Genomic DNA, 57,671 nt, shown 5'->3' on the forward strand with positions numbered 1-57,671 from the left:
ACCACCATCCATTCAGATCAAGGGTGGCATTATCAACATCGTAAATGGGTAAAAACCTTGAAGAAGAACAAAATTTTTCAAAGTATGTCTAGGAAAGCGACCTGTGCAGATAATGCCGTGATGGAGAACTTCTTTGGCCTTATGAAGCAAGAAATGTATTACGGGGAACCCTTGGTTTCTTATACTGAATTAAAGAAGGAAATCGAGAGGTACATCGATTATTACAATCACGAACGCATAAAAGAAAAATTGGCTGGTTTAAGTCCAGTGGAATACCGAACTCAAACCAGCCACACAGTTGCATAATCAAAACTCTAACTTTTGGGGTTCACTACCTCCACGATTTTTTTATACTCTTTTTTAATTTTAGATAAACAAAAAGGATCCTGTCTCCTTCAAAAAGTCCATCTGAAAAAAATAAAGCTATTAATCTACTAATATTCTAAAAGTAAAAAAGAGAAATACAGATAATATCATAGAAATAGTTTGTGGAAAGACAACATTGTAAGGGAAGAGATAAAAAAGGACATGACAAAAAAGACTTTGAAAGCCTCAATTCCAAAAGGCAAGGTCACTAGATCTGTTAATGTAAGTTCATTTAAGCAACTCTTTTGTATGTATGGTAGAGACCATTCAATGCAGGGGTTGCTTTTATTTTTATCTTTTCAGCATCAACAGGGATGTAATCTGCTGATGGTACCGGCGTTTTACCATTAATCCCTTGATGAGTACGTCGAGTATTGTAATAGTCATCAATGTATTCTTTTAACAACCGTTGTAAATGATCTTCGTTTAGTGGAATAATATAATCGAGTAATTCTCGTCGTATCGTACCTATCACTCTTTCAGCATATGGGTTTTGCCACGGCGACTTATACGATGTTCGCTTAGACTTAATTTCAGACCCCTTTAAGAAAGCTTGAAAATCATTGGAACGAAATACGGGATCATTGTCATGGATTAGGTACTTCGGTTTTTGATCATAGGGTGTCGCATGTCGAAAATGTTGTTTCAACCAAGAAGTGTTTGGGTTTTTAGTTACACCGTAATGAACGATGCGACGAGTTTTATGCTGTATAATGACCAAGACATATAGTACATCGAACTTGAGTGTCGGAATCGTCAAGAAATCTGTGGACCATGTATCATTAAGGTGATTATTCAAAAAAGTTTTCCAGGATTGTATTTGTTTTTGTGAAGGTGACTTACGTCTATCCGGTAAGTACTTGGCGATGGTGTTTGGCGCTGGTGGATGTTTCAACCCCAACCTAGCCAACTGTTCATGTATCTTTTCTGGTGAGAGTAACGGATTCTCCTTATGGACACGCTTGATAAGATTAATCGTTTCACGAGAAGTTGTTGGACGTCCTATTTGCTTTGATTTAAATTTCCAATAAAACTTGAAAGCCGTTCGGTGCCATTTAATAACAGTTTCAGGTTTAACAATAGTCAAAAACGACTTCCAATTATCAAGATGATTGGATAGAAACCCAAAGTTGCCTAAAAGCAGGAGTAGGTTTTGGTTTTGGAAGTTGTTGTTTTTCAAATTGGTGATTGTATAGAGCTAATTGGCTTCTAAGAGCAACATTTTCTAAGCGATGTGTAGATTTAAAATAAAGCTTCAAAAAATGGAATAGATATTGTAATCACTCTTTTAAGAATGTAAATATTAACATAGTAAAGACATATTTAATCACTCCATCATAGTTATATATGGGTTATTGTAATGGAAGTCGAAGTGAAAATCTACAAAACTATGAATTTTTTTTAAGTAATTAAGGTAAGAATGATTGCCTAAACATGTTACATTTTTTTCCGATATATTAACTGGAATGCGCTTAATTAGTAAAGCCTATCTGAAGCCTTTTTAACCTTACGTGGAGGTCAAGCTATGAAAAATATCATCAATGATTTACTTTGGGGTGCCATATTTTTTATATCTATTTTGGTCCTAACAATGACAAGAGATTTGAAATTAAGTGGGATTGTTTTTATAGGATTGTTAGTCACTTATTTTATTTATCAATCTTTAGATAATATTCGTCACAACAGAAAAATAGCTAGCTCAGGTATTAGGGAAATTGATCAAATGACTGGAAGACAATTTGAATACTACCTTTCACAATTACTTCAGAAAAAAGTTTATAAAGTTAAGCAGACGAAAACAACTGGGGACTTTGGTGCTGATTTAGTTTTATCTGTGAAAAATGGCGAAGATATAGTCGTCCAAGCTAAACGGTATAATAAGAAAAAAGTAGGAATTAGTGCTGTACAAGAAATATTTTCTTCTAAGTCCTACTATAATGCAACGGAGGCTTGGGTGATTACAAGTAACTATTACACACCTGCTGCTATTAAGTTAGCAAAGGCGAATAAAGTTAAACTTATTAATAGAGACAAGTTGATTGAATGGGTTTTACATACAAAATAATGCAAATCATAAGATGTTGTATTTCGTGAATTTATTCTTGGAGGTTAATAACTATGAGGAAAATGATAAGTTCTTTAATTTTGTTACTAACAATTAACTAGCACAGTTGTAGCAGAAAACAATTAACTAATGTGAATGGCCACCGACAGAAGGTATAATTGAATCTTCTTTTTATAACAGTTCTAAAATATTGATATAAGACAGCAAATCATATTCAAAGATGTATTTTATAATCAAACTATCAAGTGTTAATTAGAAATGAGCAATTATTGTCAAAATATGTTGTAAAGTAATTAGTCAATAGGTTAATATAAAAATAGGGAAAAGTAATAAATACTACTGACGGCACGCCGTATGCGATGAAAGTTGCTTGTGCGGTGTAGGCTCGAACCGAAAGCCAAACATTGTGGTATAAGACGAGAATAGCGAAAATAATGAAGATACAACTATGCCAGAGCCAGTAACAAACAAAAATGTATCATCAACTGATATAAATGAAGAAGCAACTGGTGGTGTTCAGAATAAGATTACGTGGACAGATAGTATTTCTGCTGATGTCAAATCGTATCAAATTCACCGTTCTACAACGTCAAATCCTCTAGATGGTAAACAACTAGATGGATATATAGAACCAAATACAGAAACATATACTGATACTACAGCTAATGCTGGTACAACATATTACTATCATGTAGGGGCTTCTGATGGTACAAATATAAATTTAGGTACTGCTATTCAAGTAGATACAACAAAAGATATAGATAGTGCTCCTACAACAATTTCTGGAATTACAGCAAATGACGCAGATACCTCAGGCAATGGAACTTTTGTAAATGTAAACTTTACTAATTCTACAGAAAGTGATTTTGCCTCATATGAAGTATATATTGTTGCTAGTACATTTACAGGTACTACCTATAATGAAGTCACAAATGCAGCAGTGAACAGTGTAACAAGTACTTCGATTGAGGATGGAACAAATGGTCTTCAAGTAGACGCTGGTGCAAATACTGGTGAATTCAAAGTGTATGTGTTCTCAAAAGATACTGCGGGACAGGTATCAGGAATGCCAACTGCAGCTAATGTAACAATGGGGCAGTAATTAGAATAGTTTAATTAAAATCTTGTTGAGGTTTTAAATCTTAACAAAGGCTTTTAATCTTATTTAATCTGGACCTATAAGTAGTAAAGTAGAACAAAATAACAATCATTATCAGAACAAAAATAGGCGAATCAAGATAAAAATCATGACTTGGTTCGTCTATTTATATGGTCTACAACATTTTGAATGTATCATTTAATTGGTGATGCTAAAGAAGAATTCAATTAATTACAAAATCTATTATGTTATTTCATTCCTAGTTTATCTCTCTCTTCGTTTCAGCATTAGTTGTTATTTGTAGATGCATATGGAACCTACTTAGAAACTTAATAACAAGAAATAAAGTTAATCTATTAAAAAAGACAAGGGTAATAAACCTTGTGTTTGATTAGTTATATTGGTCAATCTACTACTATTAGAATGTTCCTTACCCTAATTAATGGGTTAATGTTTATTCATCAAATTTATTCAAAATCGCCTTGATATCTTCGTTTGGTTTCTCTTTTGGTTGCTTCTTCTCATATTTTTCAAAGATAGAATCGGCTTTTTTTCTTTCATAGAATGAAGGTACAAATTTGAATTTAGTTTGCCATAAACACATGTAATCAATAATACCAATCAGGGTTTCTACAGTATAATCCTTACAAACAACTCATTACTTAAAGTGCTACCTTAATTTTAAAATAGAACTTGGTGTATCTCGGCATATATGTAGATTATGCTCTATTAAAGAGGGATTAGTTATGCGAGTACAGATGTGTCTCTAGATATGACAAAAGGGGAAAATACTACTACACAATTAGAAACAAATAATGCTTTTGCTTATAAACTTGAATTAAGTGGAAGTATTAATATCTATTGAAGAATAGGATTAAAAAACTTATAACTTAGAAAACAAATTGATGAGATAGGGAAAAAAGAGTTGGATGTCAAATTGACAATTCTCTCTTTTTATGTTTTCAGACCTTACTATATTGATTTAAAAACTGATATAACAGTTGAACCAAACATAGAATAAAATATTATAAAAAAATTTGGTAACATGACAAATAATTACAAATATCGCATAAAACTTATTATATTATACTAAATAGGGATTAAGTAATAGGAAATAAGAGAGACAAAGCTGACGGATCGCTGTGTGCGATGAAAGTTGCATGCATGGTGAAGGCTCGAAACGAAAGCCACATGTTTGTGGTATAAGACGAGAATAGCGAACCAACTGATGAGCAAATTGTTAATTCAAGTCAAGATTATGAGGGTGATTTGTCATTAAATGCAACTGGAACAGACAAATTATATGGTCCTGAAACAAGTTCAAAAACAGTTAATGGATCAATAACAATCTCTGGAGATGTGAATGGTACAGTAACTATCCAAAATCTTCATATTACTGGTGACCTAACTATAGATACAACGAATGCACACGTTGAACTACAAGATAACGTAACTATTGATGGTGAAACAAATGTAGTGGATGTTAACGGTAATTCACTTGTAAGTGTTGCAAATCATACAGGTAACATTAATATTACAGATGATGATTCATCAAAAATTGAATTAACAGGTAATGCAAGTAGCTCGACGGTAAATATTTTATCTAATGGTGGTGATATTACTTTAGCCGGAGCAATCCATAATGTAATAGTATCTAACAATGCAAACATTACAGTAGATAATAATAGTCGGGTCGATTACTTATCAGTTGAAAGCGGAAGTGTTCTTCTTGATGCACCTGAGGAATCAGTGGGTCAAATTGTAAAAGAAGAAAATGCGGAAGTATCTGCCCCAGATGGTAAAACATTACCGGTAGATGTAGTATCAATAGTTAAAGTGACTGCTGATAGATTATCTGAAGGTGATACGAAAGTAGTAGGGGTTGAATATACTGCAGAAAAGGGTAGTGTTACCTTAACAGTTAATCCCTCTGCAGAAGGATTTGACTCTGTAACTCAAAATCCTAATGTAGAAAATGGTGCAAATGAATCTTTCAATTACCATGAAGTGAAAATTGAAATGCCAGAAGGAGCAGAGTACATTTCAGTAGATAATGTCGATGAAGGCGAAATCACTATATTGGATGATTATGTGTTTACGTATAAAGATGCTGAGGGTAATGTGCTAGGTGCAAGAAGTTATTTTCCTGTAAGTTATGAAGATGATACTACAGGTAATACTGTGGCGTTTGGTTATAACAATGAGTGGGTTAAAACGTACACTTGGTATGACTCTAACCAAAATATTATTCAAATCGATGAAGTAGTAGTTAAAAGAGAGTCTGTAGAATAATCTAAATAAGTGCTGTCCTATAAGTCTTTTATAAATATGACTTAGTAGGGCAGCCCTTTTTATATTTAAGACATTTGAAGAGGCTAGGATTAGTATTTATTGAGATTACAATGATTTAATCCATTATATATAAATTAAGATATGAAAAAGAATTTAAATAAGTTGAATTACATGTTTTTTATGACTGTGTTTTTCCAATAAATTATTCCAGAACAAACGAAAGTTAGTATTTTCTATAACGATTAACATGTAAAATTCAACATGGGAATAAGTAATAGTTACTACTGACAGATCGCTGTGTGCGATGAAAGTCGCCTGCATGGTGAAGGCTCGAATCGAAAGCTGCGATGATTTTATCGTGGTATAAGACGAGAATAGCGATTTTTTAGAACCACCAACACTTAACATAAACACCAATGATGAAGCTATTAAAATTAATTTTAATGCTGACTCATCGTGGGAAAAAGAGGTCAACTCAGTTACTGTATATGGGTTATCAGATGAACCAATGACAATGCATAAGGATGAAGGATTTTTCGAAGTACAAGAAGGAGAGATATTTTTAGCAATTCCACCTACGTTTCCGTTATATGGTGTAGAATTTGTTTTTCATGCTACAGGCTATCATGATGCAGTAGCTAAATTAGATACTTCTTCTGGAGACACACCACCAGAACTTTCGCCAGATACAACTAATAATTATCGTGACTATCCAATTGCAATTTCTTATGAAAAAAATGATGGTTGGTTGAATTCCATTGAAGCGATTCAGTATACTGATCCATCAGGTGAGGTTCAAAGACGATCTTGGTCCGTATTGGTATCCGAAAGAATCGTTCAACTGGAACCTGGCAAAATTATTTTTAGAAGTGGTGAAATTGGTACGGGTAATATAATTATTTATGCCAATGGCTATGAACCAACAGAGGTTTATCAAGAAATACAAACGTATACCTCTAGTTATGTGTCCGATATGATTGAATCCTTACCGGATGTTGAAAACATAATTTTAGATGATCAAGACGAAGTCAATAGCGTCATTTCTGCTTTTAATTATCTCACTGAACAAGAGAAAGAAGAAATATCCGATTCGAATCTGTCAAAATTAGATGCAGTGAAGGACAAGATTGCAGATATTATTGTAAGCAAAATTAACGATTTACCTGCACTTCAAGATTTAACTCTTGGTGATAAAAGCGAAGTTTATGAAATAGATTCTGCATACGATAAACTTACAAATGACCAAGAGGACATAGTTGGAGAACAAAACCAAGATAAGATGGATCGATCAATTGCTAGAATTGTTGAATTGATGATAGAAGAATTGCTGCCAATTGATGATCTAACTTTAGCAGATCAGGCATTAATCAATGAAACTGCAGCAGCTTATGATGATTTAAAAGTTTATGTTTATCAAAATCAACAACAATATGTGAGTGATGAACACGTTACAAATTTAGATCAGGCTATTGCTAAAATGGTCGAATTAAAGATTGAAGCATTACCACCTGTTGAAGAAATAACATTGGCTGATAAACAACAAGTACAAGAAGCTAACTATGCCTATTATGATTTGTATGACTTCGAGTCCCGTAACCAAAGGCAATATGTGAGTGAGGATATTAAAGATAAGTTGGATGCAGCTTTGGCTAAAATTGATGAATTACAACAATAGGTTTAAAAAGTCCTGTAGATAAGTGTTCTACAGGACTTTATATATTGGGAAGTATGTCTAACTCCCTTACCTTTATCAGTGCTTGGGTACGATTTCGTACTTGGAGCTTAGAAAAGATATTATGAGTATAAAACTTGATTGTTCCTTCTGATAAAAATAGCCTTTGTCCAATTTCTTTATTGGTTAACCCTTGTTTTAGTAGGAAAAGGATATGCCTTTCTCTATCCGTAAAAGACTCAACTGTTGATTGATTCACTTCCATATTAGAAGGCATTTTATCATTTTCAATCATTTCTCTTATGCCAGAATAAAGCTCAGATGTTAGTTGTTTGCGGTAAAGATCATTAAATGCTGTAGCATCATCTTTTGTATGAATAGTTTGTTTGATTATAAATTCGGTCATCCATTGTGCGGTTAATTGCGGTTGATCCATTTGTATCATGAATGAAGCGTCAGGAACAGTGTAGTATCGGGCGTTAGAGTTGAAATTCAAACTCGCACTGGATAATTCAGGCGGATAGATTGGGTCCTCTGCTCCGGATAAAAGCAGGATAGGAATCTTTAATTTTTTTAATGCATCTGCTCCTGCTTCTAAATAATGAGTACTAAAAAGCTGAAAATAAACATCAGGTGAGACTTTGCTGTAACTATTTAAAAGAATTAATTCCTTTTTCCCTGTTAGAGGGTAGCAGATTTGTTTAATTAACTGTTCAGCCATTGATAGAAATGATTGACTTTGTACCATCTTATTTCGATTATGGACGACTGTTTGGCCGATTTTTTTTGGGTAGTGTATAGGGACTCCCATCAAAGTCATGGATTTTAACTTTTTGTTATGTTGCGTGGCCAACTTTAATCCAACAAATCCACCAAAACCTTGAGCGATAATATGAAATGACTGAATATGACATGCTTCAATGATAAAATTTAAATCCTCAGATAATAGCTTAATGTCGACCTCATAATTTCCTCTATCACTATTGCCATGTCCACGAAGATCGTACATTAGGATATTAAAATTCTTTTCAAGATAAGGAATAATGAAGTCCCAGGAATGTAAGTCATGACCTACACCATGAATAAGGATTAATGTTTCATTTTTTGATGAGTTCTTTGCATCAATCCAATTATAGTAGATTTTATCATTCCCTTTTTTGGAGTAGGCCATAATAACGTACCTCATTTGTAATTTTCAAATAATAACTATATTATAATACAAAATGACTGTTATTGTCGAATAGGTTTGGAATAAATTAGAATATTTTGTTAGAATAATAGGTAGTATGTAGCAGTAAAAAGGAGGTATATAAGGTGTGATTCCAAAATATGCTTTGTTTTCATGGCAGAACAATATTGCAATTATATGATTTATTTTAACGAGTCATTAGAAAAACTTTAATTTAAGGAGAGTTCTATCAATGGAGAATCAAGTTAATGATCACGCTTCATTCCTATTTAAGATTAAAGATAGTGGTATATTTTTAGGAGTGTTGTATGTCATAGCACTAATTCTAATGCTACCGGTCTATTTATATTATTTTGATAATACTATATCTATTATTACCTTTACATTGTTAGGTTTGCTCGTAATTTTAATTGTTCATTTAGTATTGAATTGGCTTTATTATCTCGTTATTATAATTCCGCTGCTGATGTCGGTGTTACTTTTTGTTTTGGGGTGGGCTATATTTATTCTAAGTCCCCTGTTCCAAACTTATATAACTTTCTTATTGGATATGGCAGATACGTTTATGAGTATGGTAGGCCTATCATTGCCTTCTAATTTTATTGATCCATTATTTAAATTTTTTGATCGAATAGCTGAATTTCTAATCGTTATTTCTGGAATTAGTTGGTGGCTAATTAATAAGGGAAAGAATATAAATTATAAGGCTTTGGCTTTTTATCTCGTTTTTATAGCTTTTGCGGGTGTTTTAATAGGATTTGGAAGTATGGTTAACGTCTTTTTTATTCTATTTATTTGGTATTTAATATATCTCAAGGTTAATAATGTTAATGATCGAAAGGAATTTGCAAATCTAGCAATACTATTCAAGATAGGTGCTACGGCAATGATTATTTCAGGTGTTGTAGGTGTTGATGTGATTGGTAGTGGTATTGAAACTACAATGGTTTTTGCTGGTGATGAAAACACTATTTATAAAAACTTTGCTTTAATCTACCCGAAAATAATCGGTATTCTATTACTTATAGGTGTATGGAAGCCTTCACTATTTAATAAAGTTCCAAAACTAAGTGAATTTGTGAAATGGATGAGAAATAAAGGTAAATACCTATTGAAATGGGCATTATAGTTTTTTAGTTTCTTATATTTAACTTATTAAGCCTGGATCATTTAAAGAAGCAGCCGTTACGGTTGCTTCTTTTATGTTAAACATAATCTATTTTCTCATCTGATGATGTGCAACATAGGTATCTATATCAAATGCTACTTCTTAAGGTTCCGTTGAGTATCCTTTAAAAGTATTACAACAAAGTATATATATATCTTTTTAAAAAGTTGATAACGGAGAAAGAATACCGTTAATGTAAAAACATATAATATTTTGCTTCAAAAATCTTAATTTACAATCCAGGATGTGACAGCATTCTACCTTTTTGTTCTATATAATGAACATCAGAGATAAGTAATTATTATTAGAGAGAAGTTTACTGATGGATCGCTGTGTGCGGTGAAAGCCGCTTGCATGGTGAAGGCTCGTTATAAGCCTTTATTTTTAATGGTATAAGACGAGAATAGCGTTATAACTCTAGAAGAAGGAGATGATTTCGAAGGTATATATTCACCTACTAACTTAATGTTAGATATCGACTTTGCTTTTCAAGAAAGAGAGATTGGTGAATTAATGAATTTGTACAGTACAGATGAATTATATATTTCGGATGACACAACTTTCCCGAATGAACACCTTGAAATCTATGGTTTTGGATTAGATAAAGGCTCAGACTTTGACAATGGCATATATTTGGATATTTATAAAATACCAAAACACAAAGACAAAATTGTATTGGATTTTATAGATGAAGGTGGAACGGTGACAGGTAAAATAACTTACATGTGGGATAACGATAATATACATTGGGATGTCGTCTATCAAAGTGATAGCTACCAAATTAATTTTGGTCAAATTGAACCAGTAAATGAGCTACAACAACCACATAATGTAGTGAAAGTAAGAGATAATTTCGAAAAATATAATTTAATCTGTATTGAAAATTCAAACCTTCGAAGCATTAATTTAGGTCTTGTAGAGTTGCTCTACAAGACCTTTTTTCGATACATGTATTCAGAAAATTAATTAACATCAAAAAATTCATAATAAACCGTTTACATTTATATTTTTTTATGTATAATTGTATACAATAATTCAATTATCCAATTATTCAACATAAGGGGGTGTTGTTATGATTAAAACAATGAAAACCAAAGATATTCTTTATCAAGAATTAAAACAAAAAATAATAAATAGTGATCTAGAACCAAATATGCCAATTGTCGAGGACAACATCTCGAAGGAGTTTGGCGTGAGTCGAACGCCGCTTAGAGAGGCGTTACAACGATTAGAGTTAGAGGATTGGTTAGTTAAACAGCGTAATGGGAGGTTAAAAGTTTCTCCAGTCTCTGTAAACGAGGTTAAGGAGATTTTCCAAGTCAGAAGTAGGATTGAAGGCTTAGTTGCTACAGAAGCCACGAAAAAAGCAACTTCGAAAGATGTCGAGGAGTTAAAGAGAATTACTGATCTAATCACCCATGCTGCAGATACTGATCAAAGAAGTGAAGTCGTAAGATTTGGTTCTGAATTCCACAATTACCTATATGAACTTAGCGAACATCAAACAGCCAAAAAATTATTAGGCCAATTAAATGATCACATCAACAGGTATAGGAGGATCGGCCCGACTAAAAGCTCTGATAGGAGTAAATCAGCAGCGAATGAGCATAGACAGATTTTTGAATTTTTTGCTAGTGGTGACCATGAAAATTGTGGTAAATCAATGGAAACGCATATTAACAACAGTTTAAATGCAGCAGTTAATTCAATCGAGAGTTATTTGAAACTTACAAAGGAGAATGAGGAATGAAGAGAACTACTAAATTTAGAGAGCTATTAAACCAAGATGGAATAATTATTACACCAGGCGGTTATGATGCTATGTCAGCTAAAATTATTGAAGAAACGGGATTTGACTTGATGTTAGCAACAGGGGCAGGAATTTCAAATAGTCAATTAGGTATAGCTGATGTTGGGTTAACATCTATGCACGAGGTTATGGCAAGTGTTGACCATATGGCGCAAGCAACGAATATCCCAATTATTGCAGATGTAGACACAGGGTTTGGTAATGCCATCAATTTAATTAGAACAGTAAAAGAATTCGAGAAAATTGGTGCAGCAGGTATACAAATTGAGGACCAAGTGTCTCCAAAGAAATGTGGCCATTTTACTGGGAAACAGGTGATTTCCAAAGAAGAAATGGTCCTAAAAGTAAAAGCAGCTGTTGATGCCCGTGAAGATGATGATTTTATTATTGTAGCTAGAACTGATGCAAGAGCGATTTATGATTTAGATGAAGCGATATCTAGAGCCAAAGCTTACGCAGAAGCTGGTGCAGATGTCACATTTGTAGAAGCGCCACAAACTAAAGAGGAGCTACAAAGAATTGCTACCGAGCTAGAAGGGATTCCACAAATGGCCAATATGGTTGAAGGTGGTTTGACGCCGTTACTAAGTGCTCAAGAATTAGAGGAAATGGGCTTTAAGATTATGATATGTGCCAATACAGCTTTAAGAGCAGCGGTAAAAAATATAAGAAGTGCGATGCAAACCCTTTATAGTGAAAAGTCTCATAAAAATGTCCATGATTTGATTTGTACTTGGGAGGAACGACAGAATCTATTCGAATTGGACAGGGTTAAGGGCTTAGAGAAAACCTATTTAGAACTTGAAGGAGATGAGTAGAAGGATGACAGCTACTAAAAATATTGCGAGGTTTTCGAGTTCCTTGCAATATGATGATTTACCGAAAGAAGTGATTGAGCACTTAAAGTTGTGTTTATTAGACTCTTTAGGGTGTGGTATTTACGGGTCAACACTTCCGTGGAGTAAAAAGGTTATTGAGGCTGTTGGAGAATTATCAGGTGAACCCTCTGAAGGATCTAGTGTATTCCGACAAACTGAAAAATACACACCTGATCATGCAGCTTTAATTAATGGTACATTAATACACTCGTTTGAGTTTGATGACTTGCACAAATCAGCAGTTATTCACCCTGGTGCTGAAGTGATTCCTGTTTTACTTGGCTTGTCAGAATATTTAAAGAACAATGGTCAGGAAGTAACGGGGGAACAGTTTATTTTGGCTTTAGCTGTTGGTTACGAAGTCGGTTGCCGAGTAGGAATGGTGACTGGTTCAGAACAATTGAATAAAGGGTTTCATCCGTCTGCAACTTCAGGTGTTTTTGGTGCGGCAGCCGCCGGAGCAAAAATACTTGGCTTGAACGAGGAACAGACACTACATGCGATAGGGATTGCAGGAACTCAGGCAAGTGGACTGATGTCGGCTCAATACGAAGCAATGGCAAAGAGAATGAACCCTGGAAAGTCTGCACAAAGTGGAGTTCTAAGTGCTTTATTAGCTAGTAAAGGGTTCACAGGAATAACAAATGTGTTAGAAGCCGAATACGGTGGTTTCGCTAGTACGTTCGCTGACACAACGATTGATGAAAATGAATTTGAAAATTTAGGAGAATCTTACGAGATATTGAATGTTGGTTTTAAACCTTACTCATGTTGTGGTAGTAATCATACGACTATTGACTCTATTATGGAAATTATCGAGGAAAAAGATGGACCTTTTAAAGTAGATCAAATAGAAAAGGTAGAGATTGAAACTACTACGGCAACGAAACACCATGTTGGTTGGGATTATAAGCCAAGTGGAACTATAGGTGCACAAATGAATTTAGCCTATGCAACGGCTGTATCATTATTAGATGGTATTTGTTCAGTCGAGCAGTATGAAGATGATCGAATTCAATCTAATGATGTCAATGAGTTAATACAGAAAGTAAGAATAGAATCAAATACAGAATTTGATTCATTTGGAAGAGATGGGCGTCATCATATAAAACTAAAACTTACTTTTAGTGATGGAAGTACTGTCAATAAAGAGAAAACCCATGCTAAGGGTAGTATGTTTCATCCACTAAAACAAGAAGAAGTAAAAGGTAAATTTACACATCTTATGACAACACTTTACGGCAAAGAAATTGCAGAAAACTTATTGGAAGGTATTTTGAGTGTTCAGACTTATTCAGATGTAAATCATTTTTGGAATGACATTCAAAAAAAGCAATTAGTAAAGGAGTAATGTCATGACTGGTAAAACTATGGTAGAAAAGATTTTGTCTAATAAATCAAAATCTATGGCTGATGTTAGACAAGGTGATTTGACAATAGTTGATGTAGATTTAATGGTTTGCCATGACGCAAATCGTCCCCAAGCATCAGACATTTTTAAAGAAATGGGTGGGGATAAGGTGTATGATCCTGACAAAGTAAAACTAGTAATGGATCACGCACCAGGGGTTCCGAATCAATCGGCATCAGGTATACATGCCAAAATGAGAGAATTCTCATCAGAACAAGGAGCTGAACTAATTGGTCCCGGAGAGGGGATCTGTCACCAAATACTAGCTGAAAAAGGTGAAGTAGGGCCAGGAGATTTAGTTTTAGGTACTGATTCTCACACATGTACGAATGGGGCATTTAATGCCATTGGAGTGGGTGTCGGTACAAGTGATTTAGCTGCGGCTCTACTTACGGGGAAAACTTGGGTTAAGGTTCCTGAGTCATTTCAAGTAGAATTAGAAGGGTCTTTTCCAGAAAACGTTTATCCGAAAGATGTAGCCTTAGAAATCATTAGAATTCTTAAAGCGGATGGAGCAACTTATAAAGCATTAGAGTTTACAGGAGAAGCGATAAAAAGCATTTCAGTTGCAGGTCGAATGACCATTTCAAATATGGCGGTTGAAGCGGGGGCTAAAACGGCAATTTTCCCTTTCGACAATGTGTTGAAGGACTGGTTAGAACATTCAGGATATAAAAAAGAAATGACAGAGATTTCCCCTGATGAAGATGCAAAATATGAAAGGAAAATCGTCATTGATGTCTCAAAACTACGTCCCAGAATCTCCCTTCCAGATCAAGTTGAAAATATTACTGACGGTCACAGCACAGAAGGACTACCTATTCAACAAGCTGTCATAGGGACTTGTACAAATGGTAGATTAGAAGATTTAAGGGAAGCAGCAAGAATCCTAGAAAACAAAAAAGTTGCCCAAGGTGTGAAGTTATTTATTACACCCGCATCAAGAGAGACTTATGCTCAAGCATTAGAGGAAGGTATCATTGAAATTTTCATTAAAGCTGGAGCTATCTTAGGTGTTCCAGGCTGCTCAGGTTGTTCAGGGGGTGCACACTTCGCCATCCCTTCTGATGGAGATAATGTCATCACAGCTGCTAACAGAAATTTTGTTGGTCGACTGGGAAATAAAAAAGCTCATATTTACTTGGCATCTCCAGCAGTGGTTGCCCAATCGGCGGTATCAGGTCATATAAAAATTCCAGAAGAGGGAGGGAAAACAGCTTCATGATTAACGGAAAAGTCCACATGTTTGGTGACAATATCAATACGGATGTCATTATTTCGGCTAAACGAAAAGAGTCCTTTCATGATATTGATGATATGGTCCCATATGTCATGGAAGATATTCGAACAGATTTTCATAAAACAATATCTAAAGGCGATATTATCGTGGCTGGTCCCAATTTTGGGTGTGGTTCTTCTAGAGAAGCGGCACCAGCAGTACTCAAAGCTGCAGGAATAGGAGCAATAATTTCTCCTTTATTCGCAAGGATATTCTATAGAAATGCGATTAATGTGGGACTACCTGTTATCACTTATGAAAACGCTAACAATATTTTTCAATCAGATCAGAAACTATCAATTGATATTGAATCTGGCGAAATTAGAGATTCGGATACCGAAAAACTTTATGATTTTAAACCAATTCCTGAATTTATGATGGAAATTCTGAATGAAGGGGGCTTAGTTCCATACATTCAGAAACACAAAGAATATGTATTATAAAAAATTTTAGGAGGATGCGAGATGAAAAAGATTTTATTCTTAGGATTCTTAATGACACTAGTTGGTATTCTCACAGCATGTTCAGAAACTAGTGAAGGAGCAGGAGAAGATTACCCTAATCAGTCAATTGAATTAGTCGCTGCAGGTTCTCCTGGTGGTGGGCTCGATACATTGGCAAGAGCTATTGACCAAGGTCTTCAAGATGCAGACTTACAAAATCAACCTTTTGTTATTGAAAATAAAGGTGGTGGGGGCGGAAACCCTGCAAGAGCCTATATTAAGGAACAAGATGACGACCCTTATACACTACTAACTGAATCGAATCGAGTTTATGTAAATAATATTGTCGGAAACACTGAATTAGATATTGATGATGTAACACCATTGGCTCGTATGGCTACCGAGTACCTTGTATGGGTAGTACGTGAAGATTCAGAATATACAGAAGCAACTCAAATTATTGAAGATTTAAAAGAAGATCCAAAAGCTGTTCAATTTGGTGTAGGAACAGTACCAAGTAATGATCAAATGAATATCATTCGTCCTGTTAAAGCTTCAGGTATTGATGCATCATCTGTAGAAATTGTTGCCTTCGACTCTGGTGGGGATCTTATGACACAGTTATTAGGTGGACATATTGATGTCATTTCTACTGGTATTTCTGAAGCTATCGAGCAGAGAGAAGCTGGAAAAGTTAGAATATTAGCCGTTTCATCCCCAGAACCACTAAGTGGAGATTTTTCAGACGTCCCTACGTGGAATTCTCTAGGAATTGATGTTGAAATCCTACACTGGAGAGGTTTATTTGGACCTCCGAACATGCCACAAAGTGCTATTGATTATTGGGATGAAAAAATGAGCGAATTAGTAGAAACTGAAGAATGGCAAGCGATTTTAGATAAGTATAAATGGTTTGATGCCTATGCTGACTCTGAAACATTCAAACAGGCACTAGAAGAAGAAAAACAGACGATGTCTGATTTGTTATCGGAAATTGGTTTAGCAGAGGAATAGTTTTACCATAAATTTTCGGAATGTTCAAACTTAATGGCAATCGTATTCTTGGTGCGATTGCCTACTCTTTTAAAGGGAGGTAAAAATGTATGAAAGTAAGCCAAAACAAAGTTACTGGGTTACTTTGTCTACTCTTCTCTTTGTTTTTTATTTATCAAGCCTTTCAAATAGAACCCCCGCCATCAGCTACAATGGATTTCTTAGGGCCAAGGGGTTTTCCATTTATTATTGGTTCGCAAATGGTCTTATGTTCACTCGGAATCTTATTTTTAAGTAAAGAAGAAGGAAATGAGGATAATGTTGGGCTATCTGAGTTAAAAAGTCTTATACCGTATCTTCTACTCATACTGGTATTTATATTATTAGTGCCATATCTTGGCATGTTTATAGGACTATTTCTATTAACTTTTGTCATGGTTCGAATAATGGAGAAAGGTAAGATCATACAAAACTTGATAGTATCAGTTTGTGTATCTTTTGCTATTTGGATTGTTTTTGATATTCTACTCAATTTATCCATGCCAATGTGGCCAAGTCTATAGATAAGGAGGGGAAATATGGATATCTTACAATTACTGTATGAAGGTTTTTTATCCGCGATTACAGTTGAAAATATATTCGCAGCAGCTTTAGGGGCATTACTTGGGACTGTTGTAGGAATACTGCCAGGGTTGGGTGCTTCTGCAACAATCGCAATCATGATTCCCGTTGCGTTTACATTGCCTTCAGATAGTGGATTAATTATGATGATTGCCGTCTATTATGGCGCAATGTATGGAGCATCTACTACGGCTATCTTATTGAAAATGCCAGGTGCTCCTTCAACGGTTGTCTCTACACTAGATGGTTATCCACTTGCTCAACAAGGTAAAGCGGGACCAGCTATTTCTATTACAGCGATTGGGTCTTTCTATGGAAGTATTATTTCATTGCTTGGTGTCATGTTTCTAACTGTTCCTCTAAGTACTTTTGCATTAAGATTTGGCCCCGTAGAATATACGGCTGTCATGATTTTTGCATTACTGATGGCAGCGACATTGATTGGGAATTCTGTATTAAAAGGATTATTCTCGATTGGACTGGGTGTAGCATTTTCGCTAATCGGGACAGACTTACAAACAGGTGTTTCACGTTTTACGCTGGGTATTGATCATTTACTTAGCGGAATCGATATGATTGTCGTGATCATTGGTATATTTGGTATAGGTGAAGTGTTTTATTATTTGGTCACTCAAAGGAGAGGTGGCAAGTCTGGAAAAAGACTCGCATTGAAGGGCTCTTTAATTCCGACCAAGAGTGACTTCAAAGAATCAATACCACCTTTTTTTAGAGGGTCAATAATTGGCTTCGTATCAGGGTTGTTACCGGGATCAGGTAGTACAATTGCTTCTTTTCTATCTTATTCTACTGAAAAAAGATTGTCTAAAACACCTGAAAGATTTGGTAAAGGTGCGATGCAAGGTTTAGCATCTGTAGATACAGCGAATAATGCATCTGTAGGTGGGGCTCTTGTCCCGATGTTCTCATTAGGAATCCCAGGTTCAGGGACAACGGCTGTATTACTTGGGGCGTTGATGATGTACGGGGTATCACCCGGACCATCATTTATTACTAGTGAAGCTGACTTATTTTGGACAATCGTCGCTTCGGCCTTTATTGCAAACGTCGTGCTAATTATCTTGAACTTGCCTTTAATACCCCTATTTGTAAAGGTCTTAGATATCCCAACCAAATACCTAATGCCAATTGTATTAGTAATTGCCGTTACAGGATGTTACACCTTGAATGGATCATTTACAGATGTTTGGTTAGTATTCCTATTTGGAATCATTGGATTTTTCATGAGAGTAGGCGGACTGTCACCGGCCATTTTTGTATTAGCTATCGTTTTAGGTGAAGATTTTGAAAGGTACTTCAGACAGGCCTTAATTACTGAACGGGGTGATTTTACTGCTTTTGTAACGAGCCCAATTAGTTTAATTCTATTATTAGTTGCCGTAATAGTAGTATCCTTTGACATATTTAAAACAGTTAAACAAAAAAAGTAAGGGAAGGTTGATAAGGATGCCTAAAGTGCTTAAAACTAGCAACTCTAGAATTGAAAGTTTGCAAGAAATTTTACAATCTGATAATAGATATAAAGATGTTAGTGCGTTTCCTTTTGGGATTCTTTCAGGAAATCAAGAAAACTATTTATTTACGGTTAATGATGGTGAAGTTCTAATAGTTAATCATTCCGGGGAGGAAAGTTCTCGGGATGATGCATCAATTGTATATGAAAATTTCGTTAAATTGGACAGTATTATGGGTGATAATTTCTCACACTTTAAGAGATGTTCAGTAAGGAATATGAAAATCTTTTATAGATTAAAAAGTGCTTTAAAGAGCTTTCAGGCAATTAACAATTCGGAATTCATGACGGATCAAACTAATGAAATTATTAGTAGGGTTTCGCTTATTATTAGAGGTCAGACTAAGATGAAGTCCTTATGCACAGAAATCAATGAAATTATGAGAAGAGTCTCAAAGGATAACATGATTGATGATGATGATGTCAATCGATTGATCGAGCTGAATACTAAAGGTAATTATATTCTTTTTGATCAAGCTAGGGAGCTTTACTATATTAAAAGTTTGATAGACGATCTCGATTCGTATATTAGCAGAGAGTTTTCACTAAAGCAAAAACTGAAATTTATAACAGTTAATTTGCAATTCATTATGAAAAAGTTCTCCTCTAAAAGGATTAAAAAAGGTAATGAGATGGTGTTGAAGGAATTTTCGTCGCACTCTTACGAAAAAGAGGGTAAATTTATTTCGGAGCTAGATATTAACAATAAGCTAAGGAAAGAATTTCAAGAGACATTTCAGAAGAATTTTATGAGTTATTTAATTAATTAGTTCTCATAATTACTTGTAATTTAAGAGGTGTAGGAAATGCGGTTATTTTGGATAGTGCTTATTTGTCAAGCACTCTATTCTATAGCTTTAAGAGGCTCGCGTCCAATTGTCTCATTGTACGCTGATATTATGGGAGCTTCTCCTTTAATAATTGGATTTCTCGTATCTTCTTTTGCATTACTACCAATGCTTTTTGCGATACAAGCGGGAAAGTGGTTAGATAATTATGGCGCAAAACGAATAGCTTTATTGGGAAGTGTAGGGATGATAATTTCTTTAGTTTTACCAGTATTTTTCCCTACACTTTTAATGCTGTTTGTTAATCAGTTTATAATCGGAATATCACATGTTTGTGTACTTGTGTCTTTACAAAAGACAATTGGTAATCTTCCTGGGAATAGGGATTTTTTGATTGCGTCATTTAGTATTGCTGGGTCAATCGGTGAATTTATTGGTCCTTCTTTTACAGGGCTATTATTTGAGCAGTCTGGATTTAGAGTAACATTTATTGTGATGATTATAACAGTAGTGGTTTCAACTTTAATTGTCACGTTGCTGCCAGCTAATAAAAGTGTTCAGAATAAAGGAAAAGATAGTCATAAAACTACTGAAAAGAAATCAAGCACGTTAGCAATGTTAAAGAAAGTAAATTTAAGGAAGGCTCTTATTATTAGCGGATTAGTGTTATATTCCAAAGATTTGTTTGTTGGTTACTTTCCTGTATATGGGAATAACATTGGTCTTACACCATCTCAAATCGGATTAGTTATTTCACTCGTTTCTGGTATGGCAATCGTAGTAAGAATGTTACAATTTACACTGGTTAAAAAATTTGGAAGGAGTTTAGTGCTATTTTCTACGTTAATATTAAGTGGAATTGCGTTTGTATTAGTACCGACTTCTACTTCAATGATTTACCTAAGTATTTTTGCACTTATGTTAGGAGCAGGTTTGGGATTAGGGCAACCTTTAAGTATAGTATATACATTAAATGTTAGTCCTGTTCCGCGTCATGGCGAGGTTTTGGGTCTGAGATTGACATTTAATAGAGCATCACAATTTGTTGCACCCTTTGTATTCGGTGCAATTGGGCAAGTAGCTGGAATTGCTCCTGTATTTTATTTAAGTGGTGCCTTTTTGCTACTCGGCTCATATTTCACGAGGATGAAAGAAGATAATGATAGCGGTGATAACGAATGACTACTATGATAGAGATTGAATTTACATTAAAAGGACATGACAGAAAGAAGAATTAACATGTTTTTAAAAATATATTTTTTAATGTTAGCGCTCATTTTGGGCGTTTTATTTACGATATTAAAAGTACCTACGGGTTGGTTATTAGGTGGCCTAATTGCAGGTATTGTTTTTAACTTGAATACCAAAGGTTCTACACTGTCCCTCCCCGAATATAGTTTTAAAGTTGGACTAGCATTGATTGGTATTAATATCGGTTTAATTATAACTTTCAAGAACATACTTGCCCGCTAAGTTGTTTATATAACAGCTTGGCGGGTTTTTTTGTTCGCCAATAATCGGTGAGGAGATGTCCCGCCTAAGCAAGAGCTTCTGAAGTATAAGGATGATGAGTACATTGAAAGAACTAGTGAATATGAAGCTTTGCGACGGTTTCTATTAAAAGAAATTATTCCTTCTGATCCAGATGGTCGAGGATATTTGTATGGATATACAGTTGGGTAGTCAAATGGGAGAATCGGATCTGACAAATGCAATGGACGAGTTTAACAGAAGAAATATTTCGTTTAATGATGAGGCGCAGGTTAATCAATTATTACAGTTGGTAACGGATATGCACAATCATACTCGCACATGGGTTAACAACGGCCACACACCACATGAGATCAATGAGGAATCTGAGAAGGATCAATTGCAACCATTACCAGAACGGAAAACAAATCCTGTCCAAAAGGTTGATAAAGTGGGACGCAATGAGCCATGTTCGTGTGGGAGTGGGAAGAAGTATAAGAAGTGTTGTATGACGAATTAAGAAGTTGAATGAGTTTTTAAGAAAGTAGATTTGGACCTCTTGCCGCGGCGAGAGGTTTTACTTTAGTAAGACTAGCTTTCGACTTGAAACCAAGTTTTCCCTGGCTGTAGGGAAATGATTTCACCGTTGGTATAATAGCGGATGACCGTTTTCATTTTTCATTCGGCTTCTCCTTGCCCTGTTAATCAATATTAATTCTTCCTGCTTTATCTCCAGGGATTAAGAGTTGTTTGGCGTAGATGACGATGACATTACTAGTTTTGATTTGTTCTCCGGATTCTCGAACTGCATGTGGCTCTTCTTCCAGGTAACAACTATATAGTTTTGTTTGAGAATCGTATTTATATGCGACGTGGGTAAAGTTGTTATATCGGCCCATCATATAGTTCTTCTTCCTCTACAGTTTCTTCCTCTGGTGGATCTTCTTCGGTATTTGTATTATCGGGAGACGGTTTCTTGAACAGGTTCGGCAGGTTGATCTTTCTCCACTCACTTGTATCACCACAACCCACAAGTAACAACATATCAAAGATGGAAAGTAATATGTACTTTTTCATATTGTCGTATTTCCCTTATCTATCATGTGATTGAGTGAATCCAATAATTTTCCAAATTTAATGAAGGGAAATAACCTTTTGAAGCAAAAGAGTTAAGGTATGTATAAAAGAAATAGTATTTTATACATGGCCTAAAAATTTTATATGTGGAGCCCCAGTTATTCATGTGTTTGTTTAAGTGTATATACTTAATTTAACAACCTCAAACAAACGTTACTATTTCAAAAAAGGACCCAATTGTAAATATTTCTCAGAGATTCGACTTTACCGTGTAGGATCAGAAGGCTGTTTTTGTATCCTAACAATTTTTTATTGCTTATATATGTCGTGATGTGATATAGTCGTATTGTGACATAGTCGAGGTGTGACATATAGGGGATGATAGATTTGGATAGAATCTTAAAAAAATATGTACCTATGACTGAAACAGCCTTTTATATACTACTATCCTTAACGGAACCAAGGCATGGTTACGGAATCATTAAACAGGTTGAAGAAATGACAAGGGGGCGTATTAAACTAGGTTCCGGTACGATTTATGGTACATTGACGAAGATGCAACGGGATGAAATTATTACCATTTTCGCGGACGAAAAACGAAAGAAGATTTATGAAATTACAGATTTAGGAAAGCAGTTAATGCGTGTGGAAATGGACCGATTGAAAGAATTACACGACAATGCTTTACGATACGAGGAGGACTTTCAATGACTGTCAAAAAAGAAGTGAAGTTGTTGTGGAGCTACAAAATAGATAAAACTGAGAGATGGCTTTCTGAAATGGCAGAACATGGTTGGCATTTAACGGGCGTAAATCAGTGGACAAGAACATTCACTTTTAAGAAAGGTAATAAAAAGAATGTGACGTATCGAATCCAATATGGTCCTAAGAGTCGCTCTATCCCCTTGACTTTACAAAAAGAAGGCTGGGATACTGTTGTCTCAGAAGGTCGTTGGTTATTTCTAAAAAACGAAGAAGCAAATATAAGTTTGTATCCCACTAGAGATGAAGTTGTGAGACGTAATCGAACGCATGCATATATTTTTAGCGCGCTAGCCATTTTTCAGCTTGCAACGCACATTCCCATTATTTTATTATCAATCGTTTCCTTAACCAGCCAGGATGATTCTTTCTTCTTAGAAGATAGTTTATGGATACTTCTATTCTTATTGGCAGTAGGAATAGGACTCGCATTTTTTGCTATATATGTATTCAAGGCTTATCGTCGGTTTGAACTCCGTGAGATGGATGCTACAACTGACCTTATTTCCAAAGGTAAAAAGATGCGTAAATTTAAGCTTGGTTGGATGTATCATCTTGAGGAAACGAAGACGTGGCTCGAGAAACTCGCAGAAGATGGCTATGAACTTGAGAAGGTAACAGCTTCTATTTTTACATTTAGGGAAATCGAACCCTCTAACATTAAGTATGAATGCATCTTTGAATATAAAGTACAACCTTCGTTCTTTACAACACATAAAGAATTTGGCTGGAAGCTTAAATATTCATCCAACATGACCTTGTTGAATTATTCAATTTGGGCTAAGCATTATAATGTTGATGAACCAGTACCTCAATTCTCTTATGATAAAGAGGAGCAAAAACAGTCCATCAAACGCGCTTTTAAAATGAATATTGGGATAAGTTTTTATCTTATTCTCCTTTTATCTTTTTCATTGTATATGAATTATAGTATGGATGAGCCTTTTATAACATGGAGCTTTAGTGGAGTGATGCGACCATTGTTACTCGCCCTTTTATTATTTTGGGTTTACATGTTCGTTCAGATTTTGCTTAGTTATCGCAAAAGCATGAGAGAATATAAAAATTATTAATATTAAACTTCATCCGCTAATTTTTATTTTGGTTAAGAGACAATCTCGCGAAATTGTTAGGGTTGAGTCACCAAATCAATAAAAAGCAGATCTAGCGAAAACACTAGATCTGCTTTTACTTTAAAGCTTAAACTGCCTTACCAATCCATTAAGCTCTTCTGCTAGTTTAGCTAATTCATCGGAACTTGATGCGACTTCTTCCATTGAACTATTAACCTGCTGGGCAGAAGCGGATGTTTGCTCGACGCCAGCAGCTGATTCTTCTGAGATAGATGCGATTTCTTGAACGGATGCGTTCATTTCCTGGCTGTTGGAACTGATAGATGATAGGTTATCCGTCACGGATTGAATACGTTTCGTCATGTCGTCTACGGCATTTTCGATTTTATTAAATGTTTCGCCGGTTGTTTTAATTTGACTTGTTCCTTTTTCAACCTCTGTATAGCCGTCTTGTAAGGATGATACGACGCCTGATGATTCGGTCTGAATACCATCTACGATTCCGGTTATCTCTTCAACTGATTCGCCAACTTGTTCGGCTAGTGTTCGTACTTCATCGGCAACGACCGCAAAGCCACGACCTTGTTCACCTGCACGTGCGGCTTCAATAGCGGCGTTTAAGGCTAATAAGTTGGTTTGTTCGGCAATGTCCTGAATAACTGATACGAGTTTAGAGATTTCTTGTGACTGGTTATCGAGTCCTTTGACTTTCTCAACGGCTTGTTGAACGATTTCATCTATTCTAGACATTTGAGTCACTGATGTGTTCATTAGTTGACTACCTTCGTTGGTTAGCGTTAGGACGTCATTTGAGGATTTATAAATAAACTCACCATTTTCATTGGCTTCTTGTACTTCCGTTGCAAAAGTGCCCATGTTATCAGAAAGATCACTAGCGTTATTGGCTTGTGACTCGGATCCTGCAGCGATCTCTTGCATGGTTGTTGAGATTTGTTCTGATCCACCTTTAACTTCGTTAGCCGATTGAGTTAGTTCTTCACTCTGACTGCTGACAGTCTCTGATACGGTATTGATTTGTGTGAGTAATTGACGCATATTATCATTCATGTCATTCGTTGCGGTTACGAGTTGTCCGATTTCGTCTTTAGATTTTGATTGTAAAGGTTCGAGGCTTAAATCACCTTGTGCGATGGCTTTCATTCGTTCTTTGACGATTTTAATTGGGTTTGTAATCACCTGTGCCGTTACGAGTGAAACAACAATGGCAAGTACGACAACTAAAGCCGAAACACCTAAGCCAACATATAGGACCGTGTTTCCATTTTCTAATATATTTTGGCCATTTTCTACAATTTGATTTTCTCGCTGAGCCGATAGTTCTTCAAAGCCGGCCATAATCTCTTCCGCAACGGGTTGAATGTCATGGATTAAGATTTGATTAGCTCTTGATTCATTGCCTTTATCGTATTCTACAAATAATTTATCGACGACCGTTTGTTGCCATTCAATACTTTGATTAATAAGCGACTCGACTTCCTCTGAATCACTTTGTTCTAAAATCATATTTTGATATTGAATGCTATCTGACGTGTATTCATTAAAACGGTTTTTGAAATCTTCATCACCGTATAATAGATAACCGCGCGTTAATGCGATTCGTTGAGCCATATTGAAGGCTAGCTTTTCATCGGCTACTAATAAAGGAAGTTGCTCGTCAACGATGTTTTCTGTATCGTTATTAACTTTATTTATAGAGATGAAGTTAAATACGCCTAGTATAATGACCAATGCGATAACAAGCGAAAAACCGGACAAAATTTTTGCTTTAATGCTTTTAAAGTTTAATAGTTTTTTCATTGATGTACACCTCTGTTAATTTGTTTCTATCTGCAACACTTTATCTAACGATTCGCGTACTCTTTCGGGCGTAAAGGGTTTGACAATAAAATCTGTTGCCCCGGCTTCAATAGCATCTATGACCATGGATTGTTGTCCCATGGCGGAGCACATGATGACTATGGCCTTATGATCAATTTTTTTAATTTCTTTTAAAGCTGCTACGCCATCCATTTCAGGCATCGTAATGTCCATGGTTACGATATCGGGCTCCAAATTTTTGAATAGATCAACAGCCTCATTTCCATCCGCGGCTTCACCAACGACTTCATGGCCCTGATTCTGTAGTATATCCGTTAGTTGCATGCGCATAAATGCGGCATCATCGGTGATTAAAATCCTTGCCATTTTATCCATCTCCTTTTGACTTGACTGTTTCCTGTTCAGCTATTTCTACTGCTCTATGTAAATGATCATTTTGTTTTGAGAGATTGATTTTTATAGTAAAAGGAATTTTTCTCGGGATTTACTGTGTTATCTAGAGGAAATCAATATCTCCCGAGTAGCATCCCTTTTAATCGAGTAATAAGTAAACCTCAATTTCTCCTTTATCTTCCACTTCTACATTGAGCTGAATCGCCTTTTCGTAGCCTTTAATGGTTGTGTTTCCTTCCATAATCGTAGGAGCTGTGATATTGGTTTCAAGGTCATTCGAGTCGTTAATGGTTGAAATACCGCCAGCAATCATATTGCCAAGTTCACCACTAAATGACGTCAACATTTCGCCTTCCAGCTTCATACCATACATGGATTCACCAATTGAACTGAAGACGGAACTTTGTGCTGAAAGAATGAGCTTCCCCTTAATATCCCCCGTAATGCCGATCAGTACGCCAAATTTAATGATTGGATCTTGCTTTAGATCATTGGGCTTTTGGATATTTAAATTCATTGGGATAACATTTTGAATAGAAGTCAATGTGCCATTAAGAAGATAAGTAACGGCTTCTGTTCTTTTTTGGGCATCTGTAGTCATTTTTTCACCACCTTATGATTTATGAATTAAAAAAGCTACCCATCATCATGAGTAGCCAAATAAATCTATTCATTTACTTGGTAGCCAGGCGATCGTAGTTTTTTAACCTTAGACCCTAGGCTTTGCGTCCTAACCTTTCGGAAAGTTTGCCTTTTTCATATATAGGACTATTGTTTCAGTACTTTAGCCATATTAATGCAAAAATATAATTTGGTCAACAAAAAACGACAAAAAATATGGTTATTTTTTGTCGGCAGAATCAAACGGTCCATTTAGTGGAAGAAAAAGTTTTATAGGCATCACTTTTTAATGAATTAAACAGCAAAAAACAGGAAGAATTTCTTACTCCTTCATGGCTACACTGAATACAGAAAAAGGGGTGAGGGCATGAACCATAAATCTATTGGATTATTTCAAGGAATTGCCTTATATATCGCAGCTATATTAGGATCAGGTGTCCTATTTTTATCTGGAGTAACGGCCTCAATGGCGGGGCCTGCGTCGATTGTATCCTGGTTGATAGTGATTTTAATTAATTTTCCACTTGCTTATTCATTCGCATGTTTGGCTCGGCAATATCCAGACGCTGGTGGTGCAGCAACGTTTGTCAGGCATTCTTTCGGACATCATTTAGGTAATATTGTTGGGTGGTTTTACTTTGTTACAGCAGCCGTTGGTCAAACGATTGTATCTTTAACGGGTGCATATTGTTAGCCATGCCTTTGGATTTTCACATGTTGAAACCACTTTAATGGCCGTCATTATTTTGGGGATTGCAGGTGTTTTAAATTTTTTTGGTGTCAATATAAGTGGTAAAGTGGCTTTGATTTTAAGTGCTTGTTTACTGTTTCTTTTATTGTTAACGATATTGGTGGCGTTGCCAACTATACAATGGGGCAACTTTACGCCATTTGTTCCGAATGGATGGTTTTCGGTCGGAAGTGCGATAACGCTTATTTTTTGGTCTTTCTTCGGTTGGGAGGCCATTTGTAGTCTGGCGGATAACTTTAAAAAGCCGGAAAAAGATATTGTAAAAGGATCGATTGTTAGTGCTATCGTCATTGGTGTGTTGTTTTTGGCGTTAAGTCTTGTCACGATTGGAACATCGACGTATGGGAGTAAAGAAAGTAACCTGTCTCCTATTGGTGTTATAATGGGAGAAGCAGTGGGTATAGGTGCTAAATCTATGACAGCTGTATTGGCGTTAATCATTTGTGCAGGGACAGCGAACGCATTTGTAGCCAGTTTAACGCAATTGGGGTATTCCTTAAGCAGGGATGGTGCTTTTCCAACGTTTTTTTCAAAACGGCATGCAACCACTAACATTCCTAGACGGATGGTTTTATTTATTATCAGTTTCTCGGTAGCAGGGGTTCTAGTGTTGGAGTTACTGTCACTAACGTTTAATGATATTTTGTTTATCCCGACTTCTCTTGGAATTTTAGTCTACATACTTTCTATGGCAGCTGGCGTTAAATTATTTAAGAAAAAGACGTTGGCATGGTCTGCGTCGTTACTCTCATTAATATTATGTCTACTGGTCATCCCATTCTTTCAATTGTATATTTTTGTTCCATTGATTGTCTTGGCTCTATATGTTATTTATATGGTTTTTGATAAGAAGATTTTTTCGACAGGGAGAGGAATGAAATTTAATGATAAACCAAAATGATATTTCTAAAGAAACCATGTGGGAAGCGACGATTACGTGTGATTCAGCATACGATGGGCTATTCTTTTACGCCGTCAAGACAACGGGAATTTTTTGTCGGCCGTCTTGTAAGTCTAAAGTGCCTAATAGTGAAAATGTTTCTTTTTTTGGGGACGCAGCTAATGCTCAAAAAGCAGGATATCGTCCTTGTAAAAGGTGCCGGCCTGATTTGAAATCAAAGACATATGACCCATTTGGATCAATTATAGAAGATACCATGCAGATCATCGAAAAAAATTATGAGCAAAAAATGTCTTTCGATGAAATCGCAACAAAGGTCGGCGTTAGCAGGTTTCATTTAAATCGGCTTTTTAAGGATAGGACGGGATACACACCACTTATGTATTTAGAAAAGATTAGAATCAATAAGGCGAAAGATCTTCTTTTATCGACTACCTTAAATAGCACGGAAATTGGTTATCAAATCGGCTATCAAAGCATTTCCAGCTTTTATAATGCATTCAAACGTCACACCGGACTTACACCAAGTCAATTTCAAGCCAATTACGTTGAAAAGGCGTCTTATTAAGACCTGGATTGATTATATAGGCATAAAACCAGCATCTTTATAAAGGGGGACAAAACGGCACCGAAAGGAGGCACGCACATGATTATCTATGATGAATGCCAGACAAAAATCGGTCATTTGCGGTATATTTTCAACGAAGATGGTGCACTTGAACGTATCGTGTTAACCGACGACCTCTGGCATGCTTTAACTGCCAAACAAACTATGAAAAGAAACCATGAGCTTGGAAAGCCCGTTTGTCAACAATTTAAGGAATATGTCCATGGGGATCGTAGTCAATTCGACTTGTCTTATGAACTGTTAGGGACTCCATTCCAAAAACAAACATGGCAGGCCTTACGAAATATTCCTTATGGGGGAATACGAACCTATTCTGAAATAGCCAATTCTATCGGAAGACCGAAAGCTATTCGTGCGGTAGGTCAGGCTAATGCTGGTAATCCTTTGCCTATCCTGTTTCCCTGTCATCGCGTCATTGGCAGCAATAAAAAGTTGACCGGCTATGCAGGTGGGATGGATATGAAAAAGCAGTTGCTGGAGATTGAAGGTGCTGAAATATCATGAAGTACCCGTTTCACACTAAGAAAGTGGCCTTATTATGGAAGAATCACAATGTGAATAACACACTAATTAGAATAGATTTTAATAGCAAATAAACAAATAAGTAGCAAGCAAAAACGCCCAGAATTAATCTGAGCGCTAATAATTTACTATCTTTGTTCAACTAAATCGCCAAATAGTTAAGAAGAAAACAGGCGGTATTTACTTTTTTAAATATCGCCTCACTCTAATTACAACTAGCCTGTACAAATCATTATGATATTCTTATCAGGATCACTTATGTTAAAATATGCAAAATCATCAAATCTAACAATATCAGATTCTATTCTAATACCTAACTCTCTAATATAGTCATACGATTTTTCAATATCATTTGTATGAAAATTAAACAATGGGTATGAAGAAGGATTAATATCTTTAGTCATATCAGATGGGCCTGCATCTAAAGTTAATCCAGTAAAATGGTTAACCTTTATGTTGTGAACAGGTTGGGAAACTTTTGTTAAATCAATTTCTTGATCAAATAATTGACTATACCATTTGACTGATCTCTCTAAGTTACTTACATGAACAAAAATAGTGTTAATCTGGTTTTTAATAGGACTAAACACATTTACCACTCTCCTTGAATAATTTATAATCCCAATTAAGGATTTCTTCATTTATACAACGGATCATGAGTTTAAATCCTTACACAAAAATTAAATTTCTTAAAAAATGTGATAAAAATTCTCAGCATTTAGATTTACTTCTAACTCTTTAGCGGCGTATTTCATTAAATCCCAAGAAAAACAATAAAATTTCCAAAATGTAATTTTGTCGTCTACCATTTCTATATAATGTACATTATTTAAGTAAAGTTGATTGTCTTGTTTCCTTTCTAACTCAATTACTACTGGACGACCCCAAAGTATTTTGTATTCAGATTCAATAATATTTTGTTTTTGTACAATCTCGTACCAGTCATTTAATGAATTATTCTTTGTTTCATCAAGACCAATTTCTAAACCAGAGTGAGTTATGTCTGTAACTATATTTTCTTCTAAAATTGATGCAATTAGTTTAGGATCTTTTTTTCTAAAGCCTTCAAGCATAATTTCTATTACTTTATCAGGTTGAATTTTTTTAACGTTTGTTTTTCCGTTTTGCATTTTAATATTCTTTCCGTTACGAAGATTATCTCTCGCTCTACTTAAGTTAGTATATATGGCTCCTTCAGTTGTTCCAATAATTTCTGCAATTTCTTTACCTTTATATTTAAAAGCTTCCGATAAAATAAGAACAACAAACTGCATATGAGAAAGATTATTCACTAAGAAATCAAGGTTTTCAAGTAATTGAAAATTGTAGTAGGTTGAAATATCTTGTAGTTGATAATTTTCGTCACTAGATTGATTGAGGAATTTATCTTTTCTTTTTTGATCAATCCATAGATTGGTAGCAATTTTAAATAGATAAGACTTCGTTTTAACTGGTTGGTATAGTTTCGCTATAATTGAAAAAGCCCTCAACAATGTATCTTGAACAAGATCTTCTGCATCCCAAGGCGAGTTTGTTAGGAAATAGCAATATCTCCACAAGTCTGAGCGGTGCGGCTCAATTTTTTCTTTATAATCCCTTTCTAAATTTCTGAGATTATCACTCAAATTATTAAGGTTATCTATTGTCACTTTTCCCCCTCCAACTTATCAAAAATAGTTCAATCAACTTCAAATAAACTGCTGCGTTAGTTCATTAGGAGCGTTTCTTCACATTCTTGTACTCAGTTTAACATAAAATGCCATTAAATCTTTGGATACGTTATATCCTCTGAAAAACATATGTATCAACCTTTAAAAAATATGGTTAAATCAAATTTTAAGGTTCCTGTTTTGTGTACCTTTTTTATTAATTATGTGTACCTTTAGCTTCTTTTAAGTATAATATTATATAAAGGTATATAATAACAATACTAATTGATGCGGAGGTGTCATGATGAGTGAGACAAAAAAGATAATAGGCGAAAATGTAAAGAGCTATTTAGAAGCTAAAGGTATTAAGCATAGTTGGGTTATAGAACGGTTAGGTGTAAGTAAAGGGGCTTTCTACAATTTCCTTAGAGGTGAGGGAAATGTGGATCAATATGAACAAAAAATCTTGAAACTGTTTAGAATTAAAGATCCTTTTTACTTTCATCGTGAAGAAATGGCGTTACCTAATAGTATAAGTGAGAAGAATAAGGAACAGAATTTTATGGATTTTGCGGCACTTTCTTTTCATGGTGCAGACAGCGAAGAATTTAAGGAAGGGATGAAAGCTTTTAGAGATATCGTAGAATTGATAGATGTTCTTAAACCTCTTGCAAATCAATCTGTTGTGTTGGAGGATGATTCTTTTGATCAATAAAGATAATTTAGAACAGGTCATTGATTTTAATCAAAAATACCTGTCAAAGATTAAGTCAAATATAGAGATTTTGAAATCTTCGGCTGATCCACTTATTGCTTCAAAACCTCTTGAATTTATAAAAACGCATTTAAATGAAAATGCTCATGTTATTGAGTTTCCAGTGAAGAATTTAGATTATGGTGGATTGGTTTTTTATCTTAATAAAAGTTTTTATATACAGATTAATTCTTCCCAACCCAAAATATATGAAAACTTTATGTGGGCACATGAGTTTTACCATTTTTATTTTGATAAAGAAAAAATCAAGAGTAAGGAAAAAAACTTCATCTTGATTGATACTATTTTTGATGAAAAAGAGAGATTACCCAATCTGTTTACGAGTGAATTTCTAATTAATGACTTTATCTTAGAACGAAAATTCTATTCATTCAAAAAAGAGTACGATCGTTTAGTGGATATAGTCATCCATTTAATACCTGTTTTTGAATTACCTTATAAGGCAATTGTGATTAAATTGGCTCAGAACAAACTTATTCAGGTTGAGGATGCAAGAGAGATTATCGATTATGATTATAAAAATAATATACCGGATGACATCGATCAAACACTATTTTCGGCCAGCTATAAAATAAAACTCGATAATTATAAAAACCTATTAAAAGAAGCATCAAAAAACATGAACGAAGATGATGTCCAGTCTAATATGAAAAAATATGATGACGTATATAATTTGTTGTTAGATTGGAGAAGAGAGTTGGGCGGTGGGGTTAAAAATGACGGTAATCGAAAATCCTAAATTAAATTCTATCATACCTTTTCTAAATGATAACTTGGATGATCTAGAAAAGGTACTTAACGATAACCCATCGCTTTATATTATGGATAATATGATGCTCGCAAAAATAAGGAAGGATTTTGTGAAGAATCCCTTTATGGTTAGTGGTTTAAATGCTTCTAATATAGTTGTTATTCCTGAGATTATCCTAGAAGAAGCGTCAAAGAACTTACCAAATGAAGAGGCATTTAGAAGACACTACTATGAAATTTTTCATATTCTTTCACAAGAGAAGGAAGTATATGTCGTCAATTTAGAATTAATATTAGAATTATTACAAAGTATGGCAAGTAAGAAAGATGCTTTAAATCTACTACGGAATATAGCCATAGAAGCGGTCAGAATTAATCCAGTGATTTCGGATGTCATAAGGGGAACAGATGTTAATGCTACTACTGCTCTAGAAGAATTAAACGGTGCGATTATCCATAATGGAAAAAATGCTGGGGAGCGATTTATAACGACCTTTGCTCTTGTGTTATTGAGTATGTATTATAGTCCAGTCTATATTTTCAGTGAGGATGTAAAGGGGATTTATGGTGCATTTAGAACGTTCATCAGTAATGAAAGATTAATGGATTTGATTGACATTAGTGATGCATTAGAGCTGATTGAACAATATAAATTTATATCTTATGAATCCTTAATTCAATCTGTTTATTTAGAAGAAGATTTAAGTGAAGATGAGTTGATGGATTTAATTGTGACATGTGATCGAAACCGTTCTAGAAATATATTATATAGTTTGGATGGACATCTTTGTCATACGTCAATTTCTGATGAAAACCTGTCTAAGTGGATTAGCGAGGGAATAATAAAGTTTCAATTTTAACATAGTACAAAATATACTAGAGTGGTGTGTTTTGTGATTTTAGAGTGCGGAGGATTGCGATTTTGTAGGAGAAAATACTGATTTGACTTGAAGCTTCCTCGAGTATGAGTTGTTTGTCTAGGAGCCATTTGTATAAGGAAACATGTTATAATATATTTGGTTTGTACATACCTCAAAGGAGAAGCATTCTAATGAAAAAAATTTACATAATCATCATTGCTTTAGCGTTTTTGATGGGTTGCTCTAATGATGAGGAAATTAAAGGTGAGTATGATGTTATTGTCTTAAGCGGTGAGCCTGAAGGGGTTTCAGCAGCGGTGAGTGCAGCAAGACATGGCGCATCTGTTTTGCTGATTGAACATCGGGATTCATTGGGTGGACTCATGACACATGGGATGCTCAACTACTTAGATCTTCCGCAAAATGATGAGGGAACGGTTGTGTCAAAAGGGATCTTTGAAGAATGGCATCAATTAGTTGGCGGTACTCACATCAATACGGTCGATTTAGATGTCGCGACAGATGCCTTTCGACAGTTGGTTGATGAGGAAGAGAATATCGATTTGTTGCTGAATACAGAGGTGCAGGATGTTCGGGTTGAGGACAGCACTTTGCAAGCTGTTCAAATAGAGGATGAATGGATTGAAGGAGAGCGGTTTATCGATTCCAGTCCTGATGGTGATTTAGCTGCTATGGCTGGAGCGCCGTATTTTATTGGACAAGCTGATATCAATAAGGAAGGCCAAATGGCAGCTACCTTGATGATTTATTTGGAGAATGTGGATTGGGATAAAGTTAAGGAAGCGGCTAACAATGGCGTTCTTGGTGGCGGTGGTGTTAGTGATACGGCTGCCTGGGGATTTGCCGATGCTTGGTTTGCCTATGATGAAGTCGTTGAAGATGATCGGACCAATATCCGTGGGCTCAACATTGGCCGAACAGAAAAAGGTGAAGTGTTCATCAATACCTTGCAAATTTTTGATGTTGATGGTTTAGATGAAGAAAGCCAGCAAGAAGCTCTGGAAATTGGGAAAAAGGAAACCGAAAGCTTTGTGCCTTGGTTAAGAGAGAATTTGCCTGGTTTTGAAGATGCGGAAATTGTACGTTATCCTGATGAGTTATATATCAGAGAAACGCGACATATTGAAAGTGAGTACATGCTTAAGATTACGGACTTATGGGAGAATAAGCACCACTGGGATGACATTGCAATCGGTGGTTATCCGGCTGATATTCAGGCGACGTCTAAGTTTACTTATGGATCGGTTAACGTGAATCCGAATCAGTACGGCATTCCTTTTAGATCACTCGTTCCATTAGAGGTCGACAATTTGTTAGTGGCGAGTAAAGCAAGCGGCTACAGCTCACTCGCGGCTGGGAGTGCTCGCGTAATACCAACCGGAATGGCAACAGCAGAAGCGGCTGGTGTTGCGAGTACGATTAGTATTGAAAATGATTTGACGTTCCGAGAGATGAATGAAAGTGAACAGCTAATTGAAGAGCTACAAAACAAACTCGTTGAAGCGGGTGCTTATCTAGAACAATTGGAGGACCCGGATTACGCATATAAAGGTGAGCCTTATTATCCGGCTATAAAAAATCTGCTTCTTTATGACCTAGTTAACGGCGGTTATCAAAATGACCTTCGACTGGATGAAGAGATGCTGGCGGATCAATTTATTGAAAAGATGGTGCATGGGATTGAAAGACTAGAGTTGGAAGTGCCAACAGGTTCAATTGATGCACTTGAACAGTATAGAGAAACTGTGAACGATGATGAGATTCTAACTGATCGAATTGTTCGAGATGTGTTTGAAATTGCAGGGTGGGAGATTGAACGTGCCGATCAAAATAAGACATGGTCCCGTTTAGATGCACTATTAGAACTTGAATATCAAATTTTTGATTAGAAAATCATCATTTATATGTCCTCCAAAAAAAGGGGGGCATTTTTATTTATCAAAAACTCACAAAAATTTCAACAAAATCTAGCACAAAAGAACTTGAAAATACAGAATATTTATTATAAACTGAATTCAACAAAGTTGAATAATTTAAATTTATGTTGAACTAAAATGAAAGCGCTTTTTATTCGCTTCTAAACTAATGAATTTTATTAATAATCCGAGGAGGTTTTCTCATTGTCTTCACGAATTTCAAAATTTTATCAACTATCTCCACAAGAAAGATTAGATAAGGTCTCTAAGTTTTCTAATCTCACTGAACAAGACAAGGATATGATATTCAACCAAAAGTTTATCACAGAGCAAGCTGATCGTATGATTGAAAATGTAATCGGGACATTACCTATCCCTGTAGGTGTTGCAGTTAATTTTAAAGTTAATCATCGGGATGTACTCATTCCAATGGCGACTGAGGAGCCATCTGTCGTTGCTGCTGCAAGTAACGCGGCCAAGTATGCTTATGAAACGGGTGGATTTAAAACATCTTATACTGGTTCATTCATGAGAGCGCAGGTTCAAATAACGGAGCTGAATAACCCATATTTTGCGATGGCAAAGGTATACGAACATAAGGAAGAAATTTTAGAATTATGTAATCAACAGGATCCGACACTTGTTGCTATTGGTGGGGGAGCTACTGATATCGATTTGCAGGTCATTGAAGGTGAACATGAGAAGGTATTGGTTGCTCATTTAATTGTTAATACACTTGATGCAATGGGAGCCAATGCTGTCAATACAATGGCTGAGGCATGTGCGCCATTTTTAGAAGAAATAACCGGGGGCAAAGTTGTTTTAAGAATTTTATCTAACTTAGCCGATAAACGGATTGTTCGCGCCAGTGCTGTTTTCAAAGATCCGTTTAACGGAGACAAACAGACTTTAAAACGTTTTATGTATGGTTATGATTTGGCGACAAAAGATCTGTATCGTGCCGCGACACACAATAAAGGGATTATGAATGGGATTACGTCTGTTGTTCTAGCTACAGGAAATGATACACGCGCTATAGAAGCGGGTGCTCATGCTTATGCGGCTCGTAATGGTCATTATCAAACGCTTACTAGATTTGAACTGGCGGAGAATGGCGATATTTTTGGAACGATTGAACTTCCATTGGCTGTAGGTTTAGTGGGAGGTGCAACACAATCTCATCCTGTTGCCAAAGCTGTTACCAATATTTTAAACATTAATTCGGCAGAAGAATTAGCAGGCATTATTGCATCGGTTGGTTTAGCACAAAACTTTGCCGCTATTAGAGCTCTAGCAACTGATGGGATTCAAAAAGGTCATATGAAATTACATGCACGAAACTTGGCTGCCATGGCTGGTGCTAATGACAATCAAATTGATCAAGTCGTTGAAATGGCCACCAAAGAAGGAAAATTTACGTTTGATACGATTAAAAATATTGTCGAAAACTTACAAAAGTAAATGCTATTACGTTTTAGTTAGAAAGGAGGTGTGAGAGATGTCAGAAGAAAAACAAACGCTAGTCGATATTTGGGGAGACCATGTTAAGATCAAAGATTTACTAATTGCTATGGCCATATGCATTACCTTTACCTTGGGTGGTTATATCATTGCTCCTGGGGAAGCACCGCAACCACTTGTTTTTGGTTTGGTCGGTGGTGTAATCGGTTTCATTATTAGTAGTATTGTGATTAAACCTAAACGAAATGTAAAAGTAGAAGGGGAGGATGAAGATGGATCCAACGATTATCATGCAGCTAGTAATAGCTAGTGCACTTGGTGCTGTACTTTATACGATTATTGGTATTGCGCCGGGTACGGATGAAACAGCTGTACTTGCTCCAGTTACGATAGCGCTAGTATTATTAGGCTTTTCGCCATATGTTATTTTAGCATTTTTCATATCTGCAATCGTTGCTAAGAAGCTTACGGACTCCATTCCGGTTGCGGTTGCTGGTATTCCAGGTGGGGTGATGTCAGCTCCTATGGTTGAACACTCCATGGTCTTGAAGGAAAAAGGGTTGCCAGATTTAAGTATTAAAAAGATGTCATCAGGGTCAGTTATTGGTACCCTGATCGCGATTCCATTAAGTTTTTTAGTCGCTAGTTTAATTTTACCTTATGCAGATAAGATTAGTAGTTACGCTGGTTTAATATTTTTCCTAGGTGCTGTTTTTCTTGCGTTAATGTCGAGAAACAAACTATTATCTTTAGCCATCATTGTACCTTTTGGCATATTGATTCAGGGACTACGTCACTTATATTGGGGACTCGAAATCGTGCCGGGAGATGTAACTGTATTCGTATCTTTCTTCTTAGGTATTACGATTGGTCCTATCATTTTTTCTTTATTTGAACTTCTTAACAAAAATCATCGTTTGAATCTACCATTTTTAGGACAAAAGGAGATAACTATTAGAAAGGGGCAAGAAGAAAAAGGCTTGCCTAACCCTTTTAAAATTTTAAATAAAAAAGAGGTCGGATTTTCAGCATCGGGTAGTGTAGTCGGTACCTTAACATTTTTCTTATCTCCGGTTGGTATGACAGTCTTTATCGGGGATGTTATTTCGAGACATATTAAAGACCCTATCAAACGAGCAAGTCGTGCCCTTTCAACGATGGATGGTGTAACAAATGCGGCTTATCTATCGGGTACTCTCATTCCATTAATTGCGATCGGTTTACCTTTATCACCAATGGCAATTGGACCTGCTGCTGGCCTATTTAATGCACCACCTGTATTCACACCAGAAAACAATATTCACCACTTACTATCACCAACCGAGATTATTATGGTTACCGTTATAGGGGCAGCTATAGCACTAATCATTACTTATTATGTCATTATAAGATACGCTAGCCAAATATGTGGTTTTGTTTTCAAATATATCCCGCACGAAGCATTAATCGGATTATTCGCAGGACTAGTTGTCATGTTAGCTTTTATGGATGCAGGGCTAATCAATATTTTCGGTACATTACTCATCGCACTAGTTTCTGGTCTATTATATCGCCATGGCGTTAACTATGGTGTCATGTTCATGATATTGTATGCAGCACCATGGTTATTAGGGTTATTTGGATAATAAGGTAGGATGTCATATAGCCATCACATGATTCATGTGGTGGTTATTTTTCACTGAATGTTTGGTTAAAACTAAGGCTTTCGCCAACTTGGCGATAAGCCTAGTTTTTCTTTATCTTTACTGATGTACTATAATACTAGATAGACGGTTAAGGGAGTTGATGACGATAAATTTATCATTGCTTGGAGAAAAAATTAAAACTATACGTATCAAACAAAGGAAGACGCAACAACAAATTGCTGATGATTGCGGTATATCCAAAAGTCTACTCTCGAAAATTGAAAATGGAAAAACGAGTGCGGCTATGGCTACTCTATCAAGAATTAGTGATGCCTTAGAGGTTAAATTGTCCTGGATCATTGATGATCAAGAAGATAAAACTATTGAAATTATAAAAGGAAATAATAGAAAAGGGAAAATTGAGGACGTTGATATGGGGTATTCATATGAACGACTGGCCAAACGATCAAAGATTACGGGAATAGAGCCCATGGTTGTCTATGTTACACCTAAAGATATCACGACAAGACAAGAGCCTTACACCCATACGGAAGATGAATTCATTTATATACTGCATGGAACGATTGACCTTTTATATGATGGAGAGACATACAGAATGACAACTCATGATTCAGCATACTTTGATGGATCAAATCCACATTTTTTCCTGCCGGTTGATAATGAAGAAGCGCAGGTGTTGACGATTTATGTGGAGAAGTGAGAACTAATATATCATGATAGGATAGCCCTCTTGGCGTTTGGCTTGAATTAGGACCGAAACAATTACATATTTGGATTCAGCCTGATTTTTATCCAGCTAAAAAGCGTATCCAGCAATAAGTTAAAGAATCTAAACTTATGAACCATTAGAACCAGCGAAACGTTTTGATCCTTTTGGAAATAGAATTGCATTTTAAGAGTGGTTGTAAAATAACTATTACGAGCTCTTAACTACTGAATTCAAGAAATTATTTACTCATAAAAGGAGAAGAAATGAGAAACTATAAATTTATATTAATTGCATTTTTCTTATCTGAATATGGTAGAGCAATGTATTTTGTGACAGTTACTTGGTTACTATATGAATTTACAGGTGATGCAAAATATACGGGCTTACTAGTAGGGCTTGGATTTCTACCAGGTCTTGTTTTTAACCTATTTTTCGGTGTAATTGTAGATAGAATGAATCGTAAAATTCTGTCCGTAACTGCCACATCAATTAGTGCTATATCGATAAGTGTGTTATTCATTCTCATGATATTTGGCATTATTGAACCGTGGGTTATAATAGGTGTCCATATGATACTCCAATTGTCAGGTTCTCTATTTAGGCCGTCTATCCAAGCTTTTATAGCAGAAATTTTTAAAAAAGAACAATTACCGAACATTTTTTCTAAGTCTTCTTCCTTTGCTATACTTGGAGGCTTATTAGGTGCTTCAACTGGTGGGATAATAATAAGTTTATTATCTTCAATTGGATCAATGACTATAGTTACTATAAGCTTTATAGCCGCAACATTATCATTAATTCTTATTAAAAAGCCTATTGAAAAAAACGTTGGCTCTGACAAAGAGAGTAAAAAAACGTCGGTTTTATATGATTTGAGAGAAGGATTTCAATATGTAAAAAATAATAGGTTTTTATTGGGTTTATTTATTATAATGTTTAATGGGCAATTAGTATTCCATACTAGCTTAGGCTTTTTATCAGTTTATACAGTTGATTATCTTAACAGCTCTTCAACAGTTTACGGCTTTTTGGATGCTACGTTATCAGTCGGTGGAGCGATAGCAGGTTTATTGGGAGCGTGGTGGTGGAAGAAAAATGAAAAGAACATAGCTTCATTTTCAATCTCAGTTATGTTGATAGGCTTAATGATTGTAGGGGTATTTAAATTTATTCCTTTTGTAGCTGTAGGGCTTTTATTAATTGGATTAGGTTCCACATGGGTTAGAACACTATTACAAGCTGTTCAACAAATTGCAACAGAATCAAATTACCATGGTAGGATGGCTAGTTTTAGAATGATTTTTAACCAAGGTTCTGTAGTCATAAGTGGACCAATTTTAGGCTGGGTAGCATCTGATATGGGAGCTAATTTTGTTTATATAGGTTTGATGATACCATTAGGTCTATGTTTAATCTTTTCATTTTTTCAGTCAAGGAGCCATAAGTTTGTAGAAATAACTAAGAAATCTGCTTAGGAAGAGTAAAAATGAGAATATATGCGTGTAGATTGTTATAATTTAAGTTATGAAGATATATAAAATTTCAAAAATTGCTTAGAAGTATTTGTAAATAGTTTGAATGTATAAGGGTTTTAATGGATCAAATCGTTTGAGAAGCTTTTGCGGTTGTTGAATGGCAAGTAGATAGTTCGTTGCAGAATAATACATGGTCAAGGTTAGAATTCTTACTAGAATTAGAAAACATATATTTGATTAAATTGGACGTCCTATTTTTAGGGCGTCCTTTTATTAGGATTGATCGATCATTGTTGACCTTATTTTTTGAATATTTTATAATTTTAGAAAATAATTCTTTCAATTTTTTAAGTGTTAATGAAAAAATTCTTCAAAAATAGGGAGGACTTTTAGTGGCTAGCCATTTTTTTGTCGGGAATGCCAACATTTTATGGGTCGACTTTTTAGCTAATGGTAGGCGGTTGTCGGATGAGAATCAGCAAGTGCAGTTACTTCAACATGCTGTGGAAGCGAACATTGATTATTTAATCATTGATGCGAAAGTGCCTTATGGCCAAACGACTTATCCAAGCCGATACGGTCATCATATAAGTCGTTGGTCGTCGGGGCGTTTTGATGCTTGGAAGGGGCGGGACTTTTTAAAAGAATTTTTATCTAAAGCTGAGTCTTTTCCTATTAACATATTGGCAAATGTTAATGTTTTTTCGGAAGGTTATTCGAAGACAAGTGACGGACTCGTTTATGAGCAAGATTGGAAAGTAACTTTTTATCATGAAGCCTTATCCAAAGAATCAAATGCTGCGGAATACCTTGATGCGGAGACGATTTTCGTCAACCCAATTCACCCGGAAGTCATTGAGCATGAGCTTAACATTTTAAAAGAGTTACATCAATATGATTTAGATGGTGTTGTATTAGATCGTTGTCGGTATCCCAATGTCTTTGGCGATTTCAGTGAATTGAGCCGTTCACAATTTGAAGTCTACATTGGTGAGCCAATCAAACATTGGCCGAACGATATCATGGAAGTGGATGAACATAAAGAAGTGGTGTTTAACAAGTGGTTTCCGAAGTGGGCTGAATTTCGCGCCCATAATATTAAACAGTTTGTACAAGATGCGAGCAAGGTCACGAAAGAGCGTTTCCCTATTTTCGCCGATTACGTCGGTTCTTGGTATCCCTTATATTATAATGAAGGCGTGAATTGGGCTAGCGAAACGTACCAGCCCGATTTGAGTTGGACGTCGAAGGAATTTCACAAAACGGGATTAGCTGAGACGTTGGACTTTTTGATGACGGGCTGTTATTACCCAGATGTCCTGATTGAAGAAGCGAAACAAAGCGAAAAACCCGCTGATTGGTATAGCGTGGAAGGGGCCATTGAAAAGAGTTTAGAAGTGATTAATGGTGGAACGCCTTTTGTGGCGAGCCTGTTTTTGAAAAATTATCGAGGACACCCCGAGACATTTATAGATGCTGTCCGTTTATGTAAGGAACGGTCAGATGGTGTGATGTTGTTTGATACGGTTTATTTAGAAGAATATCACTGGTGGGATTTATTGAAAAAAGAATTAAGTTCATCAACTTAAAGTAGGTGAAAGGTTTGCGTAATAAAAAGATTGCTCTTGTTCCAATCGATCAAAGACCCGTCTCATATGATTTGCCACGTGATTTAGCCCGGATCGGCGGCTGGGATGTCGTACTCCCGCCTAAGCATCAATTAGGTTTTTTAAAGGAACGGGCAGACATTGATGGGGTATGGTCATGGCTGGAAAACGTAATCGATGACGTTGATGGTGTGATTGTATCGATGGATATGCTTCTTTACGGGGGATTGGTTCCGTCACGCATCAACCAAGAAGATTTATCCGTCATACTTGATCGTTTAGAACGACTCAAATTAATTAAAAAAACGAATCCATCGTTACCCGTTATGGCTATGAGCTCAACGATGAGAATTTCGAATAATAATATCAATGAAGAAGAAAAAGTGTATTGGAAGGACTACGGGGTTAAAATCTATCAATATTCATATTATGCTCACCGGTATGAGATTCATCAAGAATTAGAAGATCAAAAAAAGATGAAGCGATTAGAAGTGGAGATTCCAGAGGTCATTCTTCAAGATTATCTATCAACGCGAGAGAAGCATTTTAAAGTCAATCAAAAGTTAATCGAGTATGTCGAAAGCAAATGGCTTAATTTTTTAGTATTTCCTCAAGACGATACAAGCGAATATGGGCTTAATATCAAAGAGCAAGAAATCTTACATCAAACCATCTACCAAAAGAAATTATTCCAAAACATATTAATCTATCCTGGAGCGGATGAGGTCGCGAGCACGTTAGTGACAAGGTTAATCTATCAATCAGTGAACCAGAGCCCTCCTACATTCTATCCGATTTATAGTGGTGAAAGTGGTTCGTTTTTGAACGCGATGTATGAAGATCGGCCGATACGCGAGTCCGTTAAGGGACAAGTTTACGCAATTGGAAGCCACATCGTAGACAGTGTTCAAGATGCTGATATCGTATTAGGTGTGAATGTGCCTGGCAAAAAGCAGGGTGATTTAGCTTTAGGTCATTATTTGAATCAAGTGGATACAAATGACCGCAATATTGGAGAGTGGACGAAGCGATTAAGTTATTATTTCCGTAAAGGAAAAGCTGTGGCTGTTGCGGATCTCGCTTATGCGAATGGTGCTGATGAAACCATGGTTAAACATCTTTTTAGTGAATGGCATTTAACGGATCTCATCGGTTTTGCGGGTTGGAACACGGCTGGAAACACAATGGGAACCGTTGTATCACAGGCAGCCTTATACGTCTTAGCCGAACGAATAGGGTTAAAAATAACAGAAGAAAAGGACTACTTATTACGTATTCGCTATTTAGATGATTATTTATATCAAGCTAAAATTAGGGCATTAGTTAGAAAACAAATTGATGAACGGGCCACTGATGAGCAAAAGCTTGAGATGATCAATCGTTACTTCATGAAGTATATTAAAAACGACCCGATGATGGATCCTTATCGAATTAAAGAACTTTACTTGCCGTGGAGCCGATTGTTTGAGATAGGAATACAGATTGAAAAATAAATATGCATTGGGCATATGTGTTTAAATTTGCTAAAGATATTGACAAACATTTCCGAATATTTTTATAATTATAAATGAAAATGTTCTTCAATTTTTATTTCATAAATGAATTTTTATTCCAAATTAATTATCCATGGAGGTGGATTGTAGGTGAAGGCTTTAAGGGTCAGATGGTTATGTTTGATGATGTTAGCTATTGTGGGGTTGTTTTTGGTCGCTTGTTCAGACAGTGAAGGAGGCACAAGTGATGATCCAGAAGAGAACGCAAGTCAAGAAACGGAAGGAGGATCAAGTAGCGAAAGTGCTTCTGGAGAACTTTCGGGAGAAGTTGAATTTATGACGATATCACTTCTTCCTGCATTTGAGGATTATTTGAACAATTTAAAAGATGAGTTTGAGAGTATGCACCCAGATGTAACCGTTACCATTAATGATGTGCCTTATGATCAAGTGTCACAAGTCGTTTTGACTCAAGCGTCTAGTGGTAGCTTACCGGATGTGATGAATCTAAATACTGAATTCGTAAAGAAAGTTGCTGCTAATGGTGCTTTAGTCAACATGGACGAGGCTGCTGATGATGTTAAGGATGATTTCTTCGAGGGACTTTGGAAGACAGCTGAGGTAGATGGGAACGTTTATGCTTTACCTTGGTATACAACGACGAGTGGTTTAATTTATAACCCAGATATATTGGCTGAGGCTGGTTTTGAGGAGCCACCTTCGACATTTGAAGAGGCCTGGGAAATGTCACAAGTCATTTATGAAGAGACAGGGAAGTATGGTCAAGTTGTGGGGCCAGAAATGCATTTGTTATTCCCGAAAAATGGTATACCCATACTAAATGAAGATGGCACTGAAGCCGCATTTAATACACCTGAAGCGGCTGAGCTCTGGGGCAATTTGAAGGAATACTACGACGAAGGATTATACAATCTGGATGTGATGTTAAATCAAGTATCTATGGCCGAATTATATGCTCAGGAACAAGTGGCTTGGTGGTCAACTGGACCGCAACTATATCGTCAGGTCGAAGATTTATCGCCAGAGGTATATGAAAAATCTTTAGGAGCTCCTGCTTTTAATGGTAAGGCAGGGTTACAGCACGCCAATCCGATGAATATTGCGGTAGCTGCAAACAGTGATGCGAAGGAAGCTGCAATTGAGTTTGCTAAGTTTGTTACGAATGCAGAAAATCAAGTCGAGTTTTCTAAAGAGGCGTCAGTTCTTCCACCTTTAAAAGAAGCGATTGAAGATCCATTTTTTGAGGAAGGAAAAGATTCTGAAGACGCGACTATACGCTCACGCTATTATGCGGCACAGGCTTTAGCTGATGCGGAAAATATGTCTCCTCCAGGGGATGATGTTTTAGAGGTCATCGAACAGGTTCAGCAAGCTTTCCAACGCGTTATTTTAGAAGATGTTGACCCTGCTGAAGCTTTAGCTGATGCTGAACAACAGGTGAACAATATATTAGCACAATAATTTTATGGGGGAGATTGAGGCTGGAATAATAGTGTTTTTAAAATGGTTAGTGCAAATAACCCGCTCCTGAAATATACTTCGCTTTCCGCGGGCGGCTGGTGAGCCTCCTCGTGCTTATGCACTGTGGGGTCTCACCTATGCCTTTCCTCCCGCAGGAGTCTACGTATATTTCCTCCGCTAAATCTTAGTATTATTCGCCTTTAGCGTCGGCAATTTAAATTATGTCCCAGCCCAATCTTCAATTAAGGAGGTCATGGAATGTATAAAGCCAGACATGCATGGTTGTTTCTCTCCATTCCCCTGTTATTATTACTGGTTTTTACATTTTTACCGAGTATCGCAGCTTTGGCATTAAGTTTTACAAATTATAATGTTTTCCAACCCTCTGAAACTGAATTCATAGGTTTTGATCATTACATACGAGCCTTTCAGGACCCGGTTTTTAGAGAGACCATTTTAAATACAGTGTATTATTGGTTGTTGGTTACGCCGGCCTTAGTGATCCTTCCGATTTTCGTTGCTATATTAGTTAACCAAAAGCTACGGGGAATTAAGATCTTTCGGTTAATCTTCTATTTCCCAGTGTTAGTTTCCGTCGTCATTACCGCTATTTTATGGCAATGGATGTTTTCGACCGATGGGATGATTAACTATTTTTTAAGTCTGTTTAACATCGATAAAGTCAGATGGTTGACGAATACGAGCACAGCTATGCCTGCTTTAGCGGTGGTCACCATATGGCAAGGCTTCGGTTATTATATGTTATTTTATTTGGCTGCGCTTCAAGGTGTCCCGCAAGATTTATATGAAGCCTGTGAGTTAGATGGGGCAAGCTTTTGGCAAAAGCATTTATATGTCACGATCCCGATGATCAAACCGATGATTTTCTTTGTGGCTGTCATTTCAACGATGAGTGCGTTTAAAGAATTTACACTGATGCTGACGATGACTGATGGAGGACCATTAAATTCGACGACGACAGCTGTATTTTTAGTTTATAAGGAAGCATTCGAACGATTAGACATGGGATATGCAAGTGCGATTTCATTTATTTTGTTTATTATCATTTTAGTCATAACCTTGATCAACCAAAGAATGCTTGATCGAACACCTAATTAGCGAGAGGGGTGAAAGTATGGAGCAAACCCAGGCCGTCACGTTGGAAAAGACAAAGTCGATTAATCTTCGCAAAGTTATGCGACTCGCATTTATGTACCTCATGTTATTAATCGTTACGTGTATTACCATTGTCCCTTTTTTATGGACGGTTTCAACATCTTTAAAAGGGGTTAACGAAACGGTTTTTTTGATTCCACCTCAATTAATCCCAAACAATTTCACCTTCTCAAATTTTGTTGAGGTATGGCATACATTACCGATTCCGAGGTATTTATTAAACACGGCGATCCTAACTTTTTTTGGCGTACTTGTGCCATTGATCCTATGCGCCTGTGCTGCCTATCCACTGGCACGGATGAATTTTAAAGGAAAGAATGTCATCTTTGTATTAATCATTGCCACGATGATGATTCCTAACGAAGTCACGATGATTCCGGTTTACTTAACCATCAATTTAGTAGGGTTAATGGATAGTTATACGGCTATCATTTTAATTGGCGCTGTTCCACCTCTAGGAATTTTCCTTATGAGGCAAGGGTTTTTGGTGATTCCAAAGGAAATAGAGGAATCCGCAATTATTGACGGGGCTAATGTATGGCAAATATTTTGGCGGCTTCTTTTTCCGATGGTTAAGCCCATGTTGGGTGTCCTTGCGATTCTCAGTTTTATTGCATCATGGAACAATTTCCTATGGCCATTACTGATTCTAGATAATCCAAATAAATACCCGATTACATTAGGGCTTTATCAGCTTCAAGGTACTTTTTCTGCGAATACGCGGTTAATAGCGGCTGGTGCTTTAATTGCTTTAATACCGATTATCATTGTGTTTATCGCTTTCCAACGTTATTTCATTGAAGCTGCTTATAATAGCTCTGTGAAAGGCTGATAATGATGGATTTAATCATGAGGAAAATGTTAGATGGTTGTGAATGGATCATGAGAATCGTGAAGTTAAACCTGATATGTGTGTTGACTTCGGCGTTAGGCATAGTTGTCTTTAGCTTCCTTCCTGCTCTCGTCGGTGGCTTATATGTGACGCGAGGGTGGCTAAAGGGGGAGACTGATCTCCCGATATGGAAGCGATTTTGGCAAGGCTTTAAACAATATTATGGGAAGTCACAACTCTTAGGGTGGATTTTAGCCATAGGTTACCTGATTTTATATGTTGATTATTCCTTTTTTAACCGCCTTCAGGGAGACGTAATCGGAAGCTTAGGCCTTGGAAGTTTAGTTATTTTATCGGGCATTTGGATGATGCTAACGATTTATATCTTTCCTTTAATGTTGACTAAAAATTTAAGCATCCTTCGATTATTTAAGGTTTCGTTTTTCTCGATAATGGCCTATATCCATTATTTGTTCATCGCTTTAATAGGGATCTTGGCGATCTTATTTATCTCATACCTACTTCCGGGTATGTGGGTGTTTTTAACGATTGGAACGATCTTATTTTGGGTTAATTGTTTTTACCGAATCGTTGAACATAAACTTAGCCAAAAACACGTTTTAATGAAAATATAAACTAGAGAAAAGGACGATGTATGATGAAAACACCAGTAGTTGAAATTATTCACAGTTACTATCCCTCGTTAACCAACTCCGAAAAGAAAGTGGCTGAATATGTCATTAACCATTTAGACCACGTGATTTATTTTTCGGTCACCGATTTGGCAGATGAAGTAGGCGTCGGGGAAACGACCGTCTTAAGGTTCTGTCGAAAAATTGGGTTAAAGGGCTACCAGGAGTTTAAGCTAACGATTGCTCAAAATATATCCGAGTCACCGAAGCATGAAAATGTTCTATCAAATTCTAATTTAGTTCAACAAATAGCAAGTAATACGATTGAATCGGTGACAAATCTTGCTTCCATCATCAATGAGGAGGACTTAAACCGTACCATTGAATTGATTCATGAAGCTCGGTCGATGCACTTTTTTGGTGTGGGGAGTTCAGGTATTACCGCATTAGATGCCAAAAGCCGTCTTTTAAGAATCGGCAAGCACGCTGATGCGATTACGGATTCCCATTTACAGGCCATGTCAGCAGCGACTTTATCAGAAGGTGATGTAGTGGTTGGTTTGAGTTTATCTGGAAGTACGCGGGATACGTTAGAGTCTTTGAAAATCGCTAAAGAAAACGGCGCCACAATTATAGCGATTACGTATTACTCACGTTCGCCGATTACACAGTTTGCTGACATTGTCTTATTAGGTGGCGCTAAGGAATCACCTCTGGAAGGGGGGTCGTTAACGGCAAAAATCTCACAATTATTTGTTGTTGATTTGATTTGTACGGGATTGGCATTATTAGAGAAAGAAGCTTCTTTAAGTATGAAAAACAAAACAGCAGAAGCCGTCGTGAATAAAATTTATTAAATTTTACCGTTTAGAGGTGTTTGAATGAATCCTGTTATAGAAAGCTTAAGATCTGGATTAATCGTTTCTTGCCAAGCTATGCCCCATGAGCCGTTACATGGTTCGCATATTATGCAACGAATGGCTCTAGCAGCAGAGGAAGGTGGGGCGGTTGGTATACGTGCTAATACACCTGATGATATTCGAGCGATTAAGGATTCCGTATCCCTTCCAATCATTGGTTTATATAAAAAAAGATATCCAGAAAGTGACGTTTATATCACCCCGACGATGGCGGAAGTGGAGGCTGTCGTTGAAGCAGGAGCGGATATGGTGGCCATTGATGCGACGTTAAGAAAAAGACCAGATGACCAATCTTTAAAAGATGTTGTATCGATGATCAAACATCAATATCCCGATCATTTTTTGGTAGCGGACGTATCGACATTTGAAGAAGGAAAGTATGTTGATGACTTAAATGTCGATCTCATTTCAACGACTTTATCCGGTTATACCGAGGAGACACGTGACATTGACGGGTTTAATCATCATCTCTTAAAAAAGCTAACCGAAATTTGCCACAAACCTGTACTGGCTGAAGGACGAATCTACACACCTGAACTTGCTAAGGACTGCATAATATATGGGGCTTATGCCGTGGTCGTTGGTTCAGCGATCACGCGTCCACAAGAGATTACCGAGCGATTTGTTGACGAAATGACATTGTAATCGAAATCTAAACTATGAAACATGTAGTCGGGGGTGAACGATTTTGCGAGAATATCGAGTCGATTTATTGATTATGGGTGGTGGATTAGGCGGTTGTGCCGCAGCTATGGCCGCTTGTGAACGAGGCCTTTCCGTATTGATGACTGAAGAGACAGACTGGATTGGCGGACAAGTCACATCACAAGGGGTTCCCCCAGATGAACACCCTTATATGGAATCCTTTGGGAGAACGAGAAGGTATCAAGCATATCGTCAAAGGGTGAGGGAGAAGTATTTAGATAAGCTTGATGTTCAACAGATAGATACTCCCTTTAACCCGGGAAATGGGTTGGTGAGTCATATATGTCATGATCCACGGGTTTCGTTACACGTTTTAAACGATATGTTACTTAAATACACGTTGACGAATCAACTCATGATACATACAAATTGTCAATTGCATCGTGCCATCCGGACAGAGAATCGTGTCAAAGAAGCTATTTTTACTGACATGCGAATGAATACATATTTAAAAGTCGAGGCTCCATTTGTGATGGATGCGACAGAGGAAGGTGAGCTTCTTTCTAAAGCTCAATTGGATTATAGCACAGGAGCCGAATCTAAGCATGAGACGGGAGAATGTCACGCTTTAGAAAATGCGGATCGTAACAATGTTCAAGCTCTGACATATGTATTAGGAATGGAATATCGAAAAGGGGAACAACATACAATCAACAAGCCTGAGATGTATGATTTTTGGAAAGCGTATCGACCCAATTTTTGGCCAGATCAATACTTAAGCTTGAAAGCGCCTAATCCGGTCACTTTAGAACCGAGGAAGTATACGTTATTTAAGGAAGATGAAGGTTTTCCATTATGGGAATACCGCCGGATTTATAGTCAGTCGTTATATCATACCGTCTATCCGGCTGGAGATGTGAGCTTGATGAACTGGCCAATGAATGATTATTTTTTAGGGAAGATTTTTGATGTCAGTGATCAGGAACGAGAGAAACATGTTGAGCAGTCGAAACAGTTGAGTTTATCTTTGCTTTACTGGTTGCAAACAGAAGCTAGACGACCTGATGGAGGGCAAGGATATCCTGGATTAAAATTGCGCCATGACTTATTTGATACTCATGATGGGTTGGCGAAGTATCCTTATGTTCGAGAATCACGAAGAATTAAAGCAATGTATACGATCACGGAACAAGATTTATCGCCCGAATCGCAACCACTAAAATCAGGTGTTAAATACGATGATCGGATAGGAATCGGTTATTACCGCATTGATCTTCACCCGAGTACTGGTGGCAGAAATTATTTGGACATTCCAACTTTACCGTTTCATATTCCTTTGGGTGCGCTTATTCCAAAGGATATGGACAACGTGCTTGCGGGTTGTAAAAACATTGGCACCACCCATATTACGAATGGGTGTTACCGACTTCATCCTGTTGAATGGAATGTGGGTGAAGCGGGTGGGGCCATAGTCGCTTTTTGTTTAAATCATCAGGTTAGTCCTAAGGAGGTTCGTGAGGAAGATTCGTTATTAAAAAGATTTCAGCGAGAGTTGAGAGAAGATGGCTTAGAATTAGAATGGCCAAGAGAATTTTATGAAGAACAGACTTGAATCATAGGGGATGAAAACCTCATTATTTTGAGGAGAGGATGGCATGTACACTATTGGGATCGATATCGGTGGCACAAAAATATTGGGAACCATTATTAACACTTCGGGCCAGGTAGTTGATGTCGCGGAATCGCTCACCCGCGTGCAGGATGGTAAAGAGGTAGTCATGGGCCGTGTGATTCAATTGATTGATAGATTAAGTCAAAACTATGAGATTGCAGCGATTGGTGTTGGCAGTGCAGGGCGGATTAATATGACCAGTGGAGAAGTCTATTATGCGACACCTAATTTACCAGATTGGACAGGTGTTAATTTAGTAGAAGAGATAAAAAAGCGATTCCATCTTCCAATTTTTGCAGACAATGATGTTAATACGGCGGCGTATAGTGAATATTGTTATGGGAATGGCCGACACTTCCCATCGTTTGTTTTTATTAGCTTAGGAACTGGAGTGGCAGCTTCGTTTTGCCAAAATGGTCAGATTCAACGTGGTGCCCATTGGAGTGCCGGTGAAGTTGGCCATATGATTTTATTCCCTAATGGTAAACAGTGTAACTGTGGTCAACGCGGTTGCTTTGAACAATACTGTAGTGGAACGGCCCTGGTGAGAGCTTATAATGAACGTGTCCATTCGAATCCCATTACAAATGCTCAGGCGTTTTTTGTTTTAGTTAATCAGAATAATACCACTGCCATACAGGTACTTGATCAATTCATCGATGACTTGTCCATTGGCTTAATCAATCTATCGCATACCTTTGATCCTCATGCCTATATTTTTGGAGGCGGGTTAATCCAAACGAAAGATTATTGGTGGGATTCACTCGTCACACGGTTTCAAGAACGCTCAAATGATGCTATTCAACATATAGAACTCATGCCTGCCGCTTTAAACAATCGCGCGGGGGCCATTGGTGCGGCTAAATTAGCGATGGATCAATTGTAATCTGGAGGATTCGTATGTATAAACATTGGTTTATCCCCATGAAGGAAGTGGGGACATTTTATTCAGCTACGTTAATTGGGCCAGAGCATCTAGAAGGAGAGTTGAAGTTATTATATGTTCATGATGGCATCGATTATCTCGAATATAGTCATCTATTAACCTATCAAACATCAATCATCTTTGTTTTCATTCACCCAGGGTCATCTCAAGATAGATGGGCGACTTACCGAACAGATGGCGCCTATTATCGTGCATATATTCAATCGTTTTATCAAGAGTTAGTCCCAAGAGTGGAAGAGGCATTAGCGTCTATTAATATTAAACATAAAGGACTGCTAGGAGATTCGTTAGCTGGGAATATTAGTGTGGCGCTAGCCTTGGAAAACCCACAATACTGGAGTCATTTGTTATTACAGTCGGCGGCTATTATGAAAGAAGAGATTGATCGATTCAGTCACATAGAAGGCCCGTTAGATTGGAAAGTCTATCAATCGGTTGGCAGAAATGAAGATGATTATCGATCGATTATGACAGGTGAGCCATTACATATTTTTACGAGAAATCAGCAGTTGAATCGGGAACTATTGCAGCGTAACGCAACAGTCGATTTAAATATTTTGGATACGGATCATGGCTGGGTTTATTGGGATCAAGATTTACCGCAGTTAATGAAGTTTTTTAAATAGTTCGAGAGGAGTCACATAAATGTGCAGAATTATCGCTCATAGAGGAAGCTCTGGCACGCATCCTGAAAATACGATGAGTGCGTTTGAAGAAGCTAGGCGAGCCGGGGCAGATGGAATCGAGTTAGACGTTCACTTAACAAAAGATCAAAAGCTAGTCGTCATCCATGATGAATGGGTTAATCGAACGACGAATGGACAAGGGTACATTCAGGATTTGACTTTCAATGAAATCAATCAATTGGATGCAGGATCTTGGTTTTCTGAAGCATTTCAAGGAGAAAAAATTCCTGAACTAAGTGATGTCTTAAGCTGGTCCGTCAATCATCCGATGATCCTCAATATTGAACTAAAGAACATTTTTATCGACTATCCAGGAATCGAAAAACTGGTCACTCAAGAGGTCAAGCGATTTGGGCTTGAAGACCAGGTGATTTTATCGTCATTTAACCACGTTTCATTAAAAAAACTTAGTCAACAAGACATAAAGCTCGCGATGCTATATACTGCAAAGTTAGTTGACCCTTGGCTTTACGCTGAATACCTTGGTGTTTCAGGCCTACACCCTGGGATGCATAGTATCGATGTACAGATGGTTAAAAAGGCTAAAGATGCAGGGGTGGATGTACGTATCTATACCGTGAATGAGGAGAAAGACATGGTGAGATGGTTCAAGGCAGGATGCACGGCTATTATCACGGATTTCCCTGAAAAAGCTCGGCAAGTACGTTATAAGGTATTAGGTTATTAAGCTCCAAGTTGTTGGAGCTTAGTTTTTATGGTTAATTAGCCTATACACAAACGGTTCAAGTCCTTGGACGTGAGTCGATTGTTTGAAAATCGCAAAATATCAAGGGATTAGGCATATATGTTCAAATAATAAAATATTGACTTACATTTCTGAAAATTTATATATTTTTATATCCGTGTAAACCATATTAAGACATTTTTTCAATAATTTTAAATGTCTTTGCAAAACTACTGCTCCAGAGCTTAGTAAATCAACACCAGGATTTATAAAAGACCTATGATGAACAAAATCAGGAATTACGTGAGATTCGGATTAAGCTTAATTATGAGAAAAAAGAGCAACTTAAGATTGAAGAAGAAATGGACAAGCTTGAGACTAATTGGAAGAATCGAGAGATCCCTGATTTACCTGAATCGGTGCTAAATACACGAAAAGAAAAAGCAGAAAAAGAATTGGATCAAGTCACCAAGCGCACGAATGAAATAGAAGGTGATATAAAAGGCATTGAAGGGGAATACAAAACTAAAAATGAACAATTGGATAAACAAGTAAAGAATATTGAAGTAAACCATGGTAAATCAACTATCTATTGGGTTAATGTTGATTTAGATAAAAAAGAACTTCAAATCAAAATTACGAGTAACAGCATCGATAATCATTTGATTATTATCGAAATCATCAAAGCTTAACCCAGATACGTACGAATCAATTTTATTAATTGATTCGATAATGTCCTCTAAAAATAATAGGGGATTTCTACTCATTGGTAAATAACCTCTTGCAGTATTTGATCCCTGATTTGTGGTTTCAGTGCTCTGGCTGTGACCAAGTCCACTTTTTTATTCAGCGCGCCTTCTAAGTAGTGTTTTAATTCAATGAATTCAAGTCCGACTGGCTTCGAAAATTCAACAAGAATGTCAATATCACTGTCATCTGTTTGTTCATTTCGCGCATATGAACCAAAGTAACCAATTTTACTCACATGATATTCTTCTTTTAATATCGGTTTAACATGTTGAAGACGGTGATTAAGATTATCAATATTCATTTTTCACACGCCTTTCATGACTTAATTTACTTATATTATATAATAACAAGGCAAGAAATACACTTACGTTTTCAGATATTACTGCTTCATTTCAATCAATGTACTGAAAACCACTCTGCCTTCTACATCCCCCACATCACTAATGTAACCACTACCAGTCAATCTCATCAGGGTAATCCTGTTCCAATCGTATCTGATCGGGACGACAATTGTATTCAGAAGCAGCTTCATGCACTTCATTTTTTACTTCCTGATATTCATCTCCCTGTTCCGATAGCCGCTTTGCGATAATCGAGATGTTCTTTTCGCGTTTCTCCTTATCCCAATCGAGGTAGCGTAAATTTAATAGGTCGACATATTGGGTGACATAGTTGGATAGGTTCTTAGGCTGGTTTATACTTCTGATCGTGTTCAAAAACTTCTGAGGAGATAGTGTTTCATCCAGGCACGTTAACACCGAAGTTTGTAGATTTTTCACAACGACTACGGATGGATTTATACCAGGTTGTCTTCCTTTATATTTTGCATTTTCTGTATAATAGTTTAATGCCATCATGACAAAAAGCAATTCTGGATATAATGTGTTAAAGGCGAAATAGATATTTTTCGTACTGCCAACGGCCCCTATAAGGTGCATCTTATCATCATTTAATCCATTTTCTACATATGTAAACTCCCTATGTCCCATTAACGCATGTCTTAGATCATAACAAAAGCTGAGAACTCTCATTCTAGCCTCTTCATGCATGGTATCCTCACCTTCCATAGGTAGAATATCGTGAAGTGAATCATATAGCTGTTGGAAATCTAAGTAGTCTCCACTAATGGTAACTCCGGTGAGGTTAGGCGTGTTTTGGGTTGAAATCATGAAATCCACTCTTTTGACTGTCATTAGCTATAGTATAAAAGAAAATTAAGGGTGTTTCCATATAGATTAGATAACCTTTTAATTAATAGAAAACAGAAAAGCACAAATGTTATAATATATATTATTGAAAATTTCTATTTTGAGGTGATACGATTGGGTAAATCAAAAGCGAAGAAAATTCGAGAGAAAATGCAACGAGAAGGGAAGCGGAATCCTGAATGGAGTAGAAGTCCTTTTACTTTTTCTGATATGAGGACAAGGAAAACGAAGACAAAAAAAGATGTTTTATATCGCACCAAGCATAAGAACCAACTTTCCAATGGTGGAAAAGATGGTTCTTTTTTATTTTGTTCAAATTATTGTCTTATGTGATATTCGCTAACCAAGTTTAATCACAAGGATGAACTAGTACGATTGTTAAGAAAATGAAGAAGAATTACCGCACTAACAGCCCCATTAATAAATATTCCTTCCATTCAATATTTTCAGGTTGAATCATATACCAGGCTAGCATTTCTGCATCTAGAGGTGTGATAAAGGGTGTCTCATGGCGGAGTCGATTGGCCGGGCCATAGGCAATTGAGTCGCCAGCTTCAGCACCTTCTGTGATTTCCACCCATTGATCTTCTTCAAGTCCAGTTGTGACATCGGTTAGTTCAAGCTTTCCTTCATCGGTCATTTTCCATATGTTATGATCAGTGATTTGATTTTGATTTGCGGCAACAGCATCTAACGATTCCTTGAGCGTAATATCCAACCCAACGTGATAGCCGGGCTTTAAGAGTTCGTTTTTATACGCCTCATTAAAAGTCACCGTGATAGGATAAGAGCTTTCTCTCTTTAAATCACCAGCTTCCGGAACGTCACCTATATTGGCAATCGTACCAGGTAACGTATCTAATTCGGTATTAGTTTCAATCCTAACCGTCATCGATTCCTTAACGATTTGCCGCTGTTGTTCAGTTAGTTCTCCGTACGCTTGAAGTTCTTGGCTACTAATGGTCATGAGCGGATCATTCAGTGATTCTGATCGATGATTAACGATTCCTGCAATCGGACTTTCGACGGTAATGGTATCTCCCGTCTGCTCAAGGTCAGACAGCTGGTTTTCCAGACTGCTTAGCTGAGCTTCTTTTTGAGTACGCTCAGCTTCCTTTTCGAACAGGAATTGTTGTATTTGATATTCAGTCTCAAGCTGTCCTTCAACTGGGATGTTGAGTTCATCCTCACCGTCATTAAGGGAGACTTGGATAGAATCTTCTTGTTCCGGGATTTCATAGTTTTCAATTTCATTAATGATGGTTTCCAAAGCGTCAATCTCGTCTTGTAATCTCTCAATGTCATGGGTCAGGGTACGATACGTCTGGTTGTAATCGGTCACGGCATATGTATACAGTGGATCTCCGACATCAACGGCATCGCCTTTTTCAACCATGAAGGATTGGAAGTTACCTTGTTGCTGGTTGAAATAAATATGTTCTTCTTCAGTTGGTATTAGGATGCCGTCCTGAATGAGGTTTTCTCTTATATCCATCGTTTGCGTTCGATTCCATTCATTCACATATGAAATGCGGTCAACCTGTTGGTCGTTGTCGATATAGATGAGTATGAAGTTGACAATTATAAATAAAAGAGTTAATAAAAGTCCTCGCTTACGTCTCATGATTCAAACCACCTAACTAGCAATTGTTCATCGAAATAGCCCAGGGTTGCCACGATGATGTAACTCACAAGGTGCCAAATGATTACAATAGTCCAGATTTTTCTTTTATTTATCGAGGATAATCGTGATAGATATTTAGACTGAAAGCTGATGATCCAAATTTGAATAACGGTAATTGCACCGAAAAAGTACAAAAACCAGTCGTACTGTGTGATGTATGATGCGATGATTCCAAGTGATAAGGGTGAGACGTACCAGTCGAGCCCTAAGTACACGAATAACGGAATCCATAACAATCTTTCAAAAAGCATCATCACTAACACAGCCTGTTGCATGATGACGAGTTTTTTATATGGAATGTTGGTGAACAGATAAAAATAATAGCTTGTGAGATAAAGAATGATTGAAA

At 36.6% G+C, this 57,671-nt stretch carries 58 protein-coding genes, 1 pseudogene and 1 riboswitch (1 of these 60 running past the window's edge); of the genes and pseudogenes, 46 read left to right on the plus strand and 13 right to left on the minus strand.

Annotation, left to right across the window (positions count from 1 at the left end):
- Positions 1–306, plus strand: a 306-nt coding sequence (locus BLP77_RS08720; protein WP_143001418.1) for an IS3 family transposase, incomplete at its 5' end; no start/stop codon positions are given.
- Between the two features lie 292 nt (positions 307–598).
- Here BLP77_RS08720 and BLP77_RS08725 read toward each other — a convergent pair.
- The gene (locus BLP77_RS08725; protein ID WP_218118854.1) at positions 599–1,453 is read right to left on the minus strand and encodes an integrase core domain-containing protein; all 855 of its coding nucleotides are present in this window, start codon (positions 1,451–1,453) and stop codon (positions 599–601) included.
- A gap of 438 nt (positions 1,454–1,891) precedes the next feature.
- Here BLP77_RS08725 and BLP77_RS08730 point away from each other — a divergent pair, with 438 nt between their 5' ends.
- The 4 genes from BLP77_RS08730 to BLP77_RS08745 all read left to right on the plus strand — a co-directional run bounded on the left by BLP77_RS08730 (position 1,892) and on the right by BLP77_RS08745 (position 7,497).
- A complete protein-coding gene (locus tag BLP77_RS08730; RefSeq protein WP_245686840.1) occupies positions 1,892–2,431 on the plus strand; it encodes a restriction endonuclease in 540 nt (179 codons plus the stop codon).
- 448 nt (positions 2,432–2,879) lie between these two features.
- Positions 2,880–3,533 (plus strand): phage tail protein, encoded by a 654-nt coding sequence (locus BLP77_RS08735; protein WP_093856741.1) that lies wholly within the window; start codon positions 2,880–2,882, stop codon positions 3,531–3,533.
- Between the two features lie 1,266 nt (positions 3,534–4,799).
- A complete protein-coding gene (locus tag BLP77_RS08740; RefSeq protein ID WP_093856742.1) occupies positions 4,800–5,822 on the plus strand; it encodes a hypothetical protein in 1,023 nt (340 codons plus the stop codon).
- A gap of 508 nt (positions 5,823–6,330) precedes the next feature.
- The gene (locus BLP77_RS08745; RefSeq protein ID WP_143001419.1) at positions 6,331–7,497 is read left to right on the plus strand and encodes a hemoblobin-interacting domain-containing protein; all 1,167 of its coding nucleotides are present in this window, start codon (positions 6,331–6,333) and stop codon (positions 7,495–7,497) included.
- 37 nt (positions 7,498–7,534) lie between these two features.
- Here the strand turns inward: BLP77_RS08745 and BLP77_RS15840 are convergent, their stop codons facing one another.
- Positions 7,535–8,665, minus strand: coding sequence for an alpha/beta fold hydrolase (locus BLP77_RS15840; RefSeq protein WP_176753016.1), 1,131 nt, complete (start codon positions 8,663–8,665; stop codon positions 7,535–7,537).
- 250 nt (positions 8,666–8,915) lie between these two features.
- On the opposite strand from BLP77_RS15840, the gene BLP77_RS08755 reads away from it, so the two are divergent.
- The 14 genes from BLP77_RS08755 to BLP77_RS08820 all read left to right on the plus strand — a co-directional run bounded on the left by BLP77_RS08755 (position 8,916) and on the right by BLP77_RS08820 (position 21,595).
- Entirely contained in the window at positions 8,916–9,812 is an 897-nt protein-coding gene (locus BLP77_RS08755) for a hypothetical protein (RefSeq protein ID WP_093856744.1), read from the plus strand.
- Positions 9,813–10,364: 552 nt separating this feature from the next.
- The gene (locus BLP77_RS08760) at positions 10,365–10,817 is read left to right on the plus strand and encodes a hypothetical protein (RefSeq protein ID WP_143001420.1); all 453 of its coding nucleotides are present in this window, start codon (positions 10,365–10,367) and stop codon (positions 10,815–10,817) included.
- Positions 10,818–10,923: 106 nt separating this feature from the next.
- On the plus strand, positions 10,924–11,601 hold the full coding sequence (locus BLP77_RS08765) for a GntR family transcriptional regulator (RefSeq protein WP_093856746.1): 678 nt from the start codon (positions 10,924–10,926) through the stop codon (positions 11,599–11,601).
- On the plus strand, positions 11,598–12,479 hold the full coding sequence (locus BLP77_RS08770; RefSeq protein WP_093856747.1) for an isocitrate lyase/PEP mutase family protein: 882 nt from the start codon (positions 11,598–11,600) through the stop codon (positions 12,477–12,479). Before BLP77_RS08765 ends, BLP77_RS08770 begins: the two co-directional genes overlap by 4 nt.
- 4 nt (positions 12,480–12,483) lie before the next feature.
- Positions 12,484–13,890 (plus strand): MmgE/PrpD family protein, encoded by a 1,407-nt coding sequence (locus tag BLP77_RS08775; RefSeq protein WP_176753017.1) that lies wholly within the window; start codon positions 12,484–12,486, stop codon positions 13,888–13,890.
- Positions 13,891–13,894: 4 nt separating this feature from the next.
- The gene (locus tag BLP77_RS08780; RefSeq protein ID WP_093856749.1) at positions 13,895–15,175 is read left to right on the plus strand and encodes a 3-isopropylmalate dehydratase large subunit; all 1,281 of its coding nucleotides are present in this window, start codon (positions 13,895–13,897) and stop codon (positions 15,173–15,175) included.
- Complete coding sequence (locus BLP77_RS08785; protein WP_093856750.1) at positions 15,172–15,672, plus strand: LeuD/DmdB family oxidoreductase small subunit; 501 nt, start codon at positions 15,172–15,174, stop codon at positions 15,670–15,672. Before BLP77_RS08780 ends, BLP77_RS08785 begins: the two co-directional genes overlap by 4 nt.
- A 21-nt stretch (positions 15,673–15,693) precedes the next feature.
- Positions 15,694–16,686, plus strand: a complete 993-nt coding sequence (locus BLP77_RS08790) for a Bug family tripartite tricarboxylate transporter substrate binding protein (RefSeq protein ID WP_093856751.1) — start codon at positions 15,694–15,696, stop codon at positions 16,684–16,686.
- 89 nt (positions 16,687–16,775) lie between these two features.
- Positions 16,776–17,228, plus strand: coding sequence for a tripartite tricarboxylate transporter TctB family protein (locus tag BLP77_RS08795; RefSeq protein ID WP_093856752.1), 453 nt, complete (start codon positions 16,776–16,778; stop codon positions 17,226–17,228).
- A gap of 15 nt (positions 17,229–17,243) precedes the next feature.
- Positions 17,244–18,734 (plus strand): tripartite tricarboxylate transporter permease, encoded by a 1,491-nt coding sequence (locus BLP77_RS08800; protein ID WP_093856753.1) that lies wholly within the window; start codon positions 17,244–17,246, stop codon positions 18,732–18,734.
- Between the two features lie 16 nt (positions 18,735–18,750).
- Positions 18,751–19,587, plus strand: a complete 837-nt coding sequence (locus BLP77_RS08805) for a hypothetical protein (RefSeq protein ID WP_093856754.1) — start codon at positions 18,751–18,753, stop codon at positions 19,585–19,587.
- Between the two features lie 36 nt (positions 19,588–19,623).
- Positions 19,624–20,787, plus strand: a complete 1,164-nt coding sequence (locus tag BLP77_RS08810; RefSeq protein WP_093856755.1) for an MFS transporter — start codon at positions 19,624–19,626, stop codon at positions 20,785–20,787.
- Between the two features lie 57 nt (positions 20,788–20,844).
- Positions 20,845–21,078, plus strand: a complete 234-nt coding sequence (locus BLP77_RS08815) for an AbrB family transcriptional regulator (protein WP_176753018.1) — start codon at positions 20,845–20,847, stop codon at positions 21,076–21,078.
- A 190-nt stretch (positions 21,079–21,268) separates the two neighbouring features.
- Positions 21,269–21,595, plus strand: a complete 327-nt coding sequence (locus tag BLP77_RS08820; protein WP_176753019.1) for an SEC-C metal-binding domain-containing protein — start codon at positions 21,269–21,271, stop codon at positions 21,593–21,595.
- 181 nt (positions 21,596–21,776) lie between these two features.
- Here the strand turns inward: BLP77_RS08820 and BLP77_RS08825 are convergent, their stop codons facing one another.
- Positions 21,777–21,974 (minus strand): DUF3048 C-terminal domain-containing protein, encoded by a 198-nt coding sequence (locus BLP77_RS08825; RefSeq protein ID WP_176753020.1) that lies wholly within the window; start codon positions 21,972–21,974, stop codon positions 21,777–21,779.
- Positions 21,961–22,152, minus strand: a complete 192-nt coding sequence (locus tag BLP77_RS08830) for a hypothetical protein (RefSeq protein WP_093856759.1) — start codon at positions 22,150–22,152, stop codon at positions 21,961–21,963. The genes BLP77_RS08825 and BLP77_RS08830 overlap by 14 nt, the downstream gene beginning before the upstream one ends.
- Positions 22,153–22,530: 378 nt before the next feature.
- On the opposite strand from BLP77_RS08830, the gene BLP77_RS08835 reads away from it, so the two are divergent.
- A complete protein-coding gene (locus BLP77_RS08835) occupies positions 22,531–22,863 on the plus strand; it encodes a PadR family transcriptional regulator (protein ID WP_093856760.1) in 333 nt (110 codons plus the stop codon).
- The gene (locus BLP77_RS08840) at positions 22,860–23,987 is read left to right on the plus strand and encodes a DUF2812 domain-containing protein (RefSeq protein WP_093856761.1); all 1,128 of its coding nucleotides are present in this window, start codon (positions 22,860–22,862) and stop codon (positions 23,985–23,987) included. The genes BLP77_RS08835 and BLP77_RS08840 overlap by 4 nt, the downstream gene beginning before the upstream one ends.
- Before the next feature lie 120 nt (positions 23,988–24,107).
- Here BLP77_RS08840 and BLP77_RS08845 read toward each other — a convergent pair whose 3' ends face one another.
- The 3 genes from BLP77_RS08845 to BLP77_RS08855 all read right to left on the minus strand — a co-directional run bounded on the left by BLP77_RS08845 (position 24,108) and on the right by BLP77_RS08855 (position 26,820).
- Positions 24,108–25,805, minus strand: coding sequence for a methyl-accepting chemotaxis protein (locus BLP77_RS08845; protein ID WP_093856762.1), 1,698 nt, complete (start codon positions 25,803–25,805; stop codon positions 24,108–24,110).
- Positions 25,806–25,820: 15 nt separating this feature from the next.
- Positions 25,821–26,192 carry a response regulator gene (locus tag BLP77_RS08850; protein WP_093856763.1) on the minus strand — a complete coding sequence of 124 codons (372 nt, stop codon included), beginning with the start codon at positions 26,190–26,192 and terminating at the stop codon, positions 25,821–25,823.
- A gap of 166 nt (positions 26,193–26,358) precedes the next feature.
- Positions 26,359–26,820 carry a chemotaxis protein CheX gene (locus BLP77_RS08855; protein WP_093856764.1) on the minus strand — a complete coding sequence of 154 codons (462 nt, stop codon included), beginning with the start codon at positions 26,818–26,820 and terminating at the stop codon, positions 26,359–26,361.
- Positions 26,821–26,896: 76 nt separating this feature from the next.
- Positions 26,897–26,981, minus strand: a riboswitch (cyclic di-GMP riboswitch).
- 226 nt (positions 26,982–27,207) lie between these two features.
- On the opposite strand from BLP77_RS08855, the pseudogene BLP77_RS08860 reads away from it, so the two are divergent.
- From BLP77_RS08860 to BLP77_RS16130, 3 genes and pseudogenes are all read left to right on the plus strand, one after another.
- A pseudogene (locus BLP77_RS08860) lies at positions 27,208–28,492 on the plus strand (APC family permease).
- Positions 28,476–29,060 (plus strand): bifunctional transcriptional activator/DNA repair enzyme AdaA, encoded by a 585-nt coding sequence (locus BLP77_RS08865; protein WP_093856765.1) that lies wholly within the window; start codon positions 28,476–28,478, stop codon positions 29,058–29,060. Before BLP77_RS08860 ends, BLP77_RS08865 begins: the two are co-directional and overlap by 17 nt.
- A 78-nt stretch (positions 29,061–29,138) precedes the next feature.
- Positions 29,139–29,624 (plus strand): methylated-DNA--[protein]-cysteine S-methyltransferase, encoded by a 486-nt coding sequence (locus BLP77_RS16130; RefSeq protein WP_093856766.1) that lies wholly within the window; start codon positions 29,139–29,141, stop codon positions 29,622–29,624.
- 233 nt (positions 29,625–29,857) lie between these two features.
- Here BLP77_RS16130 and BLP77_RS08875 read toward each other — a convergent pair whose 3' ends face one another.
- Together BLP77_RS08875 and BLP77_RS08880 are read right to left on the minus strand one after the other, a co-directional pair.
- Positions 29,858–30,232, minus strand: coding sequence for a VOC family protein (locus tag BLP77_RS08875; RefSeq protein WP_093856767.1), 375 nt, complete (start codon positions 30,230–30,232; stop codon positions 29,858–29,860).
- A 99-nt stretch (positions 30,233–30,331) separates the two neighbouring features.
- Positions 30,332–31,291 carry an RNA polymerase sigma factor gene (locus BLP77_RS08880; RefSeq protein WP_093856768.1) on the minus strand — a complete coding sequence of 320 codons (960 nt, stop codon included), beginning with the start codon at positions 31,289–31,291 and terminating at the stop codon, positions 30,332–30,334.
- 304 nt (positions 31,292–31,595) lie between these two features.
- Here BLP77_RS08880 and BLP77_RS08885 point away from each other — a divergent pair, with 304 nt between their 5' ends.
- The 22 genes from BLP77_RS08885 to BLP77_RS08990 all read left to right on the plus strand — a co-directional run bounded on the left by BLP77_RS08885 (position 31,596) and on the right by BLP77_RS08990 (position 54,372).
- Positions 31,596–32,006 carry a hypothetical protein gene (locus tag BLP77_RS08885; protein WP_093856769.1) on the plus strand — a complete coding sequence of 137 codons (411 nt, stop codon included), beginning with the start codon at positions 31,596–31,598 and terminating at the stop codon, positions 32,004–32,006.
- On the plus strand, positions 31,987–32,805 hold the full coding sequence (locus BLP77_RS08890) for an ImmA/IrrE family metallo-endopeptidase (RefSeq protein ID WP_245686841.1): 819 nt from the start codon (positions 31,987–31,989) through the stop codon (positions 32,803–32,805). Before BLP77_RS08885 ends, BLP77_RS08890 begins: the two co-directional genes overlap by 20 nt.
- Positions 32,783–33,676, plus strand: coding sequence for a hypothetical protein (locus tag BLP77_RS08895; RefSeq protein WP_093856771.1), 894 nt, complete (start codon positions 32,783–32,785; stop codon positions 33,674–33,676). Before BLP77_RS08890 ends, BLP77_RS08895 begins: the two co-directional genes overlap by 23 nt.
- 191 nt (positions 33,677–33,867) lie before the next feature.
- Positions 33,868–35,586: an FAD-dependent oxidoreductase gene (locus BLP77_RS08900; RefSeq protein ID WP_176753021.1), complete on the plus strand. Its 1,719-nt coding sequence runs from the start codon at positions 33,868–33,870 to the stop codon at positions 35,584–35,586.
- A 231-nt stretch (positions 35,587–35,817) separates the two neighbouring features.
- On the plus strand, positions 35,818–37,074 hold the full coding sequence (locus BLP77_RS08905; RefSeq protein ID WP_093856773.1) for a hydroxymethylglutaryl-CoA reductase, degradative: 1,257 nt from the start codon (positions 35,818–35,820) through the stop codon (positions 37,072–37,074).
- A gap of 37 nt (positions 37,075–37,111) precedes the next feature.
- Positions 37,112–37,384 (plus strand): hypothetical protein, encoded by a 273-nt coding sequence (locus BLP77_RS08910; RefSeq protein ID WP_093856774.1) that lies wholly within the window; start codon positions 37,112–37,114, stop codon positions 37,382–37,384.
- A complete protein-coding gene (locus BLP77_RS08915; RefSeq protein ID WP_093856775.1) occupies positions 37,347–38,699 on the plus strand; it encodes a tripartite tricarboxylate transporter permease in 1,353 nt (450 codons plus the stop codon). The genes BLP77_RS08910 and BLP77_RS08915 overlap by 38 nt, the downstream gene beginning before the upstream one ends.
- A 160-nt stretch (positions 38,700–38,859) precedes the next feature.
- A complete protein-coding gene (locus BLP77_RS08920) occupies positions 38,860–39,420 on the plus strand; it encodes a helix-turn-helix domain-containing protein (RefSeq protein WP_176753022.1) in 561 nt (186 codons plus the stop codon).
- 272 nt (positions 39,421–39,692) lie between these two features.
- A complete protein-coding gene (locus BLP77_RS08925) occupies positions 39,693–40,904 on the plus strand; it encodes an MFS transporter (RefSeq protein WP_093856777.1) in 1,212 nt (403 codons plus the stop codon).
- Between the two features lie 392 nt (positions 40,905–41,296).
- Positions 41,297–42,493 carry an alpha amylase family protein gene (locus BLP77_RS08930; protein WP_093856778.1) on the plus strand — a complete coding sequence of 399 codons (1,197 nt, stop codon included), beginning with the start codon at positions 41,297–41,299 and terminating at the stop codon, positions 42,491–42,493.
- Between the two features lie 14 nt (positions 42,494–42,507).
- Entirely contained in the window at positions 42,508–44,004 is a 1,497-nt protein-coding gene (locus BLP77_RS08935; protein WP_176753023.1) for a DUF4127 family protein, read from the plus strand.
- A gap of 150 nt (positions 44,005–44,154) precedes the next feature.
- Complete coding sequence (locus BLP77_RS08940; protein ID WP_093856780.1) at positions 44,155–45,486, plus strand: ABC transporter substrate-binding protein; 1,332 nt, start codon at positions 44,155–44,157, stop codon at positions 45,484–45,486.
- A 258-nt stretch (positions 45,487–45,744) separates the two neighbouring features.
- A complete protein-coding gene (locus BLP77_RS08945; RefSeq protein ID WP_093856781.1) occupies positions 45,745–46,605 on the plus strand; it encodes a carbohydrate ABC transporter permease in 861 nt (286 codons plus the stop codon).
- 16 nt (positions 46,606–46,621) lie between these two features.
- The gene (locus tag BLP77_RS08950; RefSeq protein WP_093856782.1) at positions 46,622–47,494 is read left to right on the plus strand and encodes a carbohydrate ABC transporter permease; all 873 of its coding nucleotides are present in this window, start codon (positions 46,622–46,624) and stop codon (positions 47,492–47,494) included.
- A gap of 17 nt (positions 47,495–47,511) precedes the next feature.
- A complete protein-coding gene (locus BLP77_RS08955) occupies positions 47,512–48,129 on the plus strand; it encodes a YesL family protein (RefSeq protein ID WP_176753025.1) in 618 nt (205 codons plus the stop codon).
- 23 nt (positions 48,130–48,152) lie between these two features.
- Positions 48,153–48,983 (plus strand): MurR/RpiR family transcriptional regulator, encoded by an 831-nt coding sequence (locus BLP77_RS08960; RefSeq protein WP_093856784.1) that lies wholly within the window; start codon positions 48,153–48,155, stop codon positions 48,981–48,983.
- 24 nt (positions 48,984–49,007) lie between these two features.
- A complete protein-coding gene (locus tag BLP77_RS08965; RefSeq protein ID WP_093856785.1) occupies positions 49,008–49,691 on the plus strand; it encodes an N-acetylmannosamine-6-phosphate 2-epimerase in 684 nt (227 codons plus the stop codon).
- 43 nt (positions 49,692–49,734) lie between these two features.
- Positions 49,735–51,303: an FAD-dependent oxidoreductase gene (locus BLP77_RS08970; RefSeq protein WP_307723632.1), complete on the plus strand. Its 1,569-nt coding sequence runs from the start codon at positions 49,735–49,737 to the stop codon at positions 51,301–51,303.
- Between the two features lie 43 nt (positions 51,304–51,346).
- Positions 51,347–52,249, plus strand: coding sequence for an ROK family protein (locus BLP77_RS08975; RefSeq protein ID WP_093856787.1), 903 nt, complete (start codon positions 51,347–51,349; stop codon positions 52,247–52,249).
- Positions 52,250–52,263: 14 nt separating this feature from the next.
- Entirely contained in the window at positions 52,264–52,935 is a 672-nt protein-coding gene (locus BLP77_RS08980; RefSeq protein WP_093856788.1) for an alpha/beta hydrolase-fold protein, read from the plus strand.
- Between the two features lie 19 nt (positions 52,936–52,954).
- Positions 52,955–53,683, plus strand: coding sequence for a glycerophosphodiester phosphodiesterase (locus tag BLP77_RS08985; RefSeq protein ID WP_093856789.1), 729 nt, complete (start codon positions 52,955–52,957; stop codon positions 53,681–53,683).
- Positions 53,684–54,042: 359 nt separating this feature from the next.
- Positions 54,043–54,372 (plus strand): hypothetical protein, encoded by a 330-nt coding sequence (locus tag BLP77_RS08990; protein ID WP_093856790.1) that lies wholly within the window; start codon positions 54,043–54,045, stop codon positions 54,370–54,372.
- A gap of 71 nt (positions 54,373–54,443) precedes the next feature.
- On the opposite strand, the gene BLP77_RS08995 is transcribed toward BLP77_RS08990, so the two are convergent.
- From BLP77_RS08995 to BLP77_RS09015, 4 genes are all read right to left on the minus strand, one after another.
- Positions 54,444–54,731 (minus strand): nucleotidyltransferase family protein, encoded by a 288-nt coding sequence (locus tag BLP77_RS08995; protein ID WP_093856791.1) that lies wholly within the window; start codon positions 54,729–54,731, stop codon positions 54,444–54,446.
- Positions 54,732–54,882: 151 nt separating this feature from the next.
- Positions 54,883–55,599, minus strand: coding sequence for a DUF6904 family protein (locus BLP77_RS09000; RefSeq protein ID WP_093856792.1), 717 nt, complete (start codon positions 55,597–55,599; stop codon positions 54,883–54,885).
- A 436-nt stretch (positions 55,600–56,035) separates the two neighbouring features.
- Positions 56,036–57,262 (minus strand): efflux RND transporter periplasmic adaptor subunit, encoded by a 1,227-nt coding sequence (locus tag BLP77_RS09010; RefSeq protein ID WP_093856794.1) that lies wholly within the window; start codon positions 57,260–57,262, stop codon positions 56,036–56,038.
- Positions 57,259–57,671, minus strand: partial view of a hypothetical protein gene (locus BLP77_RS09015; RefSeq protein ID WP_245686842.1) — the 3' portion only. The gene runs 259 nt beyond the window's last position; 413 of the gene's 672 nt are visible here — the last part of the coding sequence; its start codon lies beyond the right edge, outside the window; it ends in the stop codon at positions 57,259–57,261. Before BLP77_RS09015 ends, BLP77_RS09010 begins: the two co-directional genes overlap by 4 nt.

This window comes from Tenuibacillus multivorans (assembly GCF_900103915.1).
In the GTDB taxonomy this organism is placed as follows: Bacteria; Bacillota; Bacilli; order Bacillales; family Alkalibacillaceae; genus Tenuibacillus; species Tenuibacillus multivorans.

Bases quoted from the DNA above. Each gene is read 5' to 3' on its own strand.
- BLP77_RS08730 (WP_245686840.1), top strand. From the start codon at position 1,892: ATGAAAAATATCATCAATGATTTACTTTGGGGTGCCATATTTTTTATA.
- BLP77_RS08735 (WP_093856741.1), top strand. From the start codon at position 2,880: ATGCCAGAGCCAGTAACAAACAAAAATGTATCATCAACTGATATAAAT.
- BLP77_RS08745 (WP_143001419.1), top strand. From the start codon at position 6,331: ATGACAATGCATAAGGATGAAGGATTTTTCGAAGTACAAGAAGGAGAG.
- BLP77_RS15840 (WP_176753016.1), bottom strand. From the start codon at position 8,665: ATGGCCTACTCCAAAAAAGGGAATGATAAAATCTACTATAATTGGATT.
- BLP77_RS08755 (WP_093856744.1), top strand. From the start codon at position 8,916: ATGGAGAATCAAGTTAATGATCACGCTTCATTCCTATTTAAGATTAAA.
- BLP77_RS08760 (WP_143001420.1), top strand. From the start codon at position 10,365: ATGAATTTGTACAGTACAGATGAATTATATATTTCGGATGACACAACT.
- BLP77_RS08765 (WP_093856746.1), top strand. From the start codon at position 10,924: ATGATTAAAACAATGAAAACCAAAGATATTCTTTATCAAGAATTAAAA.
- BLP77_RS08770 (WP_093856747.1), top strand. From the start codon at position 11,598: ATGAAGAGAACTACTAAATTTAGAGAGCTATTAAACCAAGATGGAATA.
- BLP77_RS08775 (WP_176753017.1), top strand. From the start codon at position 12,484: ATGACAGCTACTAAAAATATTGCGAGGTTTTCGAGTTCCTTGCAATAT.
- BLP77_RS08780 (WP_093856749.1), top strand. From the start codon at position 13,895: ATGACTGGTAAAACTATGGTAGAAAAGATTTTGTCTAATAAATCAAAA.
- BLP77_RS08785 (WP_093856750.1), top strand. From the start codon at position 15,172: ATGATTAACGGAAAAGTCCACATGTTTGGTGACAATATCAATACGGAT.
- BLP77_RS08790 (WP_093856751.1), top strand. From the start codon at position 15,694: ATGAAAAAGATTTTATTCTTAGGATTCTTAATGACACTAGTTGGTATT.
- BLP77_RS08795 (WP_093856752.1), top strand. From the start codon at position 16,776: ATGAAAGTAAGCCAAAACAAAGTTACTGGGTTACTTTGTCTACTCTTC.
- BLP77_RS08800 (WP_093856753.1), top strand. From the start codon at position 17,244: ATGGATATCTTACAATTACTGTATGAAGGTTTTTTATCCGCGATTACA.
- BLP77_RS08805 (WP_093856754.1), top strand. From the start codon at position 18,751: ATGCCTAAAGTGCTTAAAACTAGCAACTCTAGAATTGAAAGTTTGCAA.
- BLP77_RS08810 (WP_093856755.1), top strand. From the start codon at position 19,624: ATGCGGTTATTTTGGATAGTGCTTATTTGTCAAGCACTCTATTCTATA.
- BLP77_RS08815 (WP_176753018.1), top strand. From the start codon at position 20,845: ATGTTTTTAAAAATATATTTTTTAATGTTAGCGCTCATTTTGGGCGTT.
- BLP77_RS08820 (WP_176753019.1), top strand. From the start codon at position 21,269: ATGGATATACAGTTGGGTAGTCAAATGGGAGAATCGGATCTGACAAAT.
- BLP77_RS08825 (WP_176753020.1), bottom strand. From the start codon at position 21,974: ATGGGCCGATATAACAACTTTACCCACGTCGCATATAAATACGATTCT.
- BLP77_RS08830 (WP_093856759.1), bottom strand. From the start codon at position 22,152: ATGAAAAAGTACATATTACTTTCCATCTTTGATATGTTGTTACTTGTG.
- BLP77_RS08835 (WP_093856760.1), top strand. From the start codon at position 22,531: ATGATAGATTTGGATAGAATCTTAAAAAAATATGTACCTATGACTGAA.
- BLP77_RS08840 (WP_093856761.1), top strand. From the start codon at position 22,860: ATGACTGTCAAAAAAGAAGTGAAGTTGTTGTGGAGCTACAAAATAGAT.
- BLP77_RS08845 (WP_093856762.1), bottom strand. From the start codon at position 25,805: ATGAAAAAACTATTAAACTTTAAAAGCATTAAAGCAAAAATTTTGTCC.
- BLP77_RS08850 (WP_093856763.1), bottom strand. From the start codon at position 26,192: ATGGCAAGGATTTTAATCACCGATGATGCCGCATTTATGCGCATGCAA.
- BLP77_RS08855 (WP_093856764.1), bottom strand. From the start codon at position 26,820: ATGACTACAGATGCCCAAAAAAGAACAGAAGCCGTTACTTATCTTCTT.
- BLP77_RS08865 (WP_093856765.1), top strand. From the start codon at position 28,476: ATGATAAACCAAAATGATATTTCTAAAGAAACCATGTGGGAAGCGACG.
- BLP77_RS16130 (WP_093856766.1), top strand. From the start codon at position 29,139: ATGATTATCTATGATGAATGCCAGACAAAAATCGGTCATTTGCGGTAT.
- BLP77_RS08885 (WP_093856769.1), top strand. From the start codon at position 31,596: ATGAGTGAGACAAAAAAGATAATAGGCGAAAATGTAAAGAGCTATTTA.
- BLP77_RS08890 (WP_245686841.1), top strand. From the start codon at position 31,987: ATGATTCTTTTGATCAATAAAGATAATTTAGAACAGGTCATTGATTTT.
- BLP77_RS08895 (WP_093856771.1), top strand. From the start codon at position 32,783: ATGACGGTAATCGAAAATCCTAAATTAAATTCTATCATACCTTTTCTA.
- BLP77_RS08900 (WP_176753021.1), top strand. From the start codon at position 33,868: ATGAAAAAAATTTACATAATCATCATTGCTTTAGCGTTTTTGATGGGT.
- BLP77_RS08910 (WP_093856774.1), top strand. From the start codon at position 37,112: ATGTCAGAAGAAAAACAAACGCTAGTCGATATTTGGGGAGACCATGTT.
- BLP77_RS08915 (WP_093856775.1), top strand. From the start codon at position 37,347: ATGGATCCAACGATTATCATGCAGCTAGTAATAGCTAGTGCACTTGGT.
- BLP77_RS08920 (WP_176753022.1), top strand. From the start codon at position 38,860: ATGACGATAAATTTATCATTGCTTGGAGAAAAAATTAAAACTATACGT.
- BLP77_RS08925 (WP_093856777.1), top strand. From the start codon at position 39,693: ATGAGAAACTATAAATTTATATTAATTGCATTTTTCTTATCTGAATAT.
- BLP77_RS08945 (WP_093856781.1), top strand. From the start codon at position 45,745: ATGTATAAAGCCAGACATGCATGGTTGTTTCTCTCCATTCCCCTGTTA.
- BLP77_RS08950 (WP_093856782.1), top strand. From the start codon at position 46,622: ATGGAGCAAACCCAGGCCGTCACGTTGGAAAAGACAAAGTCGATTAAT.
- BLP77_RS08955 (WP_176753025.1), top strand. From the start codon at position 47,512: ATGAGGAAAATGTTAGATGGTTGTGAATGGATCATGAGAATCGTGAAG.
- BLP77_RS08960 (WP_093856784.1), top strand. From the start codon at position 48,153: ATGAAAACACCAGTAGTTGAAATTATTCACAGTTACTATCCCTCGTTA.
- BLP77_RS08965 (WP_093856785.1), top strand. From the start codon at position 49,008: ATGAATCCTGTTATAGAAAGCTTAAGATCTGGATTAATCGTTTCTTGC.
- BLP77_RS08975 (WP_093856787.1), top strand. From the start codon at position 51,347: ATGTACACTATTGGGATCGATATCGGTGGCACAAAAATATTGGGAACC.
- BLP77_RS08980 (WP_093856788.1), top strand. From the start codon at position 52,264: ATGTATAAACATTGGTTTATCCCCATGAAGGAAGTGGGGACATTTTAT.
- BLP77_RS08985 (WP_093856789.1), top strand. From the start codon at position 52,955: ATGTGCAGAATTATCGCTCATAGAGGAAGCTCTGGCACGCATCCTGAA.
- BLP77_RS08990 (WP_093856790.1), top strand. From the start codon at position 54,043: ATGGACAAGCTTGAGACTAATTGGAAGAATCGAGAGATCCCTGATTTA.
- BLP77_RS08995 (WP_093856791.1), bottom strand. From the start codon at position 54,731: ATGAATATTGATAATCTTAATCACCGTCTTCAACATGTTAAACCGATA.
- BLP77_RS09000 (WP_093856792.1), bottom strand. From the start codon at position 55,599: ATGATTTCAACCCAAAACACGCCTAACCTCACCGGAGTTACCATTAGT.
- BLP77_RS09010 (WP_093856794.1), bottom strand. From the start codon at position 57,262: ATGAGACGTAAGCGAGGACTTTTATTAACTCTTTTATTTATAATTGTC.